The organism is Streptomyces sp. NPDC004721 (genome assembly GCF_053601495.1).
Map to the genome: position 1 here is coordinate 1 of NZ_JBSGBZ010000001.1, position 55,781 is coordinate 55,781.

Genomic DNA, 55,781 nt, shown 5'->3' on the forward strand with positions numbered 1-55,781 from the left:
GGGGGCCCTGTTCGGCAGTGGGCTTCTGCTGGCCGGCATTTTCGTGACAAGGGCGAGCTTTCGCGCGGGTGGTAATCGACAGGGCAGCGGCACGGCGGCGTCTGGCGCGGGTCCGACGCGCCGGGAGGGACCATGAAGGTCTACATGGCCATACCAGGTGTTCTGATGGCGTTGCTCTTCGCCGCCTCCGGCGTAGCGGGGATTACGCGTGGCTGGGTGCCCCCCAGGCTCCCCACGAACCGGCGGCCGGTTCAGCGCCCTCGCCTCTATGGCTGGGGCCAGTTGGTGTGGGCCTTCGGCATGCTCTGGTATGTGGTGTTCTGGCTGGTGCTCACTGACCCCGGCATTCGGCCGTGGGGGGCCCTGGCCAGCGGCGCGCTTGGGCTGACCGGCATCACCCTGATGATGATGGGCCAGTACAGGGGTCGTAATCGGCAGGGCAGCGGCACGGTGTCGTCGGGCGTGGGTTCGGCGCGCAGGGAGGGCCCATGAGGCTCTACCTCGCGATACCTCTTGTTCTGCTGGCGTTGCTCATCGCCACCTCGGGCGTGGCGGCGGTTACCCGTGGCTGGGTGCCCCCCTGGAACCGGCGTCACGTTCGCCGCGTCCGCATCCACGGTTGCGGGCAGTTGGTGCTTGCCTTCGCCCTGTGCTGGCAGGTGGTCTTCGGGCTGGTGATCAGCAATCCCGGCATCCGGTCGTTCGGGACCATGTCCGGCAACGGGATTCTGCTGACCGGCATCCTCCTGACGTCGGTGAGCCTGCGCGCGGGTCGTAACCGGCAGGGCTGCGGCACGCGCTAGCCGTGGAAGTGGTTGCGCTTGATCACGGCCTGTCGGATGTTCACGGTGGTGCCGCCCTTGGCGTAGCTGGGACTGTCTGGCCGATCAGGCGGGTCGTGGGCACGGAAGCGCGTGGACGCGGGGTGCGGCGAGTGTCATGATCACGGCGACGCCGGCGGGGGTCCGGTGCGTAGGGAGGGACCATGTTCCGCTATCTCGTCATACCGGCTGTTCTGCTGGCGTTGTTCTTCGCTGCCTCGGGCGTAGCGGCGGTTGCGCGCGGTTGGGTGCTCCCCATGTACCGGGGTCGGGTTCGCCGCGTTCGCCTCTTCGGATGGGGCCAGTTGATGGCGGCCGTCGCCGCGTGCGGGTATACGGTCTTCGGCGTGCTGGAGATCGGCAATCCCGGCGTCCGTTCGTTGGGGATCTTGTCCGCTAGCGGGCTTCTGCTGGCCGGCGGCACCGTGATGAGGGTGAGCCAGCGCGCGGGTGATGATTGGCAGGGCAGCGGCACGCGCTAGCCGTGGAAGTGGTTGCGCTTGATCACGGCCCGGTGGATGTTCACGGTGGTGCCGCCCTTGTGGCCGCTCGCGGTGAAGACCTGGACGGTGATCCAGCCGCCGAAGATGACGGCGGCGAGGATGATGAGCTGGGTGATGAGCGCGGTCAGTGCGGCGATGAACGTGGTGAGCAGCAGCAGGCCGCCGCAGACGGCGAGGAACCCGACGCCTCCGAGGGCGACGTTCACCGCCGCGCGGGAGACGGCCGGCTTCGCGGTGACCGGTTCGGGCTTGGCCGGCTCGATGGCGTAGCCGGTGACGATCCGCCCGTCGGGCAGGACCACGCTCGCCACCGCCGGGACCTGGCCCGGCTGGACGGCGACGATCGGTGTCGCGACCGGGGCGGCGGCCGGCGGTATGGGGGTGGGGTGGTGGACTTCCACGGCCCGTACGGCGGGGGCGTGGCCGGTGGTGTCGGGGTACATGCGGAATCCCTTCCGGTGCTCGGTGAGGGAGGCGGAACCACCCCCTTGTGGGGTGGCTGTGGAGGGATGTTTCAGGGGTCTGACCTGCGTGCCTCCCTGACTCCCTGAACGATCATTTGCGCTGGTCAGGGCCAGGGAGTTCTCCCTGCCTCCCTGACCCGATGGGGGTCCGCCTCCCTCTACTCGGAGGCGGAAGCGGAACCGTCCTCGCCCCGGTTGGCGAGGGCGCGGGCGACGCGGTCGCGGCTGACGACCATGCGGCCGTCGGACTTGTACGGCTCGGCGCCGGCGTCCTCCAGGACGCGCTTGAGGTCGCCGGGCGTCCACCGGCCGTAGGCGTCGGCGTTGAGCGCGGAGAGCCGCTTGAGCACGTCGGCGGTGAGCACGCGCGGCGCGTCCCCGAGGACGGCGAAGATGTCGGCGAGCGGGTCGCGTTCCTCGCCCCGCTCGATGACGTGCAGCGTGGTCACGCCGTCGCGCAGTGCCTTGGCCCGCTCCGCGATCTCGGTGGCCGTGTCGGTGTCGACTTGCGGGCCTCGGCGAGCAACTGATCCGGCGTGCGCTTCGGCCGGGTCGACTTCGCCACTGCCGGGACACGACCGGTTGCCCGTCGAGGTTGGGTCGATTCCGAAGCCACCGGCCGCCGCGCGATCGAGGCGAGTGGAGCGGGGTCGACGGGCGGGAGCGGCTTGAGCGGCAGCACCGGCTTGGCGTGGTCGACCGGTACCGGATCGGGCACTCGCACCACCGATACCGTGATCGGGTCCGGGGGCGATTCGGACAGCTCAGCCGTAGACCGTTTCCTCTCGGTCTCGGTCGATTCCTCCGCATTCGTGCCGGGCGCGGAGAACATCGATCCCAGCGCGGCATCGGCGCCGGACGTGACTCGATCGCGCTGCACGTCCAGCAGCCGCACCCCGAGCGTGTGGTCGCCCTGCCCGACCTTGCGGGCCAGCTTCCATGAGGTCCGCTCCGACTTGTCCCGTACTTTCTCGTCGGGGTGGTTGGCGGCGCGGGCCCGGTGGTAGGCGAGGGCCTGGACGACGGCGGCGGCCCGCCGCTCCGACTCGGCATCGTGACCGTCGGTGTGGACGACGATCCGCCGGGCGAGGAACGCCATGCCCTCGGCCGAGACGCACATGCCCATCGGGGTTATGGCGTAGATGACGGTCCGGCCCGGATCCGTGCCGGCGGTCGCGGCCATGACGGACGCGGCGGCCGGCAGCGCCCACAACCCCACCCGGATCGGCAGGGGCGAGGACTGGCCCAGCATGGTCAGCCCGAGCAGGACCAGGGCCAGGACGGCGGTCGCGCCCTCACCGGCCGCGACCGCGCCGAGCGCGGTGCCCTGCCCGTAAGTGTGGGAGATGTTGCTGAACGTCCCCACCCCACCGGCCACCCCGGTGGCGACCATGGGCACGAACGCGGCCGTGAGCACGATCTTCTGCGCGCGGCTCAGTCGCGTACGGGGTGCGGTGCTCATGCGGCACCGCCGTTCCGGCGCCCAACGGCCAGAGCCAGGCGCGCGGCGAGCACCCGCCGGTGGGCCCGGCGGATGCGGCGGGTGTCCAGCTCGGACGGCGTGCGGTCCAGCGTGATGATCTGCGCGTCGAGCAGGTCGACGTCCGCGAGGATCGCGGGCATCTCCAGCACGGATCAGCACTGGACCGCAGCCCTGGAATGACGGTGTTTCGTGGCCGGTCGGTGCCATGCGCGTCCGGGGTTGACGCGCCTACGGATCAGATGGCGTCTACCCAGAGCGTCAGCCGGGCCAAAGCGCCCGCTGTTCAGAGGGGTAGATGCGAGCTACGGCCCCCGCCTCGTGAGTCGAGGCGGGGGCTTTCGTATGCCCATCTTAAGATCCGTGCACGTGGCGCACACCTTCGAGGCAGGCCACCCCAGCCGGATAAGACTCTCCCTGCTGCCATCAAGGGCTCGCTTCGCTCGCCGTCGCTCCCGGCCTTCTGAACTGCAAGCAGTCCGATCGAAGATCAGAGATGCCGCGCACGGCGCGGCGGCGCCGGTCGGTCGCCGCCGCGCCGCCCCTCCTTGCCTTCGTCACCGGGGCCGCGCGCCGTCGCCCGCCCGCGCCCACAAGGGGGCGAAGACCAGGCCGGGGCTGGACTGAGACGGCACAGCCGAGGTCAGAACAGTGCCTCCGGCGGGGGATCGGCCGGCACCGGGATGGAGGGGGCGCCGTCGCCGACTGCGAGTCCGTTGCGGTGTGCGTGGGGTGTCGGGGGCTGAGGAACACCGGTGGGACGATGTGCACCGACTGAGGAATGAGGAGACATGCGCACACGCATGACGGTCGCGATAGCGGCCTTACTGGTGGCAGCTCTGACGGCCTGCAACAACACCGGCAGCGGCGAGGACAACAAGGCGACGCCGAAACCCTCACAGCCGCCGACAGCCGCGACAAGCACGGCACCCTCGGAGCACCTGACTTTCAATAAGGGGTACACCTGGCCGGACGGTCTGAATGTCTCCGTCATCGACGCCCGGGTGTCCACCTACTACGACGAGGCACCGCAGGCGGGGTACACCGACTTCCGCGTGTTGCTGTACGTGTCCAACGAGGGCCAGAAGCCCGTTGACCTGCACGGGGTGACGCTCCTCGTGGACGGCGCGACGACCGGCGGCGAGGCGCTGCACACGACGTTCGAGAGCGGGTCCAAGCCCCTGGAGGGCCAGCTGGCTCCGGGGACGGGGTCCAATTTCACCGACGACTGGTCCATGAAGACGGAGTACGGCAAGCGCATCGTCGTCAAGGTGCAACGCGGGGCGGACTACTCGGGCCAGGACTTCCCCGAGTTCACCGGCGACGTGGAGGGCTGAACGAGGCCGTCGTGCTCCTGGTGCTCGTTGCCGTACGTCATCCCGGAGACGTACGGCGGGCGCCGGTGACGTACTCGAGCAACGCGGCCGGGACCGATCCGCGGTTCCGCCGGCACTTTGGGCGGCGCCCCGATCTGCCGCCCGATCGGCCGCGCCAGAACACCCGCCGCGTACGGTCGTCGGTCATGGACACCGAGACACCGAGACACCGGGGTGGCTCGCCCAGCGACCAGCGGGTGATGCTATGCCTCACGACCTCTTGCCGGTGTCCTCCCGCGAAGGCTGGGGCAGGGACGCGGCGGGCACTCGAAGTGCCGTCAAAAAAGGGGGGCTAACGCGCAGGTCAGCGGGTGCCAACTCCGTCTCAGTTTCCGTCTCATTCACCCCCGTGCGGAGACGTTCACAACGGTTCACGCGACGGGCGGGAGGACGAGGATGAACGAGGCTAAACGACTCTGGATCACGCTCTGACCAGCGCGAACAGACCTCGAAAGCGAGTGTGGCGCAAGTCACCGAGGGTTCAAATCCCTCCGCTACCGCTTGAGAAGGGCCCCGTCCGTCAGGACGGGGCCCTTTGTGCGATCATCTACAGCGCTCGGCCCGGACGGTACCGACTACAGGCAGCTAAGCGACAGGGACATCACCGACAGGGGGAGGCCGCGATGGCGATGAACGCCAAGAAGATCGCCGTCTATGTGCTCGTGGTCTTCGTGCTCTACGTGATCATCACAGATCCGAAGGGGGCCGCCGGCTACGTCGAGATAGGGTTCGAGGGCATATCCGACGCCGCCAAGGCCATCGGCGACTTCATGACGTGGATCGCCGACGGAGGGAACTGATGATCCGCCACCTGGTCCTCTTCAAGCTCAATGAAGGCATCGAGCGGGACGACCCGCGCGTCACCGCGGGCGCCGACGCCTTCCGCGCCCTCGGCGGGCAGATCGAGGACCTGCGCTTCTGGGAGTGCGGCTGGAACACCAGCGACCGGCCCATCGCCTACGACTTCGCGATCAACTCGGCGGTCGAGGACACCGACGCGCTGCGCCGGTACCTGGAGCACCCGGCCCATCAGGCGGGCGTCGCCCAGTGGCGTGAGTTCGCCACGTGGGTGATCGCCGACTACGAGTTCTGACCGCCCGGTACTTCTCAGCCGTACGGCCGTACGGATGCACGCTCGGCCCCGCATCGGAACGGTGCGGGGCTTCTCGACGTCTTATGCCCTATTTCATCCCTCAACACGTGCATATGCGGTGCTTGAACCCGATGCACCTGTCTTGTGATGCTATGACCGCTTTTGACGGATGAGTTGATCGACGAAGAGGTGGCGTTGACCGTGTCGGCCAAGACTGCGCCGCCCCAGGATCCCGTCTCGGCCCCGACCCCGGCCACCACCACGGCCGCGGCCCCGACCACGGCCGCCCCGGCTCCGGCCGCGACCCCCGCTCCGGATCCGGCCCCGGCTCCGGAGAAGCGGCGCGGCGCCGACACCCGGGCCCTCACGCAGGTGCTCTTCGCCCAGTTGAAGGAGCTCGAACCCGGTACGTCCGAGCACTCCCGCGTGCGCGGGGCGCTCATCGAGGCGAACCTGCCGCTCGTGCGCTACGCGGCCGCCCGCTTCCGCTCCCGCAACGAACCGATGGAGGACGTCGTCCAGGTCGGCACCATCGGGCTCATCAACGCCATCGACCGCTTCGACCCGGACCGGGGCGTGCAGTTCCCGACCTTCGCGATGCCGACGGTCGTCGGCGAGATCAAGCGCTACTTCCGCGACAACGTCCGCACGGTCCACGTCCCGCGCCGGCTGCACGAGTTGTGGGTACAGGTCAACAGCGCGACCGAGGACCTGACGACCGCCTTCGGCCGCTCCCCCACGACCGCCGAGATCGCCGAGCGGCTGCGCATCACCGAGGAAGAGGTCCTGTCCTGCATCGAGGCGGGACGCTCGTACCACGCGACCTCCCTGGAGGCGGCCCAGGAGGGCGACGGGCTGCCTGGGCTGCTGGACCGGCTCGGCTACGAGGACCCGGCCCTGGACGGCGTCGAGCACCGCGACCTGGTCCGCCATCTCCTCGTCCAGCTTCCCGAACGGGAACAGCGGATCCTATTGCTGCGCTACTACAGCAATCTGACCCAGTCGCAGATCAGTGCGCAACTCGGCGTCTCCCAGATGCACGTGTCCCGGCTACTCGCCCGTAGCTTCCAGCGATTGCGATCCGCAAACAGGATCGACGCGTAACCGGGAAGAGCGAATCACCCATCAGGGTAGTTCCCGACATCTTCGGACTGAAAAGCCGTCAGACCCCTTTTTTCCAGGGCCGATTCGGTTCTGACTTGTCGACAAGTCCCTACAGCGCGTTGCCGACATGTGACATTCTGCGGGAAGCGCGTTTGCCGTGGCTTCGGCTCCGGTATTCAGGTGAGGGCTGCGTTCTCCTCGTCAGAGAGCGTGGCCGCGACCGTCCCGCGACCCAGAGGGGGTGGCATGTCCGCAGACCAGGGCAGCTCCAAGGTGCTGACGCTCACGAAGAGCGAGACGCCCTCCCCGGCGCTCGAGCCGTTCGACGCCCTCGACGACGTGGCGGCCCTCGAGGCCGCTCCCGCCCCGGCTGTTCCGGCCGCGTCGGCCTTGCCGGCCTCGGAGACCATCGACACCCGCACCCTGTCCCGCTCCCTGTTCCTGCGGCTCGCCGCCCTCGACGAGGACAGCCCCGAGCGTGCCTACGTCCGGGACACCCTGATCGAGCTCAACCTCCCGCTGGTCCGTTACGCGGCGGCCCGCTTCCGCTCGCGCAACGAGCCGATGGAGGACATCGTCCAGGTCGGCACCATCGGCCTGATCAAGGCGATCGACCGCTTCGACTGCGAGCGGGGCGTGGAGTTCCCGACCTTCGCGATGCCGACGGTCGTGGGCGAGATCAAGCGCTTCTTCCGCGACACGTCGTGGTCGGTGCGGGTGCCCAGGCGCCTTCAGGAGCTGCGTCTGGCGCTCACCAAGGCCAGCGACGAGCTCTCGCAGAAGCTCGACCGCTCCCCGACCGTCACGGAACTGGCCGCCGTGCTGGGCGTGTCGGAGGAGGACGTCGTCGACGGCCTCGCGGTCGGCAACGCCTACACCGCCTCCTCGCTGGACTCCCCGACCCCCGAGGACGACGGCGGCGAGGGCTCCCTGGCCGACCGCCTCGGCTACGAGGACACGGCGCTGGAGGGCGTGGAGTACCGCGAGTCGCTCAAGCCGCTGCTGGCCAAGCTGCCGCCCCGGGAGCGGCGGATCATCATGCTCCGCTTCTTCGCCAACATGACCCAGTCGCAGATCGGCGAGGAGGTCGGCATCTCGCAGATGCACGTCTCCCGGCTGCTGACCCGGACGCTGGCACAGCTGCGGGAGGGGCTCATCAGCGACTGATCCGCACGGTCCGGCGCCTGTCGCTCGACGGGGCGTCGGACATCACGGCACGCTGCCGTGGTGACGTCGGCTCCTGGCCGCCGAGGCGCCGTTCGGGCGCGTCGGCGGCCGTCGTATGTCTGGGAGCCGTTTCCCGGCCGCACAGGGGGGCGGCGGGGCCGGCGGAGAGGGAGCCGACGGGGGAGAGGGGCGGCAGGCGCCGATGGACGGAGACGGGGAGCCGGAAAGAGTGGTTCGTACTAAAGAACTGGTTCGCCCTACTTGAGCGCGAGCCAGGCGACGGCCGCGACGACCGCCACCGCGGCGACGACAGCGACGATCAGTCCGACGCGCGGGCCGGAGGAGGTCTGCTGCTGCGCGCTCGGGGGAGGCGCGTCGTCGACGAACGCGCGGAACATCTGGGTGCTGCCGGCGGGGTCGTAGTTGCCCTGCGGGCCCTGGGTGTTAGCCATGGCCCGAGACCCTAGCGAAAACGCTGCCGCCGCCCAAGCGGGGGGCCCTGCACCCTATTTGGCATCCCACTCGCCACCCCGTCCGGCACCTCGCTTCACGGGAACCCCGACGGGCGGCCGCTGTCGGCTGGGTCACATCGTGGTCGCGAGGCGGCGGACAGCACCCCACCTGCAGGTTTACATTCGCCAATACTTGCCTTTGCCATGTTTTTGCGCCGCCGGGGCCCAATTCGTTTGCCTGCGGCAACCAACCATCTCTACGGTTGCCCTGAGCAACGAATTCGGGAGGTGTGATGGCCGAGCAGGCGCAGTACGAAGAGCTTGCGCGTCAGCTCAGTGCCGTCGGAGCCGTGAAACGGGACATGGGGCGGATCCTGCCGCCCGACTGCCCGGGCGGCTCGGCCGCCGTGCTGACCCTGCTCGGCCGCCACGGAGACATGCGCATGAGCAAGCTCGCCGAGCTGCTCTCCGTGGACATGTCGGTGACCAGCCGGCACGTCGCGCACGTCGCCGCACGCGGCTGGATCGAGCGGATCCAGGACCCCGCGGACAAGCGTTCGCGCATCCTGCGCCTGACGCCCGCCGGGCTGGACCAGCTCGACGAGCTGACCCGGCGGAGCACCCGCCTGCTCAGCGAGCGGCTGAGCGACTGGACCGACGACGAGGTCGGCCAGCTGATCCGGCTGATGACACGCCTGCGCGCCAGTTTCGGCGACTGCCGTTCCGCTCCGGCCCGGGCCCCCGCACCCGTTGCCCCCAAGACCACCCGTACACCCGCAAGCACGTAAGAAAAGGAAGCCCATGGCAACGACCACACCAGCCGGTGTGCGGGCCCACGCCAAGCACGGAGGAGGCTCCCCCGGCAGCGCTCCGATGACGCACCGGCAGATCATGGAGGCGCTCTCCGGGCTGCTGCTCGGCATGTTCGTGGCGATCCTGTCGTCCACGATCGTCTCCAACGCGCTGCCGCACATCATCGGCGACCTCGGCGGCGGCCAGTCCGCCTACACCTGGGTGGTCACGGCCGCCCTGCTGTCGATGACCGCGGCCACTCCCCTGTGGGGCAAGCTCGCCGACCTCTACAGCAAGAAGGCGCTCGTCCAGATAGCGCTCGTCATCTTCGTCCTGGCGTCGGCCTGCGCGGGCCTGTCGCAGAACCCGGCCATGCTGATCGCCTGCCGTGTGGTGCAGGGCATAGGCACCGGCGGTCTGTCCGCCCTCGCCCAGATCGTCATGGCCGCGATGATCTCGCCGCGGGAGCGCGGCCGCTACTCCGGCTACCTCGGTGCCACCTTCGCCGTGGCCACCGTCGGCGGCCCGCTGCTCGGCGGTGTCATCACCGACACCTCCTGGCTGGGCTGGCGCTGGTGCTTCTACGTCGGCGTGCCCTTCGCGGTCATCGCGCTGATCGTCCTGCAGAAGACCCTGCACCTGCCCGTGGTGAAGCGCGAGGTCAAGGTCGACTGGGGCGGCGCGTTCCTGATCTCCGCCGCCGTGTCGCTGCTGCTGATCTGGGTCACCTTCGCCGGTGACAAGTACGCCTGGCTGTCCTGGCAGACGTACGCGATGGTCGGCGGTTCGGTCCTCCTCGGTCTGCTGTTCGTGCTCGTCGAGTCCAAGGCGCGCGAGCCGATCATCCCGCTGCGGCTGTTCCGCAACCGCACCATCACGCTGGCTTCGCTCGCCTCCCTGTTCGTCGGTATCGCGATGTTCAGCGGCACCGTGTTCTTCAGCCAGTACTTCCAGCTGGCCCGGGACAAGTCCCCGACGATGTCGGGCGTCATGACCATCCCGATGATCGGCGGTCTGTTCGTCTCCTCCACCGTCTCCGGACAGTTCATCACCCGTACCGGCCGGTGGAAGATGTGGCTGGTCAGCGGTGGTGTGCTGGTGACGGCGGGGCTCGGCCTGCTCGGCACCATCCGCTACGACACGGAGTACTGGAAGACGGCCGTCTTCATGGCCCTGCTGGGCCTCGGCATCGGCATGATGATGCAGAACCTGGTGCTGTGCACGCAGAACCAGGTGTCACCGAGCGACCTCGGCTCCGCCAGCTCCACGGTCACCTTCTTCCGCTCCCTCGGCGGTGCGGTCGGCGTCTCCGCGCTCGGCGCGGTGATGGCCCACCGGATCACCGACTACGTCAAGGACGGCCTGGCCGACCTCAGCCCGAAGTACGCGGCCGCCCTGTCCGCCTCCGGTTCGAGCGACTCCATCCCGGACATGAACGCGCTGCCCAAGCCTCTGCGCACGGTCATGGAGAGCGCCTACGGGCACGGCATCGCCGACATCTTCCTGATCGCCGCCGCGCTGGCGGCGGTGGCCTTCCTGATCTCGCTGTTCATCAAGGAAGTCCCGCTGCGGACCAAGGGCGCGCTGGCGCAGGCCGGCGAGGCCGAGGCCGCGCCGGTCGACCCGGCCGCCGCCCCCGTCGTCGCCGAGGCCCGGTCCGCCGAGGCCGGCTCCGCCGGGGAGCGGGTGCCCAGCTGGGCCATGGCCGCCTCCCCCGCCGAGGGCGCCGGGACCGGTCCCGAGGGCACGCAGCGGCTGGCCGCGGTCGCCACGGTGGCACCCGGTGCGCCGGGCGCCGGTGCCGGCGGCGGGATTCCGGTACACGGCTTCGTCCGGGGCGCCGAGAGCGCGCCTGTGCCGCAGGCCGCGGTCACGCTGATCTCGCTGGCGGGCCGCCAGCTGGGCCGGTCGGTCGCACAGGCCGACGGCGCCTACACGGTGGACGCGCCGGGCGCGGGCTCGTACGTCCTGATCGCCTCCGCCGACGGCTTCCAGCCGCAGGCGTCCACGGTGGTCGTCTACGGCGAGCCGGTGGCGTACGACATCCTGCTCAGCGGCACCAGCGGGCTGGGCGGTGTGGTCCGGGCCGCCGGGTCCGGGCTGCCGGTGAAGGACGCGATGGTGATCGTCACCGATGTGCGCGGCGACCTGCTGGCCACCGGGACCACCGGGGAGAGCGGCGAGTTCTCCTTCGCCGAGCTGGTGCCGGGCGCGGTGACCGTCGCGGTGAACGCCGCCGGGTACCGGCCGCGGGCGCTGCCGGTCGAGGTGGGCGGCACCGGGGTGACCCGGGTCGAGATCGACCTGGAGGCCGGGGCGCAGCTCCAGGGCGTGGTCCGCGCTCCGCACGGTCCCCTCGCGGACGCCCGGGTGACCCTGGTCGACGCGGCGGGCAACGTGGTGGGCACGTCCACCACCGGCGCGGACGGGGCGTATGCCTTCACCGACCTGAACGGCGGTGACTACACCGTCATCGCGACGGGCTACCCGCCCGTGGCAACCGCCCTTTCGGTCACGGGCCGCGGTGTCGACGACCACGACATCGAGCTCGCCCACCCCGGCGAGTAACCCCCGGGCCAGGGTGCCCATGAGGCCCGGGCAAGTTCCCGGGTCACGGTCCGGCCCGTGGCGGGGCGCGCTCCGAGGAGAGCCGCGCCGTGCCGCGGGCCGGTCGCTTTCCGACCATTTTGCAAGGCTGTGCAGGGAGAAAACGGGATGGGACTGACCGCGAGGATCCGCACCCGGGACGGATGGGCCGTGTCGCACGCGGTCGTCACGATGACCGACATGACGGGCACACAGGTACTGCGGGCCGAGGCCGACGCGGAGGGCGCCGTACGGGACAGGGCGGAGCTGGCACCGGGTGCGTACACGGTGATCGTCACGGCGGTCGGGTACGCGCCCGCCGCCTCCAGCGCGATCGTCACCGCGAGCGGCCGGGCCGAGGTCGGCACGGTGACACTGGCCCGGCAGGGCGGCAGCGAGCTGCCCCCGCCGGGGCCGTGGACCATCGACCCGGCGCACTCCTCGGTCGCGGCGGTCGCCCAGCACCTGGGGATCTCCAGCGTGCACGGCCGGTTCACGGACTTCGCCGGCACCGTCGAGATCGCCCCCGACGACGTCACCAAGTCCCGTGTGGAGGCGGTCATCCGCGCCGACTCCATCGACACCGGCAACGGCATGCGCGACGGCCACCTGAAGTCCCCGGACTTCCTGGACGTCGAGCGGCACCCGCGGATCACCTACCGTTCCACCGGTGTGACCGCCGCCGGCCCCGACCGCTGGACCGTCCACGGCGAGTTGGGCATGCGCGGCGTGGTCCGCCCGGTCGACCTCGACCTGGCCTACCTCGGCACCGGCGCCGATCCCTGGGGCGGCACCCGCGCCGCCTTCCGCGCGACGACCGAGCTGCGCCGCGAGGACTTCGCCATGAACTACAACCAGGTCCTCCAGGCCGGTATCGCGGCCATCGGCACCACCCTGAGGGTCGAGCTGGACATCCAGGCGGTCCAGGGCACCGTGCTCCCCACCGCGTAGTCCACCGCACCCGCGGCCCGCCCTACCGGCCGCCGGACGGAGGGCGGCCCGGGTCCGTGACGCGGGAGAGCAGGTCCGTGGCCGGATCCGGGACCCACACTCGCCGCACAGGACGCCGCTCCTTCACGGGCAGACGTTGCCTGCCTCGGCGCTGGCCCCCCTCCCCGGCTGCCGGTCAACTCCCCGCCGTTCACGTGGCGTTGTTCGCATCGACGATCCGGCGGGCGAGGTCGCGCAACTTGACGTTCTCCCGCTGCGAGGCGCGCACCAGGCTGTCGAAGGCCTCCGCCGCGTCGATGTTCAGCCGCTCCATGAGGATGCCAGTGGCCTGGCCGATCAGGTCCCTGGTGCGCATCGCCTCGGTGAGCTGCTCGCGCACGGTCACCGAGTCCAGGGCGAGGCTGACGTGCGCGGTGAACAGCCGTCCGACGCGCGTCGCGGCGTCGTCGAAGACGCCCGGCTTGCGGGCGTAGACGGTGAGCACGGTCAGCCGCCGCTTATCGGCGCGCAGCCGCAGCGCGAGCGCCGAGCGCAGCCCCAGGCCGGCCAACGACGTGCCGCCGTCCTCGGTCTCACTGTCCGCCAGGTGCACGACAGGCGCATGCCACAGGTGATCCCAGTACGACGCCTGGCCGCCCCCGCCACCGTCACCGGATCCCTCGGCGGTGCGCACGACCTCGTCGGTCCAGGCGACCGTGCGGCGGCCGCTGCCGCGCTCCAGCACCGAGATGCCGGCGTGCTCGGCGCCCGGCAGCAGGGGCACGGCGAGCCGTACGGCGGCTCGCATGGTGCTGTGCGGGGTGACCGTGTCGTGCAGTTGCCGAGCCGCCGCCGTCAGCGCTTCGGCCAGCTCGAGATCCCCCGGAAAACGGGGCAATTCAGAAAAGTCGGACGCAGGCACCACGAACCTCTTCGGCATGCACGGCCATACGGCCATGCGCAGGAGAGCTCCGCAGCACATTCCCGACTGCGAGCACAGGACGAACAGAACTTTATCTCGTCCTTCCCAGCAGGTTCCGCCAGGTTGACGATCGGCCTCGACCCCTGTGAACCGGCGGGCGGGAATGGTGGAATGGAGCCGGACGGGTCAGGAAGCGGCCTTTCGAGCCCGATGGACCCCTGCCTTCTACCAGGTGAGTGCGGTGACCCACTTCCCGAGCCCCTGCCGGGTGCGCGACCACTCCGGCCGCGCCCTGCTCGTCCTGCCCTCGGAGATCGACCTGTCCAACGCCCCGGCCCTGCGCGCCGGTGTCCTGGCCTTCGCCGCGGCCCGCGCCGGCCGGCTGGACGTGCTGGTCCTGGACCTCACCCGCACCCGCTTCATGGACTCCCAGGGCGCCCGCCTCGTCGAGGACGTACGGCATGGGCTGCCTCCTGGAGTGCTCCTCCGGGTGGTGGCGGGGCCGGACGGGGTCCCGTACCGCGTCCTGGAGGTCACCGGGGTCCGCCGCGACGTGCCCGTGCACGACGACCTGAGCAATGCCCTCGCCTGAGCGAGCCGGGCGCAGGACACGCGACGGGCTCAGCCGGCGCCTAGGCTGCGGGTATGGCACCCGACATCGCGACCAACACCCGCGTCTCGCTGGATGAGCTGCTGGACTTCGTACGTCCCCGCCACCGCGCCCTGCTGCTGACCCGGCGGGCCGACGGCAGCCCCCAGGCCTCGCCGCTGACCTGCGGAGTCGACGACTCCGGGCGGATCGTGGTCTCCACCTACCCGGAGCGGGCCAAGACCCGCAACGCCAAGAAGGACACGCGGGTCAGCGTCGTCGTGCTGAGCGACGAGTGGAACGGGCCGTGGGTGCAGATCGACGGCACCGCCGAGGTCCTCGACGCACCGGACTCCGTGGAGCCCCTGGTGGAGTACTACCGCAACATCGCGGGCGAGCACCCGGACTGGGACGAGTACCGGGAGGCCATGGTCAGGCAGGGCAAGTCGATCATCCGGATCACTCCGCGGCGCTGGGGGCCGGTGGCGACCGGCGGGTTCCCGGCACGGCTGGCAGCGCGCGACGAGTAGTCAGCCGCGGGCGACCATCGCCTCGATACCGGCGACCAGCAGGTCCAGGGCGAAGGCGAAGTCGCGGTCCAGCATCTCCGCGACCGTGTCGCCGCCGCGGGCCGCCATGAGGGTCGCGGACTCCCGGAGCACCTCGGTGGCGTCCGGGGCCCGGGTGGCCGCGCTCATCGCGTGCCGGAAGTAGTCGTCCGGGGCCATGCCCGCCTCGGCGCAGCGGGCCACGAAGTGGCCCTCGATCGTGCCGTAGCCGTACACGAACTGGAAGACGGCGGAGATCGCCCCGGTCAGCCGCTGCTCGGGCAGCCCGGTACGGCGGATGACCCGCTGCACCGTGCCCGAGAAGGCGAGCGAGTTCGGGCCGATGTTGAGGAACGTCCCGGCGAGCGGCGACAGCCAGGGGTGGCGCACCAGCAGCGCCCGGTACTCGGTGGCGAGCCGGCGCAACTGATCGCGCCAGTCCGTCTCCTCGTCCGGTTCGGGCAGCCGCAGCTCGCCGAAGGCGGCGTCGAGGGCGAGTTCGAGCAGGTCGTCCTTGGTGTCGACGTACCAGTACACGGACATCGCCGTCACGTTCAGCTCGGCGGCGAGCCGGCGCATGGAGAACCTCGCGAGCCCCTCCGCGTCCAGCAGCCGCACCGTGACCTCGGTGATCCGCTCCCGGTCAAGACCGGACGGCTGCCCGCCGCGCCCGCCGCGGCGCGCCTTGCCCTCCAGCCAGACGCTGGTCCGCGCCGCGCCCTTGGCCCCCTGGGCTGCCTTCACCATGGCGCACCTTCCTCGACTTCCGAACCGCCGGTCGTGCCGGGCGCCCGAAGGCGCGCGGGGCGATGCCCGCAGGCGCTCCGCCGCGGCGCGCGACCGGCCACGACGAACGCGCGGCCGCGCGGCGGCGGTACCGCCCGGGTCAGTGCTGTGACCGGAAAGGTTTGCGAGCCGGTGAACCTTTCCGGTCGCAGCACTAGCGGGCCACCACCATCCCCGAGTCTGCCCGCTCAGCCCTGCGGAGCAACGCGGCGGCCAGCAGGCCACCGAGCAGCACGGCCACCGCTCCCACCAGCTGACTGGTCTCCAGCCCGGCGGAGAACGCGTCGGTCACCTGCTTCTTCTCGGCGGCCGACCCCGCCGCGGCCAGGGCCACCGGCAGGGACACCGCCGCGAACCGGGAGTTGAGCACCGCCCCCAGGACGGCCACCCCCAGTCCGTTGCCGAACTCCGCGAGCGTGCCGTTGATGCCCGCCCCGACACCCGCCTTGGCCGGCGGGATCGCGCTCATGATGGCGTGGGCCATGGCCGGGTTGGCGATCGCACAGCCCGCGCCGATCAGCAGCAGCCCCAGCAGTGTGCCGCCGTAACCGCCGGAGGCGAGCGTGGCGATCGACACCAGCCCGCCGGACATCAGCACCATGCCCAGGCGGATCGCCACCGGGGTGCCCAGCCGCGTCGTCCACCGGGCCGCGAGTCCGGTGAAGTTCAGCGCCACCACCGACAGGGCGAGCGGCGCGGTGCGCAGACCGGCCTCCAGGGGGCCGTAGCCGAGGACGAACTGAAGGTGCTGGGTGAGGAGGAAGAGCGCGCCGCCCATACCGAAGGTGATCAGCACCGCCCCGGCGACCGCGCCCGTGAAGCGGCGGTCGCGGAAGAAGTGCATGTCGAGCATGGGGTAGGGGATCCGGCTCTCGTAGAACGCGAAGAGGGCGAGCACCACCACCGCCACCGTCGCCGTGACCAGCACCCGCGTCGACGTCCAGCCGTGCGCGGGGCCCGAGATGATCGCGTACACCAGCGAGGTCATGCCGATCGTGGACAGCAGCGCGCCGAGCAGGTCGGGCCGGTCCCCTCGGGGGTTCCTGGACTCCGGGACGAGGGCGAGGACCGCGATCAGGCCCAGTACGGCGACCGGCAGGTTGATCAGGAAGATCGCGCCCCACCAGAAGTGGTTCAGCATGAAGCCGCCGATCAGCGGGCCGATCGCGAAGCCCAGGGCGTTGACCGCGCTCCAGATGCCGATGGCCTTGGGGTGCTCGGCCGGGGCGAAGATCTGCATGGCCACGGCGAGCGTGGTGGTCAGCAGCAGCGCGCCGCCGACGCCCATGCCCGCGCGGGCGGCGATCAACTGCCCGGTGGAGTCGGCGAGTGCGGCGGCCAGCGAACCGATGCCGAACAGAACCAGCCCCGCCACCAGCATCTTCTTGCGGCCGTACCGGTCGGCGCCGCTGCCCGCGGTCAGCAGCAGCCCGGACTGCACGAGCGAGTACGCGTTGATCATCCACTGGATGTCGGAGGTGGCCGCCCGCAGCTCACGGGTGAGGGACGGGATCGCGACGTTCAGAACGGTGTTGTCCAGCAGCACGGTGAGCTGGGCGAGGCAGATGACGCCGAGGATCAGCCAGCGCTGGGGATGGCCCTGGGCGGCCTGGGAGGAGGTCTGCTCCCGCGAGGTCGTCGACATGTTATACACCGTATAGGGCTGTCGAAGCGGGCTACCGCGGCGCGTGCGGCGACGATCGGGGGTCGGCGACGCCATCGGGCGTCAGCGGCACGTGCGGCAACGATCGGGCGCCGGCGGCGCGTGCGGCGACGGCCGGACGTCAGCAGCGGGGAGAGTGTCGCCTCACGCGGCGGGCTTGATCAGATAACCGGCCCCGCGCCGGGTGTGGATCATCGGTTCACGACCGGCGTCGATCTTCCGCCGCAGGTAGGAGATGTACAGCTCGACGACGTTGGCCTGCCCGCCGAAGTCGTACGACCAGACGCGGTCCAGTATCTGGGCCTTGCTGAGCACGCGGCGCGGGTTGCGCATCAGGAAGCGCAGCAGCTCGAACTCGGTGGCGGTGAGGTGGATGTCCTCCCCTCCCCGCGACACCTCGTGGCTGTCCTCGTCCAGGCAGAGGTCGCCGACCACCAGCACGGAGTCGGAACGCCGGTCGGCGGCACCCGAGCGCCGGATCAGCCCGCGCAGCCGCGCCACGACCTCCTCCACGCCGAACGGCTTGGTGACGCAGTCGTCCCCGCCGGCGGTCAGCCCGGCGATACGGTCCTCCGCGGCGTCCTTGGCGGTCAGGAAGAGGACGGGCACCCCGGGCAGTTCGCGGCGCAGCCGGCCCAGGACGGTGAGCCCGTCCATGTCGGGCAGCGTCATGGCCAGGACGACGGCGTCGGGCCGGAACTCGCGCGCGGCCCGGGCGGCGTCATGCCCGTCCCGCGCGCTGCGGATCTGCCAGCCCTCGTAGCGCAGGGCCATGGAGAGCAGATCGGTGATCGACGGCTCGTCGTCCACCACAAGCACCCGGACGGGGCTCCCGTCCGGCCTGAGCAGTTCGGTGTGCCCCAGGGGCGAGGTCGTGGTCATGGGGGCCACCCTTCAGGGAGCCTCTGAGAGCAGACTTTCACGCGTCTGTGATTTCCCTGAGAAACCCACAGGAGGTTCTCAGGAAACGCCTGGGAGGCGAGGTGGGCTCAGCCGCGGCGGCCCGGAACTTCCCCGACGGCCGGGACTTCCCCGGCGACCGGCACGCTTCAGAACAGCCCGTCCTGCAGCCCGTTCGGCCGCCCGCCCTGTACGCCCGCCCGGCTGCGCAACTCCCTTACCGGCACGGTGAATCCCACGCTTCGAGCAGGCCGCAGCCCCCAGCCGGCCATCAGCCGCGTGTCCAGCACGACGACCCCGCCACCGGCCGCCAGGTGCAGATCAGGCCCGGCGGCCGCGGCCAGCTCACCGCTCACCACTCCGCCCGCGACCAGCTCGGTCACCTCGCCCACGGCGGCCGGCAGACCGGCCAGCCCGAAGATCCCGGCGTGATCGACGGGCCGGAACGGCTCCCGCTGCAGCGTCTCGGGCCAGCCGCCGAGCGCGCTCGCCCGCGCGTGCATCTCCTCGATCTCGGCGGCCCGCTCTTCCTCCGTCACGGGAAGCGCTGACCGTACGGCGCGCTTCTCGGCGTACGGAATCCGGTCCGGGACCCCGAGCGCGGCGCGCAGCAACTCCTCGGTGCGGCGCGCCGCCATGAGCGGACCCGCGCCCAGCCAGCTGAAGCAGACGGCCCCCTGCTCAAGCAGCCGCGCGGAGCCCCGCTCCACGGCCGTGATCCCGGCCTTGACCAGGCCGGGCCCGAACCACGCCAGATATACGCGGTAGGGCCGCGGGTCGTCGGCGATCGTGTCCGCCGCCACGGAGTGCGCCCGCTCCAACCGCGCGCACTCCTCGCACCGCGCCCCCGCGCTCCGCCCCGGCACCGCCGCCCGGACCGGACACGCGTGCCCCCGCGCTCCGACGCATGTCCTCACTCCCCCTTCCGCGACCTCGAAGGCCACCTGTTTCCCCCACGGCAGCGCGCTCGACCGCCCGCCGTCCCACACCAGCACGGGACCGTCCGCCGACCACCGCAGCCCCGAGCACTTCCATACCCGCGTCATCCCTTGCGAGAGTACGGGCCCCTACTGACAACGCCTCCAGACGCGATCTCACTCGGCCGCCCGGTCAGGTCCGGGCGCGGGTGCCACGGCCGGGGAACGATCAGTCACGGACGTCGGCGACCCTGGCCCCGCGCTGCCCACGCCGCCTGCCCAGATCCCGCGCCAGGTCCCAGGCGATCGCAACACCGATCACCAGCCACCCCACACGCACCTACGGCGCACTGCTGCTACTGGCGGCTCCCCACACAGCCACGACGAGCTGCACCACCGTCCAGCCGTTGCTGTCGAGAAAAGACCGCTCCCGCCCCCCGACACCGCCTGCTCCCCCTACGCTCAGCCGACGGGCGTACCCCTGAAACGGCGTGCGAACGCCAACCGTTGCCCCCGCATCATCCAACAGCCCCTGAAACACATGAGGCCCCGGATCACTCCGGGGCCCAGCGGGCCGGGTCACTCGAACCCGCGACGAGGTGATCGGGCGCCGCGAGCTCCTGCTGAGTGCGTACGAGGTGCGGTCCCCGTACGACATGAGCGCGCCCACGTCACGGTACGATGCCGCCCGCTTCGAGCTGCGGGTGACGAACCGCAAACTGCAGATGTGGGACGGCACCACGCAGTTGTGGAGCCACCCGTGGCGGACACTGCGCCTGACCGCCGAAGGCAAGGTCCTCGTCGTCACGGACTCCGTGAGCCGGGACCTCTGGGGGACCTCCGAGGTCGAGCGGCAACGATGCCGCAGCTTCCCAAGCTGACATCACCTATCGCACCAGCGGGCGGGGTGCTTGGGCACCCCGCCCGCTGCGGTCATCGGTTCCGTCAGACGTCAGAGGACGTCTGCGCCCTGGCCGATGATCTTGATCCGGTCCTGCGCCGGCGGGGCCAGCGGGGCACTCGCCGAAGAGTGCGCGGTCAGGTAGGCGGCGAAGACGTCCAGGTCGGACGGGCCCACCAGCTTGTTGGTGCCACCGGTGAAGGCCGGGAAGCCGTCACCGCCGCCCGCCAGGAACTCGTTCATGGCGACCCGGTAGGTCTTGGCCGGGTCGAGCGGCTGACCGTTCAGCTTGACCGAGTCGACGACGATGCGGTCGGCACCGGTCTTGGTCAGGTCCAGGGTGTAGGTGAAGCCGTTGGAGACCTGGAGGATCTTCGGCGCGACCTCGTTGCTCCCACTGACCTGCTGCTTCAGTACGTTGATGATCTGCGCACCGGTCAGGTCGAGCACGTTCATCATGTTGGTGAACGGCTGCACGGCGAAGGCCTCGGCGTAGGTCACCACGCCGTCGCCCTCCGAGCCGGACGCCTTGTAGGCGAGGTCGGTGCGGATGCCGCCGGGGTTCATGAAGGCGATCTCGGCGCCGCCCTTGTCGGCCGGGGCCAGAGCCTCCAGCTGTGCGTCGGCGATGACGTTGCCCAGCGGCTTCTCGAAGGCGCTGCTGCCGGCGCCGTTGATGTCGGCGGAGACGTGACCGACGGTGCGGCCCGCGATGGGCGCGGCCAGCTTCTGGTAGGACGTGAGCAGATCGGTCATGTCCTGCGCCTTGGCCACGGTCCGGCGGACGACGTGGTTGGCGGCGGTCATCTGGCTGCGGACGACGTCGCCCGTCTCCATGTTGATCGGCAGGTTGAGCTCGGTGTAGAGCCGACCGAAGGAGGCGGCGCTGGTGACCAGCCGGGGCTGGCCGGCCGGGTCCATGACCGTGCAGTTGTAGCCGTTGTGGGTGTGACCGGTGAGGACCGCGTCGACCTCGGGGTCCACCTTCTTGGCGATGTCCACGATCGGGCCGGTGAGGCCGGCGCCGGGGGTGGGCGTGTTGCAGTCGTAGTCGTACGTGGCGCCCGACGCGAAGCCGCCCTCGTGGACGAGGGCGACGATGGTGCGGACACCCTTCTTCTTGAGCTCGGCGGTGTACTTGTTGATCGTCTGGACCTCGTCGCCGAACTTCATGCCCTTGACGCCCGAGGCGCTGACGATGTTCGGGGTGTCATGCAGGGTGACACCGATGAAGCCGACCTTGATGCCGTTCACGTTCTTGACCGTGTACGGGGGCAGGATCGTCTTGCCGGTCTTCTCGTCGGTGACGTTGGCGGCCAGGATCGGGAAGTCCGCACCCTTGAACTTCTGACCCTGGTTGAAGCAGCCGTCGACCGGGTGGCAGCCGCCGTTCGCCTGACGCAGCAGCTCGGCGCGCCCATGGTCGAACTCGTGGTTGCCGACGACGCTGACCTCGACGCCGACCTTGTTCAGAGCCTCGATGGTGGGCTCGTCGTGGAAGAGGCTGGACAGCAGCGGGCTGGCGCCCACGTTGTCGCCGTCCGACACGGTGATCGTGTTCTTGTGGCCCTTGCGGGCCTCGCGCAGGGCGGTGGCGAGGTATTCGACGCCGCCGGCCGGGGTGGAGACGATCGCGCCGTTGGCGTCCTTCTCCTTGACGGTTCCGGACGAGCCCGCCGGCGGCTCCAGGTTGCCGTGGAAGTCGTTGATCGCCAGCAGCTGCAGCTGCTCAACGCGGGCCTTCGCTTCCTTGTCGTGCTTCTCAGCCGGGTTGGCGAAAGCTGCGACCGGGAGAGCCAGCGCTGCCAGGCCCGCCGTGGCGGACCAGGCGAGCCGGGTACGGCGCCCGCGGTTGCCGCGGTGGTTGCCGGTTTTGTTGGTCTCGGGCAAGGGAGGTCCCCATTCAGCATGCACAGAGGGGTGAGCAGAACGGGGGCAGCCTAGAGTCAACGCGCGTAGCTATCAGCGCCCTGGAGATGACAGCGCGGTATCCAATGCATGTACCTCTGGTGCCGTTACGCAGTAGACCGCATCGGTGCAGTGGTTGGCGTCGATGACTTCGCGAGGTCGGCAGCGTCGTGTGTGGTGCTGGGGTGGGTGGACGGCCGGGCGCGCGCAGTCTCCTCGTGAGCCTGGGTGAACACCCGACCGTCCTGAGCCTGCTTGGCGCTCTCCGCGATGGCAACTGCGTGTGCTTCGTGCTCTTCGATGACCTCACGCTGCTTGGCCGTCCATCGCCTCAACTCGGCCACGGCAACCGTCGCGCTGACCACCTTGCCGGCACCATTGATCCGTCGTTCGAGATTCGGAAACCGATCCATGGCGGCAATGTCGAGCGTCAAGGCAACGGTCACGTCCAGATACCGGGCCTCATCGGCTCGCAGCAACTTGACCAGGTGGCAGGACACTTCGGAGCTGATCAACGCAATGCTCAGTCACGCCCCGGAGGACCGACCGGCGACCTACGAGGTCGGCAAAGCCCTGATCTGATCCCAAGGCCCCTTTCGCCGAACGTTCCCCGGGCGGCGGAGGCCGACAACAAGAAACCGGACCACCCCTCAGCCTGGACAGCATTCCGGGTGATCCGGTCGTGGAGCGATCATGCGCGTCTGTGTGCCGTCGTTGCCGTCAGCGCTGCCGTCAACGCCGAACGGTGGCGCCCCCGCCACGACGGCTTTCGGACCCGCCCGCCTCAGTTCCAGCCACACCGGCCTGGCTCCGTTTCCGGAGCAGCAAGCCCTAGTCTGATCCCCGTGAGGCAGGCAGGCGCTGGGAAGGATGATCGGCGATGAGGCCCCTGAGCACCGGGGACCCGGAGTCCATGGGCGGGTACACCCTTCTCGGTCGGCTCGGGACGGGCGGCATGGGAGTCGTCTATCTGGGAGTCTCCGCCTCGGGACGGCAGGTCGCGGTCAAACTCGTGCACGGGCCGTATGCCCAGGAGGAGGAGTTCCGGACGCGCTTCCGGCAGGAGATCGCGGCAGCGCGCAGAGTGAGCGGTGCCTTCACCGCGCCTGTCGTGGATGCCGACCCGGACGCCGACCGGCCGTGGATGGCGACGCTCTACGTGCCGGGGCTCACCCTCACCGAAGTCGTGGAGAAGGGCGGCCCGCTGAGCCAGCGGGAACTGCGCGCGCTGGGACTGGGGCTCACCGAGGCGCTGCGCGACATCCACCGGGTGGGCCTGGTGCACCGGGACCTCAAACCGGGCAACGTCCTGATGACCGAGGACGGGCCGCGCGTCATCGACTTCGGCATATCGCGTGCTTCTGACAGCCAGAACCTCACCACGACCGGGCGGATGATCGGCACTCCGCCCTTCATGTCGCCGGAACAACTGGCCTCTCCCCGAGACGTCACCCCGGCCTCGGACGTGTTCTCGCTGGGGTCACTGCTGGTGTTCGCGGCCGTCGGTGCGGGACCGTTCGACGCCGACAGCCCGTACATAACCGGCTATCAGGTGGTGCACGGGACCCCGGACCTCGGCGGGGTGCCCGAAGCGCTCCTGGGCATTGTCGAGCGCTGCCTTGACAAGGACCCGGCCGCACGGCCGGAACTGACGAACATACACCGCATGCTCCAGGCGCTGCCGGAATCCGACGCCACCGGTTCCCCTGAGACCGGGCAGTCCGCGCAACCCCGGCGCCGCCCCACTTCTCGGAGCGCGGCCGTCACCTCCGCGGGCGCCGCGACCGGCACCGGCACCGGCACCGGCAAGCGCCGACGAGTACGGGTGCTGCTCGCCGGCCTCGGCGCGGCGCTGGCCGTCACGGGGCTGGGTATCGGCGTGGGTGTCTTCGTGTCCGATTCGGACACCACCACCGCCTCCGGCGCCACCGCCACCGCCCGTGCCGCGTCACTGCCCGACGGCTGGCGGCCGTGGCAGACGAAGCTGCGGTACGACGTGAAGGGTGTCCCTCTCGACTACAACAGCCCCGGATGCGTGGCGGAGGGAAGCGCCCTGTTCTGTGGCGGTACGGGATTCACGGCCGCCAGAATCGACGCGGCCTCCGGCCGCACCCTGTGGCGGACCGGCACCCGCCCTCAGGGAGCGCAGCCGATCGGCGTTCGCGACGGGCTGGTCTACATGTACGAGGAACCGAACGACGAGACCAGGCGGGTGGTGGCCCTCGACGCCGGTACCGGGCACCGGCGGTGGCAACGCGACATCAACCGGGCCGAAAAGGCGGTCCTGTACAACGGCGGACTGCTGACCATGTCTCCCGACTCCTCGTGGTTCGTGGCCTACGGACCTTCCGGCAAGGAACTGTGGCGGGCGCCCTCACTGGACGAATACTGCACTCCGTCGGTGCTGGGAGGCGTCCCCTACGCCCTGTGCTCGGAGGGCACCGAGTCCGGCCAGGCCCCGGTCGAGCTGATGAAGCTCGGACCCGGCAGCCTGACCGAAACCGCCACACTGCCCAAGAAAGCGGAAGCGCTCGGCGCCGTCGGCGGACAACCACTGTTCCTCGCCCCCCAGACCGCGAAGGACGTGTACGAAGCCGGGTACGAACGGCCGTACAACGCGCTGCTGCGGGTGACCTCGGAAACCGGGCAGGTCAGACGGATACCGCTGGCACATCCGCTGACCGGCGCGGCCACCCTTGCGAACGGCGTCGTCTACTTCGTCCGGTCCGACGGGTCGGTCACCGCGGTGGCGGCGGACAGCGGCAAACAACTCTGGCAGAAGGTGACGGACGTGGAGAGTCTGTCCGCGCCCGCGGTGTCAGCGACGTACAAGCAGGTCTATTTCTCCAACCGCTTCGGCCGTCTGCTGGCATTGGACAGTCGCACCGGAGCGGAGGTTTGGCGCACCTCCGCACTGGACGACCCCGGGGACAAAGCGCAGGCCTACCCGCCGCGAGTGCTGCTCGTCAAGGACGCGATCGTGGCGATGGCCGGCGACACGGCCTTCTCCCGGAGTCTGGACGGGCCCACCTGACCGGCCGAGGCAAGCGCCGCGCACCGTGCGGATCAGGCGTGAGCAGGACGGACCCAGAGCACGACGGCTCGCTGCGAGGAACGTCGGCTTCAGGGACGCTTGTCCGGTGCCTCGACCGGTAGCCACTGCAGGGCCTGTGCGCCCGCGCGGAAGTCCGTGAGGTCCGCTTCCATGACCTGCGCCACAGATGCGCGTCCCTGCTTCACGAACAGGGCGCCGACGCCCGCATGATCATGGAAGTGCCAGGCCACAGCTCGATCCGCGTGACCGGTAGCCGTCTGATCAACCCCGCGCCCGTCCTCCGATGCGGTTGCCGTCGAACACTGCCGTCAAGATAAACGTCAGAGGCCCTATGGATCACTCCACAGGGCCTCTGACGTGCTGTGCACTCGGCAGGATTCGAACCTGCAACCTTCTGATCCGTAGTCAGATGCTCTATCCGTTAAGCTACGAGTGCTTGTTCTGTTTTTTGTCTTTGCTTCGGGCCCTTCCGGGCCGCTCGCGGCGACAGGAAGAACATTACATGACTGCCGCCGTCATGTGAAATCCGTTCCCCCCACCCCTTGTGACCTGCGGAAACAAGGTCTGGAGCGGGGCAGGGCCGACAACGCCGAAGCCCCGGCCTGAAGGGACCGGGGCTTCGGTGATCATGCGCGGAGGCGGAGGGATTTGAACCCTCGATGGGCTTTAAGGCCCAAACCGCATTAGCAGTGCGGCGCCATAGACCGGACTAGGCGACGCCTCCAGCACAACCGCTCACGCGAGCGCGCGAGTGGTGCGTGCAGATGATGACACAGCCGAGTGGGGTGTCACCAATCGCCCCCTACGGTACTAGGCAGGTGGGGCCCAGGGCAAAGTCCTTCTGATGGCGTCGGGCGGGTGGCGTCCGGGGCGCAACGTCCGAGGGCGCGAGGCGTTAGTCCAGGCATGACGCAGATCGGATCTTTCCCAGCCCGGCGTTCCGCGGTGTCGCGGGCGCTGGCACTCGGCGCCTGCGCCGTGTTCGCCGGGCTCGCCTCGGTCTCGGCCGTGCCCGCCGCCTCGGCCGCCGCGCCGCCACCCGTCCGGATCGAGGACCGGGCCGGCGACCACCTCACCGTCACCGTGCGGCACGCGGGCGCGGGCAGGGACGGGACGTACAGGCTGTACTGCCACCCGGCCAGGGGCAGTCACCCCGACGCCCGCCGCGCCTGCGACGTGCTCGACCGGAACACGCGCTGGGGGCGGGAGCCCTTCGCGCCCGTGCCCGACGGCAGCATGTGCACCATGCAGTACGGCGGTCCTGCCACCGCCCGCATCACCGGAACGTGGGCCGGGCGCCGCGTCGACGCGGCCTACGACCGCGGCGACGGCTGCCGGATCGACCGCTGGAACCGGCTCGTGCCGCTGTTGCCCGGCCTCGGCACCCCGAGGCCGGCCGCGGTGTCCCGTAGCGGCGCGTGGGCGGGAACGGGCGCGCAGACAGGGGCGGGCGCGCCGGCGCGTACCCGTGTGTAGGTGGGGCGGGGAACACAGGCACGTACCGGTGCGTAGGCACGTATCGAAGGTGTGGTGGACCGGGAGTCCGTAAAGGTCTCGCGGAGGTCGTGCGAAGTGAAATCATCCGGTCACAGGTTCGACGTCAACTCCGCGTGCGACCTCCCTCTCATCCGGCGTCGCGGGAGCAACCTCTGCGCATAGACTCCCTCGCGTGACACGCTGCGGGCCGGTTGGCAAGATGGCCTCCGCGGTCGGCAAGGTGCGGTGACAGGGAGGAAGCGTCTCGTGAGCAGCAGGCCATCTCGAGGCGCTGCTCGCCTCGCTGCCATACTCGACGCGCTGCCCGACGCCCTGGTGCTGGTCAACGCCAACGGCACCGTCGTCAACGCCAACACCATCGCGCTGGAGGCCTTCGAGACGCCGGGCACCGCCCTCGTCGGACGGGGCCTGCTCGATCTGCTGCCGCAGTTCGACTCCAGGCTGATTCCCGGCTCCATGCGCCGCCCCGACCAGATCGACCCGCGCGGGCGGACCAAGCCAACCCGGATGACGGCGCGGCGGACCGACGGGTCCGAGTTCCCGGTCGAGGTCACGAGCGCGAATCTGGAGAACAGCCAGCAGGCCTACGACGGCCACGGCTACAGCGGCGACGAACTGCTGATGCTGGTCGTCCGCGATCTGTCCGGCACCGTCGACACCGAGGCCGAACTGGCCCGTTCGCAGCGGCAGACCGAGATGATCCTGCGGGCCGCCGCCGAGGGTGTCGTGGGCACCGACACCGACGGGCGGATCGTGCTCGTCAACCCCGCCGCCGCCCAGATACTGGGCTACCGGGCCGGTGAACTCGGCGGCCGCGAGCTGCACACCCTCGTCCTGCACTCGCGCCCCGACGGCTCCCCCTTCCCGTACGGGGAGTCCCCGCTCGCCGACACCCTGCGCTCCGGGCGCAAGCACCGGGTGCGCGGGCAGGTGCTGTGGTCCAAGGCCGGCGACAAGGTCCCCGTCGATCTGACCACCGCGCCGGTGCGCGACGGCGACCAGCTCGTCGGCGCCGTCATGACCTTCACCGACCGGCGCCCCTACGACACGCTCGCCGACGAGAAGGCCGCCGAGGAGCAGCGCCACGAGGAGCAGCTCGAACAGCTCGCCGAGGAGCACGCCTCCGAACTCACCGCTCTGCGCCAGCAGCACGTCACCGAGATCGAGGAACTCACCGAGCGCCACGCGGAGCAACTCGCGGCGAACGAGGAGCGCTACGCCGCCCTCGGCGAGCGGGAGAAGGACCGCTACGAGGCGCTGGCCGGCCGGCACGAGCAGTTGCTGACCCTCCTCGGCGGCTCCCTGCGCGGGCCCCTGGACGAACTGCGCCGCGAGCTGGCCGCGCTCGCCGCGGACGACGCCGGACAGCTGTGGCCCGAGGCCAACCAGGTGCTGCACCACCTGTCGGCGGGGTACTCCCGGATCACGACGCTGATCGACAACGTCCTCGGCTACCAGCGCCTCGACACCGGCAGCGAGGAGATCACCCGGACGAAGGTGATGCTGGACGCGGTCGTCGCCGCCGGTGTCGACGGCGCCATTGAGCTGATCGGCCCCGGGCGGGTGCAGTTCGCCGTGCACGCGCCGCCCATCGAGGCCGAGGTCGACCCGCGGCGTCTGGCCACCGCGCTCGCACACCTCGTCGCGGACGTCGCAGGCGTCGACGCGACCGGGAACTCGCCCGTCTCGGCGGGCGGTTACATGGACAACACCGTCGTGGTGGCGGCGGCGCAGCGCGGTGAGGTCGTCCGGATCGAGGTGCGCGGACCGTACGCCGGGGGAGACCCGGTGCACGAGCCGATCGTGCGCGGGATCGTCCGGGCGCACGGCGGTGTGCTCCAGACCCACGAGGTGCCGGGCATGAGCGGCAGCGCGTACGTCCTGGAGGTGCCGCTCGGCGGCGGTGCCGGCGTCGTCGCGGCCCCGGCCCAGGTTCACGCCCTGGAGCCGGCCGCGGTTTCCGAAGAGCCTTCCCCGGCGGAGCCCGCCGTGGCCGAGCAGCCTCAGGGCGGCGGACGGCGGCGGGCCCGGCGGTCCTCGACGGACGCGTTCCTCGAGAGCGACAGCGAGGGGGAGACCGCCGGTGCCCCGGTGGCTCCGACCGGTCGACGCAGGCGGCGGGCGGCCGAGTCGTCCCAGGAGACCGGGCAGGTTCCGGCCCAGGACGCGGACGGCTCCGGCGGTACGGGACGGCGGCGCGGACGGCCCGCCGACGACGCGGCGGGCGTGTCCGAGGGTGCCGTGGTCATGGCGGCCGAGCACGGCGCGGGAACGGCGGCCTCGGGTACGGGACTCGGCGGTACGGTGCCGCCGCAGGGCGTACCCGCGCCCACCGGGCGGCGCGCCCGGCGCGAGGTCGGCCCGCCCGAGGCACTGCCGGCGGCACTGCCCGCGGCTGCCGACGCGCAGACCGAGGCGGCGCAGACCGAGGCGGTGGGCAGCGAGAACCCGGCGGCGCCCGGCCCGCAACCGACCGGCCGCCGCCGGCGTGCCCTGGCGGCGGCGACCGAGCGTGCCGCCGCGCAGGAGGCGGCTCCCCGTCCGGTCTTCGCCCTGCCGCCCGCGGAGGCGGACCGGCCCGCCGAAGGCCCGGAGACCGCGCAGGCGCTCCGGGTGCCGGCGCAGGGCGCCCCTGCCGTCGTCCCCCTGGGTGACGAGGGGCAGCACGAGGCCGTACCCCACGACCAGGCCGGCGACCACACGCCGCCGCAGCCGCATCCCACGAGCGCCCCGACGGGACGCCGGCGGCGGGCGGTGGCCCAGCCGCAGGACACCGCGGCCGCGGGCGCGACGCCCGCGCAGGGTGCACCGGGTGTTCCGGGTGCGCCTGCCGGGGCCGTGCCCGTGCCTTTGCCGGGCGCGCCCGCGCAGGGCACGGCCGGACCGGGCGTTCCGGTGCAGGCCGAGCCGGGGGGTGCCCAGGCGCTCCCGCAGCCTGTTCCTCAGATGACTCCGGGTCAGCCCGCCGTGCCGCAGGGCGTGCCCGGTCAAACCGTCGCACCGCAGGGCGTGCCGGGACAGTCCGCCGCCCCACAGGTGACTCCCGGTCCGCCCGTCACGTCACAGGGCCTGCCCGGTCACCCCGCCGTGCCCCAGGCGGCTCCCGGACAGCCGGGTGCGGGGCCACAGGCTCCCGGGCAGCAGCCCGTCCCGGGGCAGGCGCTGCCCGCGCAGCATCCGTCCGGACAGGCGGCCCTGCCGGCGCAGGTGCCATCGCCGGAGCACGGGGCCGCGGGTACGGCGCCCGCTCCCGCGCACGGCATCGTCGGTCAGCCGCTCCCCCAGCAGCCCGCCGCGCTCGCTCCCGCCCAGAACCCCGCCGTCCCGGCCCCGGCTCCTGCCCAGCCCTCCGCCGGGCCGCTCCCCGCGCAGCCCGTTCCCGCGCAGGGCATCCCGGTCCCAGGCGCCCCGGCTCAGGCAGTCCCCGGCGCGGGTGGCGGCCCCGTACCGCCGAACGCCATCGGCGCCGCCATGCCCCCGGCCCAGGCCCTTCCCCAGCCGCCCGCACCCGGTACCCCGGGTACACCGCCCCACGGCACCCCGGCCGCCGCCGGCCCCGCCCTGCCGCCCGAGCAGGCGACGGGACAGGCCGCCGTACAGGCCCAGCCCACCGGGCAGCAGCCCGTCCCCGCCACCGCGGCACCGCGCGCGGCCCAGCCGTTGCCCGCCGAGGCCGCCGCGCCCGTCGACCCCAACTCGACGCAGGGGCGGGCGATCAGCGTGCGCACGCTGGGGCAGGGCGTGCCGTTCAGCCGGCAGGCGGCGCAGGCTCAGGCACCGCAGCCGCCGTCGGCCACGCCGCCCCCGCAGCCGACCGGGGGTTCCGGCCGCCGCCGCAAGCTGGGCACTCCGCCCGACCCGACCGCCGCCGCGCGCCCGCAGACGCAGACCCCGCCGCAGGCACAGCGGCCGGACCAGACAGCCCGCCCGCACCCGCCGGCCGAGCAGCCCTCCCTGGGCGGACCCGCCATGGCCGTCGGCACCGAGGGCGGCGGACGGTCGTACGCCATCGGGGCTCCGGACGAGAACGCCGCCGAAGGGCCCGAGCCACTGGACGGTCCCGGCGGTGCCGTGGAGGTCGCGGACACCCCGCGGCCGCAGCCGATGGACGACGAACTGCCGCCGGAGCCGCTGGACAACCCGCGCCGGCTGCTGGTCTGGCCGGCCCCCGACATCACCACCCAGCAGGCGCTGAGCGACCGTGGCTACCGGCCGGTCATCGTGAACTCGCGCGAGGAGGTGGACGCGCAGATCGCGGCCTTCCCCGCCGCACTGTTCGTCGACCCGCTGACCGGGCCGATCACGCGCACGGCCTTGCAGTCGCTGCGGCAGGCGGCGGTCGCCGCCGAGGTGCCGGTGCTGGTCACGGCCGGACTCGGGCAGGCGACGCGCGAGGCGGCCTACGGCGCCGATCCGGCCGTACTGCTGAAGGCGCTCGCGCCACGCGACAGCGAGCAGCATCCGCCGCGTGTGCTGCTGATCGAGGAGCACGCGGAGATCGCGCTGGCGCTGACGGCGACGCTGGAGCGGCGCGGGATGCAGGTGGCGCGGGCCGCGAGCGACAACGACGCGGTGACGCTCGCCGGCCAGTTCCGGCCGAACCTGGTCGTGATGGACCTGATGCAGATGCACCGGCGCCGCGCCGGGATCCTGGACTGGCTGCGCGCGAACGGGCAGCTCAACCGCACGCCGCTGGTCGTCTACACGGCCGCCGTCGACCAGGCCGACCTGCCGCGGCTGGCCTCGGGCGAGACGGTGCTGTTCCTCGCGGAGCGGTCCACCAGCGCCGAGGCGCAGAGCCGGATCGTCGACCTGCTGGCCCGCATCGGTACCAACTGACCGACTGGCCCACGGTCCTACGACGCGGGGGCGCCGGGACGGGGATGCGTGGTGCTCCCCGTCCGGCGCCCCGCCGTCGTACGCGTGCGTGTGCCGTCCGGTCCGCGGTCAGATCCGGGTGATGTCCAGCTCTCCGGCGGCGTACTGCCTGCGCAGCACCTTCTTGTCGAACTTGCCGACGCTCGTCTTCGGAACGGCCTCGATGATCGTCCAGCGTTCCGGGAGCTGCCACTTGGCGATCCCGCGCTCCTCCTGGAGGAAGACGCGCAGTGCCTCGAAGCCGGCGATGGTGCCTTCCTTGAGGACGACCGTGGCCAGCGGGCGTTCGCCCCACTTGTCGTCGGGGACGGCGACGACGGCGGCCTCGGCGACATCCGGGTGGGACATCAGGGCGTTCTCCAGCTCCACTGAGGAGATCCACTCGCCGCCCGACTTGATGACGTCCTTGGCCCGGTCGGTGAGGGTGAGGAAGCCGTCGGGGCTGATGGTGCCGACGTCGCCGGTCTTCAGCCAGCCGTCCTCGCTGAACTTGTCGGCCGGGCGCAGTGGTTCGGCGCCGGGGCCGTTGTAGTAGGCGCCGGCGATCCACGGTCCGCGGACCTCCAGCTCGCCCGCGGACTCGCCGTCCCACGGGAGGCGTTCGCCGCCGGGTCCGGTCAGGCGGGCCTCGACGCCGGCCGGGAAGCGGCCCTGGGTGAGGCGGTAGCCGAACTCCTCGTCGGTGCCGACCGCGTGGGCCGGCGGACGGGCCACCGTGCCGAGCGGGGAGGTCTCGGTCATGCCCCAGGCGTGGCAGACCCGCATGCCCAGCCGGTCGAAGGCCTCCATGAGGGAGGGCGGGCAGGCCGAGCCGCCTATGGTGACCTGGGTGAGGGCGGAGACGTCGCGGGGCCGGGCGGTCAGCTCGGCGAGCAGCCCCTGCCAGATGGTGGGCACGGCGGCGGCGTGGGTCGGCTTCTCCCGCTCGATCATCTCGGCGAGGGGAGCCGGCTGCAGGAAGCGGTCCGGCATCAGCAGGTTGACGCCGGACAGGAAGGTGGCGTGCGGCAGGCCCCAGGCGTTGACGTGGAACTGCGGGACGACCACGAGCGTGGTGTCCTGGTCGGTCAGGCCCATGGACTCGCTCATGTTGACCTGCATGGAGTGCAGGTAGACCGAACGGTGGCTGTAGACCACGCCCTTGGGGTCGCCCGTGGTGCCGGAGGTGTAGCACATGGCGGCGGCCTGGCGTTCGTCCAGCTCGGGCCAGTCGTAGGTGACCGGCTTGGCCGCGATCAGGTCCTCGTACTCGTGCACCCGGGCGTGGGAGCCGTCGAGCGGAGTGCGGTCGCCGGGGCCCGAGACGACGACGTGCTCGACCGTCTTGAGGTGCGGCAGCAACGGGCCGAGCAGCGGGATCAGGGAGCCGTTGACGATGATGACGCGGTCGGCGGCGTGGTTGACGATCCAGGCCAACTGCTCGGCGGGCAGGCGCAGGTTGAGGGTGTGCAGCACCGCGCCCATGCACGGGATCGCGAAGTACGCCTCGACGTGCTCGGCGTTGTTCCACATGAGCGTCGCCACACGGTCGTCGGCCGCGACGCCGAGGTCGTCGCGCAGGGCGTGCGCCAACTGGGCCGCGCGCTCGCCGATCCCGGCGAAGGAGCGGCGGTGCGGCTCGCCGTCACCGGTCCAGCTGATCACCTGCGACGCCCCGTGGATCGTCGACCCGTGGGCCAGGATCCTCGAGATCAGCAGCGGTACGTCCTGCATGGTGCTCAGCACGGCGTCCTCCCGGGGCGGCGTCGCCTACGCGGTGGTAAGGGCTGCGCTGATTCTGCTCACATACCGCATGGTATGTCACTAGGCCTGGACGATCGATCACACAACGTTCCCCCAACGGTCAGCGCACGCACACCAGTTCCGGATCCTCCCGCAGCTTGCCGAGCGCCCGCGACACCGCCGACTTCACCGTCCCCACGGATACTCCGAGCACCTCGGCCGTCTGGACCTCGGAGAGGTCCTCGTAATACCTCAGGACGACCATCGCCCGCTGCCGCGCGGGCAGCTTCATGATCGCCCGCCACATGGCGTCGCGCAGCGCCTGCTGCTCCGCCGGGTCGGTCGCGCCGGGCGCCGGCTCCGGCTCGGGCAGTTCGTCGCAGGCGAACTCGTCGACCTTCCGCTTGCGCCACTGCGAGGTGCGGGTGTTCAGCAGCGCGCGGCGCACATAGCCGTCGAGGGCCCGGTGGTCCTCGATCCGCTCCCACGCCACGTACGTCTTGGTGAGCGCGGTCTGCAACAGGTCCTCCGCGTCGCTCGGGTTCGCGGTCAGCGACCGGGCGGTGCGCAGCAGCAGCGGCTGCCGGGCCCGCACGTACGACGCGAAGGACGGGTATGCCGGAGTCCCGGTCGCCGGTACGGCGGCTTTCGACACGCTGGTGCAGACGGGTGTGGTCATGGCTCCACGCTAGGAGCGGCACCCGCTCCCGCGGATCGCCCGCAGGTCCCGCAGCCGAGTCCGCCTCAGGTTGTAGGGGTGGGGTCGACCGCACCTCCTGAAGGTGGAGGAACGGGGCATGTGTACTGCGGGTTCACCCCTGGGGGTCGTCCTGGACGGCATCCCGGGCGACCGGCCCCCCGGGCGCGGCCACCTGAGGCGGTCGCACGGAACACGTCTGCGCGGCGGCGCCGAAGCACCGCCGCGCAGAGGTGTGTTACGTCCCCACGAGCACACCCACCAGGGGGGTCAGGGCCGGCGGGTCCCCAGAGTGCGCGCCGGCCCGCCCCGGCTCACCACAGACGGGTGAAGTGGATGACGACGTTCTTGTTGCCCTGCCGGATGGCCGTGAACGCGGAGCGGTTGACCTGTGCGGTGTTGCTCTGGTTCGAGGCGCCTGAGCCGACCGCCTGCTGCTGCGTGGTGGACGAGTTGCCGCTGTTGTCGCGGCCGACCCCGCTGCCGACGACGCCCGCGACGCCCGCGTTCGATCCGTCGCCCGCGATGGCTCCCGTGCCCGCGGCGGCGACGCCGGTGAAGAGCGCCGCGGCGAGGGGGATGGCCGCGGCGGCGGCGAGAACACGGGCGGTACGGATGCTTGCCATGTTGCTCCTCCAGTACGAGGTACACACCGGCCGCCTTGCCGGGGAGTACGTGAAGTACGGCTTTCACCTGGGCAGTTGGCCGACCGCCCGGGCCTTCTCACGACGTCGCGAGATCAGAGTTGCCCACCGGAACCCGGCGAACCACCCCGGAACGCCTGATTCGCACGCAAGCGTGAGGACATATCGATAAACCCCTTTCACCACCTTTCCTGCCCCCGTAGGCTTCGACGAGGGCGACTCGGGCCACTGCTCCCCAAGCGCCGCAAGGGCTGAGGCGTTCCTCCCGAAGCCGCCCGAAAACCCCGCCCCACGGCGTGCCGCGCCCGCCCCCTTTCCTTTTTCGAACGTGCGTACGAACATGGAAGCATGGCCACCATCGACCGGCAGGCCACGACGCTGGCCCTCGCGCACGCCCTGTCAGCCGCCGAACGCGGACTGGCCGTCATCCCCCTGTCCCGGACGAAACTCCCGGCCCTGCGCTCCCCCCACCGCGACGGCCCCGACCCGGTGGGCCCGCCCGGTCCGCCCTGCCACGGTGAGTGCGGCCGCTTCGGCCACGGGGTGTACGACGCCTCCACCGACCCGGCCCGCATCCGGGAACTGTTCGCAGCCGCCCCCTGGGCCACCGGCTACGGCATCGCCTGCGGACTGCCGCCGCACCATCTGATCGGCGTCGATCTGGACACCAAGACCGGCACGAACGCCTCGGCGGCCCTGCGTGAGCTCGCCCTGCGCCACCTGTTCACCATTCCCGCCACGGTGGTCGTCCTGACCCCCAGCGGCGGCCGCCACCTGTGGCTGAGCGGGCCGCCCGACGTCGTCGTCCCCAACTCGGCCGGACGCCTGGCCCCCGGCATCGACATCCGCGGCGCCGGCGGCTACCTGGTCGGCCCCGGCTCCCGGACCGGACACGGCGTCTACGCCACCGCCCCCGGCACCGCGCACCTCGCGCCGGCCCCCTGCCCGCGCGCCCTCCTGCGCCTTCTGCTCCCCCCGCCCCGCACCGCCCGCCACCCCGTACCGCCGTCGGCGGGCCGGCGCGGCGAGGGCCTGGTGCAGTTCGTCCTGGGCGCCCACGAGGGCCAGCGCAACACCCGCCTGTTCTGGGCCGCCTGCCGCGCCTACGAGGACGGCATCGGCCCCGCCCTCGTCACCCCGCTGGTCGACGCGGCCCTGCGCACCGGCCTGACCGAACGCGAGGCCCGCGCGGCCATAGCCTCCGCGGCCCGCCTGACGGGCCACCACCTCTGAGCCCCCGACGAGAACGGCCCCGAGCGGGCGCCGGATCATCGGCCCGGCCGGCTCCGCCGCCGGTCGCACGGCGGCGGTCTCGGAACCACACTGGTCAGTGGGGCGCCCCCACTGGAGGCGCGTCCCCACGACGGAAGGACGGATCCATGCCCACGGACACGCCTCCCGGCCCGCTCCGGTTCCTGGTCTTCGGCGCGGCACTGCGGACCGGTTCGGCCAACGCACGCCTCGCCTCCCTCGTGGCCCGGCTCATCTCCGACACCGGTGCGACCGTCGACCTCGCCGGAATGCACGACTTCGACATGCCCTTGTACGACGGCGACATGGAGGCGACCGACGGGCTGCCGCAGGGCGCCCTCGCCCTGCGCGACCGGCTCGAGCAGAGCGACGCCTTCGTCATCTCCTCGCCGGAGTACAACGCCTCGGTGCCGGGAGTGCTGAAGAACGCGATCGACTGGGTCTCCCGTGTCCGGCCGCAGCCGTTCAAGAGCAAGCACGCGATGCTCGTCTCCGCCTCGCCGTCCCTGATCGGCGGCAACCGCGGGCTGTGGGCCCTGAGGGTTCCCCTGGAGCACCTGGGCACCCGCGTCTACCCGGACATGTTCAGCCTGGCCGACAGCTACCAGGCCTTCACCGAGGACGGGACGCTGGCCGACACAGGGCTGCAGCAACGACTCACCGAGACGGTGTCGGGTTTCCTGAGCCTCGTCGAAGCGGACGTGCGCTACGTGTGCCTGGAACGCCGGTGGTACGAGTTCCTGGGAGACCGCACCGAGGCGGCCATCACCCAGCGGGCCGAGTCGTGACGCTGCGAGTTGGCCGCAGGTCGGCCGCACGCCCTGGTCAGTGAGGGGAAACCGGTGAGTCCGGGGGAGACAAGGTCACGCGGAAGGGGTGCCGCTCCGCAGAGTGGCACCCCTTCTGACCTGCAAGCTTCTTACCTGCTGCGGTGGGTGTGGGATTTGAACCCACGGTGACATCGCTGCCACGACGGTTTTCAAGACCGTTCCCTTAGGCCGCTCGGGCAACCCACCCCGCGCCGCTCGTGCGCGGCGGCGCGGGGACAAGACTAACGGGTTGGCAGGCGCGCGTGGGATCAGCTGTCGCCGACGCGGGAGCCGAGCGTGAGGTCCGCCGTGCGCTCCTGGCCGTCACGCTTGTAGGTGACGGTGACCTTGTCGCCGGGCTTGTGGGTCCAGATCTCGCCGATGAGGGTGGGGCCGGAGTCGATGACCCGGTCGTCGAGCTTGATGATGACGTCACCGGGCTTGAGGCCGGCATCGGCGGCGGGGCCGCCCGGTTCGACCGGGGCCGATCCGCTGACGCCCTGATCGGTGATCTTGGCGCCGTTGGTCGTGTCCTGCAGGGAGACCGACGCGCCGATCTTGGCGTAGACGGGCTTGCCGGTCTTGATCAGCTGCTGGGCGACGTACTTGGCCTGGTTGATCGGGATGGCGAAGCCGAGGCCGATCGAGCCGGACTGACCCGCGCCCCCGAGGCCGCCGCTGCTTGAGGACTGGATGGCGGAGTTGATGCCGATGACCGCGCCGCGCGCGTCAAGGAGCGGGCCGCCGGAGTTGCCCGGGTTGATGGAGGCGTCCGTCTGCAGGGCGCTCATGTAGGAGGCCTTGCTGTCGGAGCCGCCGTCACTGGAGGCGACGGGACGGTTCTTCGCACTGATGATGCCGGTCGTCACCGTGTTCGACAGGCCGAAGGGCGCGCCGATGGCGATCGTCTCGTCGCCGACGGCCACCTTGTCGGAGTCGCCGAGGGCGAGCGGCTTGAGGTCCGAGGGGGCGTTCTTGAGCCGGATGACCGCGACGTCGTAGCCCTGGGCGTGGCCGACGACCTCGGCGTCGTACTTCCTGCCGTCGGGGAAGGTGGCGCTGAGCTTGCCGCCGTCGACGGCTTCGGCCACCACGTGGTTGTTGGTGACGATGTGGCCCTGGGTGTCGAAGACGAAGCCGGTGCCGGTGCCGCCCCGGCCGCCGCTTCCCTCGGCCTCGATGGTGACCGTGCTCGGCAGGGCCTTGGCGGCCACGCCCGCGACCGAGTTCGGGTCCCGCTTGATCTGCGAGGCGCCGTTGTCGGAGGCGGAGACCGTGGTGGAGCTGCTGTCGTCGTTCCTGGCCAGTGTGTAACCGAGGCCGCCGCCCAGTCCGCCGGCGACGAGCGCGGCCACCAGGACCGCGGCGACCAGGCCGCCGCGCCGGCCGCCGGGCTTGGGCGCGGGCTGGTGCTGCTGGTACGCGGCGCCCCAGCCGGAGCCTCCCGCGCCGCCGTCCCCGTAGGCGGGCGCGGCGGGGGACGGGGGCGGCCAGGAGCCGTCGGCGGGCGAGCCCTGGACCTGCGGTGCGGGCGCGCCGGCCTCGCCGTGGGCACCCGGGACGTGCGGAGGCGCGTCCGGGGGCTGAGGTGCGGACGGGCCGCCCTGGGGGGCGGCCGGGTGCGGGGAAGCAGCGGGAGTATCCACCGGCACGGGAGGTGCGGACGGCGCCGGGGGTACCGTGTTGCCCTCGTTCTCGGTGCTCACAGCTCTTCTCCTTGGTCCACGGCTGTTGTTGTCGGTCGCACTCGGCCAGCCATGCCCGCCGGTGACCCGGCGCGCTCCAGCTGTGCATGTGCAGGTGTGTACGTAGTCAGCTTTTCCCACGGGCCGTCAGAGCACCATAAGCCGTTGCTGTGGGTCCGGGTACATTCTTTATATAGGTCATTTCACATGAAACAGACACATTATCGACGGCTCCCCACCGTCCCGCCCATTCCGCCGCGGTGGCACCATGGCGCGGTGACCCACGCACGACAGCACCACATCCAAGTCGTCGCCCACCGTGGAGCCTCCGAGGCCGCCCCGGAGCACACGCTGGCCGCCTACCGGAAGGCCATCGAGGACGGCGCGGACGCCCTCGAGTGCGATGTACGCCTCACCGCGGACGGCCATCTCGTCTGCGTGCACGACCGGCGCGTCAACCGTACGTCCAACGGCCGGGGAGCGGTGTCCGCCCTGGAGCTCGCCGATCTCGCCGCGCTGGACTTCGGGGCCTGGCGCACGCGCGCGTCCTGGCGTGGCCGGGTCGAGGAGCCGGACTGGGAGGTGCGGCCCGAGGACCCCGAGGACACCTCCGTCCTCACCCTGGAGCGGCTGCTCGAACTCGTCGCCGACGCCGGGCGGCCGGTGGAGCTGGCCATCGAGACCAAGCACCCCACGCGGTGGGCCGGGCAGGTCGAGGAGCGGCTGCTGACGCTTCTGAAGCGGTTCGGACTGGACGCCCCGGCCTCGGCCGCGGGGTCGCCGGTGCGTGTGATGAGTTTCTCAGCGCGCTCCCTGCACCGGGTGCGGGCGGCCTCGCCGGCCCTGCCGACGGTCTATCTGATGCAGTTCGTCTCACCGCGGCTGCGGGACGGGCGGCTGCCGGCGGGCGTCGGGATCGCGGGGCCCTCGATCCGGATCGTGCGCAACCAGCCGGCGTACGTGGAGCGGCTCAAGCAGGCGGGACACCAGGTGCACGTGTGGACGGTGAACGATCCCGAGGACGTCGGCCTCTGCGTGGATCTGGGGGTGGACGCCATCATCACCAACCGCCCGCGCGCGGTCCTGAACCGGCTCGGCCGCTGACCGGCCACCGGTCCAGCCACGATGACAGGGAGCGCTCCGGCGCGTTCGGTGAGTGATCGGATGTTCCAAATGCGTCGCCGGACGCGATTCGGCCGGTTTCCGGTACAGGCCGGTGGGGCATCCACACCGTGGCGTGGGGCGAAGGAGGTCTCGGGGGTGGCGTTGGTGGTGGCACAGGAGGTGCCCACGTCGTCGAGCATGGCCGTACCCCATGGCCCTGCGGGCGTGGGGGAAGCAAGACACCGGATGCGTGATCAGTTGCGCAGCGGTGGCGTGGCGGAACCGGTCATCGACGACGCCGTATTGATCCTTTCCGAACTCTTGAGCAATGCCTGCAAGCACGGCCGGCCGCTGCGCGGCGCCCTGGCGGGCGACGGCGACGTCCGGGCCGCATGGCGGGTGGACGCGGGCGGCAGCCTGATCGTCGAGGTGACCGACGGCGGCGGACCGACCCGCCCATCCCCGGCCACCCCCTCGGTCACCGCGCACGGTGGCCGCGGGCTCAACATCATCACCGCCCTCTGCGACGACTGGGGGGTACGGGACGGCGTCGGCGGCGAGGTCACCGTATGGGTGGTCGTCCACGACGACGTGCACGACCCGGACGCCGGCCACCGTCGCGACGACTTCGCCTCCCGGATCACCGCACCGCCCGTGTCGGCGCTGCCCGATCTGGGCTTCACGGACGCCTTCGGCGACCTGGACTGAACACGCACGCGTGCGCCGCGCCCGGGCGATGCCCGGGTCGGGCCGCGGGCCCGGGCGCACGGGGCCGGGCCGGCTCTCCCCGTCCCCCGGCGTTCCCCGCCGTTCGGAGGTGTTCCCCGCCACTCCGCCGCCGCGTCCACAGGGTCCCGTCGATGACGGCGTGAACGGCTAGGCTCGCGCCGTACGAGACGAGCCGTAACCGGGAGACACCCAGATGGCCAAGAAGCGACCCCAGACGAAGGCCAAGCGCCCGCAGCTCACGGATGGAGAGATCCCGGTCGTCGGTGCGCGCGAGCCCTGCCCGTGCGGCAGCGGCCGGCGGTACAAGGCCTGCCACGGCCGAGTCGCCGCGCACGCGGTGACCGAGCTGGTGCAGCGGCCCTTCGAGGGACTGCCCGGCGAGTGCGACTGGGTGGCGCTGCGCGAGCTGGTCCCCGCCGCCACGGCCGGGCTGGCGCTCCGCGACGGCCTGCCCGACGGCGTCCCGGCGATCACGCTCGCCACGGTCCTGCCGATGGCCTGGCCCGCACTGCGCCGCGACGACGGCTCGGTGCTGCTCGGCCTCCAGAACGACACGGCGTCCGGCGACATCAGCCGCGACCTCGCCGACACCCTGCTGCGCGCCCTGGAGGCCAAGCCCGGCACCCCGGTGCAGGGCCGCCGCGCCCCGGCCGACGGCCCGCGGCTTCAGGACCTGCTCGACCTCGAGGCCCCCTTCGAGCCGGTGGTGCACGAGGGCTTCGAGTTCTGGGTGCCGGACGCGGAGAACGCGACGCCGGAGGTCACCGCCTCCCTGGAGCGGGCCAACGCGGCGGCGATTCCGACCGTGCGCCTGGAGAGCGTCGAGGCGGCGTACTGGTGCCGGACGCCGGAGAAGAACCACCTGCGCTGGGTCATGCCGCACGCGGAGGAGCAGCTTCTGGACGCTCTCGCGCGGCTGCACGCGGCGGGCCGGTCGAACCTCGGTGAAGGCACCCGTCTCGTGGGCTCCTTCCGGGCGCACGGCCTCATCGTGCCCGTGTGGGACCTGCCGAGCGAGATGGGCGCCCAGGACGTGGAGAAGCCGGCGGCCGAGTTCGCCGAGCAACTGGCCGCCGCGCTGGCCACACAGACGCCGCTGACCGGGGACGAGCGCCGGGCCCGCGGCGGCCTGACCAACCGCCAGGTCACGCTGAGCTGAGCGACGGCCGGGCGGCCGGCCCTCCGGTAGGCCGCCCAGCTCGGACAGATCGGGTGACCCCGGTCACAACCGGCGGACGGCTCAGGCGAGTCGGTGACCGGAAAGGCCGTCCACCCGGTGACTGGAAAGCCGGGATCGAATTTGCGAACTGCCGATCTCTTGTTACCGTTCCAGTAGCCCGGTTGCTGGTGCATCCCCCGTCGCCAGCAACCGGGCGCTTACGTGTCCGCCACCGCTCACCCAGCGCAGTCGGACGTCAACCGCCCGTTGTCGTGGGCGAGTTGCTCCCGGATCGCAGCAGGAGCGCAGCGCGTACGCCGCGCTCTGCGAACTCCGCGACCGCGCTGTACTCCGCCGCCGTCCCCCGGCTGCGCTCCCGCGGTGTCTCACAGGTCTCCGGCTCCCCGCCCCCGGCCGGCGCGCAGTGCGTCCGTACATTGCGCTCGCCCGGACCCATCAGGGTCAGGTAGGCGTCCAGGGGCCGTCCCGTCGTGTTGCGGTAGTAGGTGCGCGCCCAGGTGTCCTGGCCCTGGATCAGCACACAGGTCTGCGCCTCGACCCCGTCGGGCGAGGTGATCTCGGGGCCGCAGCGCGCGGCGGTCGCGAGCCCCAGGCCGAGCACCAGCGGGGAACGGGCGGGCGCGGCGGAGGGCATCTTGTCGTCGCCGGGCGGCAGGGAGCGCACCGCGGACCGGGCGTCCGTACCGCTCCGGTCGCCCACCTGGCCCGCGGACGCCCCGGCCAGCGGCAGTACGACGGCGCAGCCGACGACGCCCAGGAAGGCGAGCAGCCGGACGCGCTGGGGATCGGGGCCGCCGCGCGGCACTCGGCCTCCGGGTCCGGCGGAACGACGCAGCATGCGGGGACGATAACGGCCCCGGGCGGGCGCTTCGCCCGCCCGGCCACGACACCCCTAGAACTCGGGGGCGCTCACACCCGTACGGGTGAGGGCCTCCACCACCGCGTCGACCACGGCCTCCACATCGGGCACCCAGGGCGAGGCGGAACCGGGCAGCGGGGCACGCTCCCAGCGGATCGGGCCGGCCCCGGTCTCGGAGGGGGGCAGGGCGAGGTAGCCGCCCTCGCCGTGGAAGCGGAGGGAGCCGGGGACGAAGTCCTTGGCGTAGAGCAGTTCGCCCAACTGCTCCATGGAGTACGGCTTGACGAGGATCGCCCAGCGCGTGGGCGAGGCCACGACCGGGCCGAGCCGCATGCCGACGCGGTCGAGCGCCGTGAGGGCGCGGGCGGCCGGGAGGGCCGGCAGGCTCACCGCGCAGGGGGCCTTGCCCCCGGTGGCCAGGACGATCGGCGCGGTGGGCCGGTTGGTCCACCACCAGCGCACCATGCGGGCGTCGGCGGTGGCCGCGAGGAGGCCGGGTTCGAAGGGGTGCGCGCCGGGTACCGTGCACTCCGGGTCGGGGCAGCCGCAGCGGCCGCTGCGCCGCGGATCCGGTGCCACGCCCGGTAGCACGGGCCACTGCCACCGGGTCGCGAAAGTCAGGGCCGCGCTGATCGGCTCAGGCCCCCCGTCACTGTGCTGGGACGGGAGCCTGCGTCGCCTTCCGGGGATCTCGCGCATGAGCGCTCGTTCCTTTCCGTTGCACCGCTGGCAACACCGTGGACCACTCACACCATGTGTCGATCACTGCACTGTGCGTACCTGTTGGCGCATCACACCCCTGCCTTCAGGCACGGGGAACCCCTATGGGCCGAGCATCGGCTGCTTCCACGGCAGCCCCGTCCATACTGCGTCTACCAGAAGCATGGGCGTGGCGCGGGGTGGCGGAGCGTGGCGTTATGCCGTCTTGTGTTCTGCTCTCCGCCTCCATCGCGCAAGGATGGGGCACGGCCGTCGGTGGCTAAGACGCCCGGGTCCGTCGCCAGGTTCCGGGTAGCACCCAACCACCCCTGGCCTTCACCGAGTACGTACCCATCACGACCGCTGTGACGCTCTGTCGAGCAAGCCCAGTCGACCGCAACAGGCCGTCACCCGAGGCAGTTTCAAGCCAACTTCCCTTTTTCGCAAGAGGTGGGGAAGAAGACCCCGAGAAGCCCTCTGACACCAGGAAACCCGGCAGGACAATGCTGGACATCCCCTCACGAGTGCGTGTACATGTGGAGACACTGCTGGCGGCGCAGAATGACATGGGGGTTTGCGATGCTTTTGAGCAATACGCACCGGTCGGAAAGCCGGACGCCATGAACGCCCCCCACCCTCCGAAAGTGGCTGGAATCGATTCGACGGTTCCGGCACCCGCACACACTGTCGCGCCCTCGCCCGCCGTCCCGGACCCCTCCCCAAGCGGTCCGTCCGGCCCGCACGCGCCCCGCCCACCGGGCGCCCTCCTCCAGGACCGGCTCGCCGGCTGGGTCTCCGACCTCACCACCCTGAACGAGCTCACCGAACGGCTGGCCCGTACGAGCGGCCTCGACGCCGCCCTGAAGGAACTGCTGCGCGCCGGCGCCGCCCTCGTCGGCGCCCGGCGCGGTCTCGCCGTCCTCGAACCGGACGACGGACTCGGCCCCGACACCACCATCGGCCTCGGCCTCGCACGGGCCGATCTCGGCCACATCGAGACCGTGCCGCGCAGCGCCATGCCCTACGGGACGCTCCTCGACACCGCGGCCGGGCTGCCGGGCGGCGACGGCGAGGTCGTGCGCCCCGACCTGTTCGCCGAGGACGGCCTCGATCCGCGCCACCGCGAGGTGGCCGACCGCCTCGGCTACGCCGCCAGCTACGCGCTGCCCCTGTCCACCGAGACCGCCGGCCGCCTCGGCGCCGCCGTCTGGTTCTACGACGAGCCCGCCGAGCCGGCCGAGCGGCAGCGCCACCTCGCCGGCCTCTACCTCCGCTTCGCCACCGAGCACCTGGCGCGCCTGCTCGACACCGAGCGCACGCGCGCGTGCATGGCGACGGTCTACGAGGAGCTGCTGCCCTCCCGGCTGCCCCGCGTCCCTGGCGTCCGGCTCGCCTCCCGGCACCGCACCGGGCCACGCGGCGGCGGCGACTGGTACGACGCGCTGCCGCTGCCCGACGCCGCGCTCGGCCTCGCGGTCGGCGCGGTCACCGGCGCCGGGCCCGGCGCGATCGCCGCGATGGGCCGGCTGCGGGCGTCCCTGCGGGCGTACGCGGTGATGGAGGGCGAGGATCCCGTCGCCGTCCTGTCCGACCTCGAACTGCTTCTGCGGCTGACCGAGCCCGCCCGCTCCGCCACAGCCCTGTTCGCCTACTGCGAACCCGCGCTGCGCCGCATCACCCTGGCGGGCGCCGGGCACTGCCCCCCGCTGCTGCTCGGCGAACGGCGCACGGAGTTCGTGGAGACTTCCGTGTCCGCGCCGCTGGGCATGCTCTCCTGCTGGGAGGCGCCGAGCGTGGAGTTCCAGGTGGCCGCGGGCGAGACGCTGCTGCTCTACACCGACGGGCTGCTGCACCGCACCGGCGATCCCGTGGACCGCGCCTTCGCCCGGCTGCACACGGCCGCGGCGAGCGTCCCGCGGACACTGCGACACGACCCGGGGGCCGTCGCCGACCACGTCCTGCACACGGTCCTGCCGAACGGTCTCGACGTGACCGACGGCGCGGAGGACGTGGCGCTGCTGGCGGCGTGCTTCGAGTAGGCCGCCCGGTGACCCGGTAACAGGTGCTTCCGCCTCTGGCCCCCTTCCGCACGACCGTACGATGGGGGATGGCCCAATGGCTGTATCGAGGAGGAAGACCGTGGCGCAGGAGCTGCCGGAGACCCCGGAGACCGCCGAAGAAGAACCGATCAAGCAGCGGAAGAACGGCCTGTACCCGGGCGTGTCCGACGAGCTCGCCGCAAACATGAAGTCCGGCTGGGCCGACACCGAGCTGCACGGCCTGGAGCCGGTCGAGCAGGCGGAGCACACCGCGCGCCGCCGCGCCGCACTGTCCGCACGCTTCCCCGGCGAGCGCCTGGTCATCCCCGCGGGCAACCTGAAGACCCGCTCGAACGACACCGAGTACCCCTTCCGCTCCTCGGTCGAGTACGCCTACCTCACCGGCAACCAGACCGAGGACGGCGTCCTGGTCCTGGAGCCCACCGCGGACGGGCACCGGGGGACGCTCTACCTCCTGCCGCGCTCCGACCGTGAGAACGGCGAGTTCTGGCTCTCCGGCCAGGGCGAGCTGTGGGTCGGCCGCCGCCACTCCCTGGGCGAGGCCGAGACTCTGTACGGCATCCCGACCTCCGACGTGCGCGAACTGGCGGACAAGCTGCGCGAGGCCACCGGCCCGGTCCGCGTCGTGCGCGGCTACGACGCCGGCCTCGAGGCCGCCCTGACCGACAAGGTCACCGCCGAGCGCGACGAGGAGCTGCGGGTCTTCCTCTCCGAGGCCCGCGTGGTCAAGGACGACTTCGAGATCGGCGAGCTGCAGAAGGCCGTCGACTCCACCGTGCGCGGCTTCGAGGACGTGGTGAAGGTCCTCGACAAGGCCGAGGCGACCAGCGAGCGCTACATCGAGGGAACGTTCTTCCTCCGCGCGCGCGTCGAGGGCAACGACGTCGGCTACGGCTCCATCTGCGCGTCCGGCCCGCACGCCTGCACCCTGCACTGGGTGCGCAACGACGGCCCGGTCCGCTCCGGCGACCTGCTCCTGCTGGACGCGGGCGTGGAGACGCACACCCTCTACACCGCCGACGTCACGCGCACGCTGCCCGTCAACGGCACGTACAACGAGATCCAGAAGAAGATCTACGACGCGGTGTACGAGTCCCAGGAGGCCGGCATCGCGGCGGTCAAGCCGGGCGCCAAGTACCGCGACTTCCACGACGCCGCCCAGCGCGTGCTCGCGGAGAAGCTCGTCGAGTGGGGCCTGGTCGAGGGCCCGGTCGAGCGGGTCCTGGAGCTGGGTCTGCAGCGCCGCTGGACGCTGCACGGCACCGGCCACATGCTCGGCATGGACGTCCACGACTGCGCCGCCGCGCGGACCGAGACGTACGTCGACGGCACGCTGGAGCCGGGCATGGTCCTCACCGTCGAGCCGGGCCTGTACTTCCAGGCCGACGACCTGACCGTGCCGGAGGAGTACCGCGGCATCGGCGTCCGCATCGAGGACGACATCCTGGTCACCGAGGACGGCAACCGCAACCTCTCGGCCGGCCTGCCGCGCCGCTCCGACGAGGTCGAGGCCTGGATGGCGTCGCTGAAGAGCTGATACGGGTCCGAAGGCCGGGTACCCGCGCGGTGCCCGGCCTTCCCGTGCCGGGGCGCGGGTCCCGGACGTGCATTCACGTACCTAGGGGGAGGGTTCTCGTGGAGGACTTCTGGTCCGGTGCCGGGTTGGACCTGCATCTGGAACCGGACGCGGCGGCGGGCCGCCGGGCGGGACTGGAGAAGGCGCTCCGCGACGCGGTGCGGGACGGGCGGCTGTCGCCCGGGACACGGCTGCCGGCGACCCGCCGGCTGGCCGCCGAACTCGGCATCTCGCGGGGCACCGCGAAGGCGGCGTACGACCAACTGGTCGCCGAGGGCTATCTGACGGCGCGGCAGGGGTCGGGCACCCGGGTCGCCGCCCTGCCGGCCATCGACGCGCAGGAGCCGGGAGCGGCGGCACGCGCGCGTGCTCCCCGTTTCGACCTGCGGCCCGGCAGCCCGGACGTCGGCACCTTCCCGGCGGCGGCCTGGCTGCGGGCACTGCGCCGGGCCATCGCGACGGCGCCCTCGCTGACGTACGACTACGGCGACCCGCGCGGCCGGATCGAGCTGCGCACGGCGCTGTCGGGCTATCTGGGGCGGGCGCGCGGAGTGATCGCTCCGCCCGAGCGGATCGTCATCACCTCGGGGTACGTGCAGGGGCTGGCGCTCCTCACCCGCGTACTGGACGGGGCCGAGGTCGCCATGGAGGACCCCGGGCTGCCCTTCCACCGGGAGGTGGTGCGGCGGGCGGGCGGCAGCGTGGCGCCGGTCCGGGTCGACGAACGCGGTGTGTGCGCCCAGGACCTGGGCGAGCAGAGGGCCGTCGTCGTCACCCCGGCGCACCAGTACCCGACCGGCGTGACCCTGCACCCGGAGCGGCGGCGGGCGCTGACCGACTGGGCACGCGCGCGTGGAGGGCTGATCGTCGAGGACGACTACGACGGCGAGTTCCGCTACGACCGCCAGCCGGTGGGCGCGCTCCAGGGCATGGCGCCGGGTCAGGTCGCCTATCTGGGCACCGCCTCCAAGACCCTGGGGCCGGCCCTGCGACTGGGCTGGATGGTGCTGCCGCCGCACCTGGTCGACGCGGTGGCCGAGGCCAAGCTGCACAGCGACCACCACACCGAGACCATCGGCCAGTTGGCGCTCGCCGAGCTGATCGACAGCCATGCCTACGACCGCCACATACGCGCGTGCCGTCTTCGCTACCGGCGCCGCCGGGACCAGCTCCTGGACCGCCTCGACTCCCGCCGGGTGCGCGGGATCGCCGCCGGTCTGCACGCCCTGGTGGACGTCGCCGACGAAGCGGAGACGCTGGCCCGCGCGGAGGCGGTGGGCCTGGCCCTCGGCCGTCTGGCCGACCACTGGCACACCCCCGGCGAGGAGCGCCCCCAGGGCATGGTCGTCGGCTACGGCACCCCCCGGGAACGGGTCTACCCCGAGGCCCTGGAGGCCCTGGCGAAGCTCCTGGCCGGCGCCTGAGGGGGTTCCGCCCCGCCGCCCGACCCGGGACACGCCCGGACTCCCGGCCGGCGTCCCGCGCGGCGCTGCACCGCGACCGGCCGCGCTACACCGCCACCAGCGGGGCGTCCTCGCGCCACTTGAGGATCTTGTCGAAGCTCACCACCGCGCCGCCCCGGCCCGGCCTGTTGCGGATGTGGACGTGGTCGGCGAGTTCCTGGATGAGATACAGGCCGCGGCCGTGCTCGGCCTCGGCGCGCGCGGCGCGGACCGGGCGGCGGCGGCCGCGGCCCGCCGGCGGGAAGCCGGGGCCCGCGTCGGCCACCTCGATGCGGCACTTCTCCCCGTCCAAAAAGGCGGTGACGCGGTACCCGCCGGAGGATTCGGGGTCCCCGCCGTGCTCCACCGCGTTCGCGCAGGCCTCGCTCAGGGCCACGGACAGGTCGTAGGAGATGTCGGGGTCGACGCCCGCGGTCTCCATGGTGCCGAGCAGCAGTCGCCGCGCGAGCGGCACGCTCGCGGCGTCACGCCGCAGATGGAGTGACCACCAGATGCTCATGCTCCAGCCTCCCGGCGCGGCTCGACATACCGTTACGTATTGCCCCGAGTGCCCTGCCATAAGCACGGCGTTGACACGACACGGTCCGATCGGCGGACGCGGCGGGGCGGGGAATCGGTGTATGTGCGGGCCGACGGCATCAGAACGTGATCTTCCGGATCTACCGCATCTTGTGGACCTGCCGTACGGCGGGCCCGGGTCCAGTGGGATGATGAGGCCGCCATGTCTGCCCCCCGCCCGCGCACGGCACCCGCCGGACGCGGTCTCCGGATCCTGCGGGCCGCGGTGTTCGCCGCGGTCTGCGTCGTGCTGGCCGCGGCCGGGCACACGCTGGCCTCCTGCGCCGCGGTGCCGCTGTGGACGCTGGGCGCGGGGTTCCTGGGGGCGCTGGTCGTGGTGGCGCCCCTCGCCGGGCGCGCGCGTTCCCTGCCGGGGATCGCGGCGCTGCTCGTGGTCGGCCAGACCGTGTTGCACAGCCTGTTCGGCATGGGGCAGAGCGGCATGGGCGCCATGGCCTCCGGTGCCACGACCATGGGCTCCACGGGATCGACGGGACCGACGGGTTCGCTGCCCGTGCTGTCCGACGCCGAGCTCGTCCAGCAGGCCGCCCGGTACGCGTGCGGGGCGACCGCCGCCGCGATCAGCCCGGCCCAGGCCTACCGGATACTCGTCGACGCACACGCCTACGGCGGCGCCGGCACGGGCCCGAGCGCCCCGCACCACCCGGCGGACTCCCCGTTCCCCATCGGCGCGGCCGCCGCGCTGCTGCCGTCCCTGCCGATGCTGCTCGTCCACGTCCTGGCCGCCGTCGCCACGGGCTGGGTGCTGCGGCGCGGCGACCTGGCCCTGCTGCGGCTGATCGAGCTGTCGGCGCACGGAGTCGCCGAGGCCGCGCTCGTGCGGTCCCTGCGCGGGGCGCTCGCCCTGGTGCGCGCCCTGTGCGCCGGGCCGCCCACGACGGCCGGCACCGGCCCGCGCTTCCGGCGCACCGCCGACTCCGCGCCGCTCACCCCGCACACCACCGCACTCCAGCACACGGTGATCCGCCGCGGCCCGCCGACCGCCGCCGCACTCGTCCTCGCTGCCTGACGCGACGCGACCACCAGCCCACCGAGCGGGTTTCCGCCGGGGGAGCGGCCGCCGTCGTGCGGCACGCGCGCGCGTGCCCGTCCGGCGGGAACACCGGGAGCACCGGTCCCGCCCCGCACGCGCACCCCCTCAGACACCGGAACTCACCCGATGCGGAGTGCACCCCCTATGAAGGCTTCTCGACTCGTCGCCACCGCCGCCGTCGCCGGCTCGGCCGTCCTCGCCCTGTCCGCCCCCGCGTTCGCGCACGTCAGCGTCCAGCCGGAGGGCCCCGCCGCCAAGGGCGGCTACGCCGTCGTCGACTTCAAGGTCCCCAACGAGCGCGACAACGCCTCCACCACCAAGATCGAGGTCAACTTCCCGACCGACCACCCGCTGGCCTCCGTGATGCCGCAGCCGATGACCGGCTGGAAGATCGACGTCACCAAGTCCCAGCTGGACAAGCCGCTGGAGATGCACGGCAAGAAGATCTCCGAAGCCGTCACCAAGGTCACCTGGACCGCCGACGGCGACGGCATCAAGCCCGGCTTCTTCCAGAAGTTCCCGGTCTCCATCGGCACGCTGCCCGAGGACGCCGACCAGCTGGTCTTCAAGGCGATCCAGACGTACTCCAACAAGGAGGTCGTGCGCTGGATCGAGGTGCCGCAGAAGGGCCAGGCCGAGCCGGACAACCCGGCACCGGTGCTTCAGCTGACCGCGGCCTCGGAGGGTGACGGACACGACGCGTCGGCCAAGGACGCCGCCGCCGACACCAAGCCCGCCGCCCAGGCCACCGCCGCCGACACCTCCAAGAGCGGCAGCGATACCACCGCCCGCGTCCTCGGCATCCTCGGCATCCTCGTCGGCGCGGCCGGCGTGGCCTACGGCGTACTCGCCGGCCGCAGGCGCACCACCGCCTGATCCGGCTCGTCCGTCACGCGCTCCGGGGGTCGTGCGACTCTCGCGTACGGCCCCCGGTGCGCGCCGGAGTTCTCACATCTGGGACATTTCTCTATGCGCAACAAGACCTTCGTCGCGGCCGCCCTGCTCGCCGCGGCCACCATGACCCTCTCCGCGTGCGGCAGCGGCAGCGACGGCGGGAAGCCCGTCGCCGTCGTCTCCGAGGACACCTCGCAGAAGGCCGCGACCGTCCTCGACCAGCCGTTCGAGAAGCCGGACCTGGTCCTCACCGACACCCGGGGAAAGCAGTACGACCTCCGCAAGGAGACCGCCGGCCACCCGACGCTGGTCTACTTCGGCTACACCCACTGCCCCGACGCCTGCCCGCTGACCATGAACAACATCGCGGTCGCCAAGAAGGCGCTGCCCAAGGCCGAGCAGGACGACCTGCGCGTGGTGTTCGTCACGACCGACCCGGACCGCGACACCCCGGCCGAGCTCGGCAAGTGGCTCAAGATGATCGACCCGCAGTTCATAGGACTGACCGGCGACTTCTCCACCATCCAGGCCGGCGCGCGCACCCTGGGCATCTCCATCGAGCCGACCACGAAGGACAAGAACGGCAAGCTCGTCTCGATGCACGGCACCCAGGTGATCGCGTTCTCCCCGAAGACCGACGCCGGGTACGTCCTCTACGGCGAGGACGCCACCGTCGACGACTACACCAAGGACCTCCCCAGGATCGTCAAGGGGGAGAACCCGTGAGGCGGCCGGCACCGGCGGCGGCACTCGTGGCCGCGGCCCTGACCGGTACCGCCCTGCTGTCCGGCTGTGGCGCGTCCTCCGGGACCGGCGACGCGAAGGCCGAACTGTCCGTCCACTCCGCCTACATGCCCCAGCCGGTGTCGGACGCGATGGCGGCAGGCTTCCTGACGATCGAGAACAAGGGCGGCGCCAAGGACGAACTCACCTCGGTCACCAGCGCCGAGGCCGAGGACGTCACCGTGCACCAGACAGCCGGCGGGGTCATGACGGAGGCCGGCCCCCTCACCGTCCCCGCCCACGGGCGGCTCGTGTTCGAGAGCGGCGGCAACCACCTGATGTTCGACAAGCTGAAGCGCGCGCCCCGGCAGGGCCAGACGGTCCTCGTCGAACTGCACTTCGCCGAATCCGGCACCGTCAAGGTCGAGATGCCGGTGAAATCGGCCACGTACAACCCCGCGACCGGACACTGAGGGAGGGACCACCTTGTCGCAGACCATCGCCCCACGCATCCGGGCCCTGATGCTGCTGTTCATGGCCGTCGCCGGCGTGCTCCTCGCCGGAGCCGCCCCGGCCTCCGCGCACGCCGCGCTGACCGGCAGCGATCCGCAGCAGGGGGCGGTGGTCGACAAGGCGCCCGCCCAGGTGTCGCTGACCTTCTCCGAGCAGGTCGCCCTGAGCGACAACTCGCTGCGCGTCCTGGACCCCAAGGGCAATCGCGTCGACACCGGCAAGCCCACCGAGGTCAGCGGGACGACGTACGCCGTGCGACTGCGCAGCGGGCTGCCGGACGGCACCTACACCGTCGCCTACCAGGTGGTCTCGGCCGACAGCCACCCCGTCGGCGGTGCCTACACCTTCTCCATCGGCGCCCCCTCCAAGACGACCGCCGCGGTCGGCGACCAGACGGCGGGCGGCGGGATCGTCGGCGGGCTCTACGGGTTCGGGCGGTACGTGTCGTACGCCGGCTTCGTCGTCCTGGCCGGCGGTGCCGCCTTCGTACTGGCCTGCTGGCAGCGCGGCTCGGGAGTGCGGGCGGTGCAGCGGCTCATCGTCTCCGGCTGGGTCGCGCTCACCTCGGCCACACTCGCGCTGCTGCTCCTGCGCGGCTCCTACACCAGCTCCGGAAAGATCGGGGACGTCTTCGACCTGACGCTCCTCGGGCAGGTGCTCCAGACCAGGACCGGGGCGGCCCTCGTCTCCCGGCTGCTGCTGCTCGCCGCGGCGGCGCTGTTCGTCGCGGTGCTCTTCGGGGAGTACCAGAAGCGCACGGACGACGAGAAGCGCGATCTGACCTTCGGGCTCGCGATCGGCGGCACCGTGGTCGCCGTCGGGCTCGCGGCCAGCTGGGCCATGTCCGAGCACGCCTCGACCGGGCTCCAGCCGGGCATCGCGATGCCGGTCGACGTCGTCCACCTGCTCGCCGTGGCCGCCTGGCTCGGCGGTCTCGTCGCCCTCCTGGTCGCGCTGTACCGGGCGCCCGCCGAGACCCCGGTCGAGACCGCGGCCGTACGCCGCTTCTCCCGAGTCGCCTTCGGTTCCGTCCTCGCCCTGGTCGTGACCGGCACCTATCAGTCCTGGCGCCAGGTCGGCTCCTGGTCGGCGCTCACCGACACCCGCTACGGACAGCTGCTCCTCGTCAAGATCGGTCTGGTGGCGTTGATGGTCGGCGTCGCCTGGACCTCCCGCCGCTGGACGGGCCGACTGGCGCAGACGGCCGCCGCGAAGGCCCCGGCCAAGGCACGCGCGAAGGTCGCGGCGACCGCGGGCAAGAATCCCGGCCCGGACGCGAAGGCCGGGGCTGTGAAGACCGGGGGTGGGGCCGGAAAGACCGGAACCGGGAAGGCCGGCGGCGACAAGGCCGAGCCCGGTGGGAAGGCGGCGAAGGGGGAGGCCGCCCGGCGGGCCGCCCAGCTCGCCCGGCAGCAGGCCGCCGTGGACACCGCGCGGCGAAAGCAGCTGCGGGACGCCGACCCCCACCGCTTCGGGCTGCGCCGGTCCGTGCTGATGGAAGCGGGTGTCGCCGTCGTGCTGCTCGCCGTCACCACCGTGCTGACGCAGACCGAACCAGGGCGCACGGAGACGGAGGCCAGGACCGCCACGTCGTCCCCCGCGTCCTCGTCCTCGCCCTCCGGGGTGGGCGCGGTCACCCTCGACATGCCGTTCGACACCGGCGGCAAGGACGGCAAGGGCGTCGTACGGATCGACATCGACCCCGCGCGCGTGGGCGGCAACGAGTTGCACATCTTTGCCCTCGGGCCGAACGGGCGCCTCCGCGACATCACCGAGCTCAAGATCGCCTTCACGCTGGCCGCGAAGGACCTCGGACCGCTCCCGGTCAACCCCGAGTACGTCACCACCGGACACTGGGTGGCGAGCGGAGTGCAGATCCCCATGGCGGGCGACTGGCAGGTCGCCGTGACCGTGCGGACCTCCGACATCGACCAGGTGACCGTCACCAAGAACGCGCAGATCGGCTGAACCGCACCATGACCGACCAGTCCACCCCGGAGGCCACCTCCCCGGCCCCCTCGCCCGCGGCGACCGCGTCCGCGCGGGCCGGCACCGCCGCAGGAGCGGGCGTGTCGCGCCGACGGCTGCTCGGCACGGCCGGTGCCACCGGGCTCGTCCTCGGCGCGACCGGCGCGGGCCTCGGCTACACGGCGGCGCCCGCCGGTGCCACCCCGCTCACCTCGCTCGGCGCCGACCGGGCGATGTTTCACGGGAAACATCAGCCCGGCATCACCGACGCCCTCCAGGCCCGCGGCCATCTCGTCGCCTTCGACCTCGCGCCCGGAGCGGGCCGCAAGGAAGCCGCCGCGCTGCTGCGCCGCTGGTCGGCGACGACCGAGCGGCTGATGGCGGGTGAGCCCACCGCGCACGACGACACCGACGTGGCACGGGACGCGGGCCCCTCGGCGCTGACGGTCACCTTCGGCTTCGGCCACTCCTTCTTCGACCGGACGGATCTGCGCCGGCAGCGGCCCGGTGCTCTCGACCCGCTGCCCGACTTCTCCTCCGACCGGCTCGACAAGGCCCGCAGCAACGGTGATCTCTGGGTGCAGATCGGCGCGAACGACGCGCTGGTCGCCTTCCACGCCCTGCGCGCCCTCCAGAAGGACGCGGATGGCGCCGCCCGCGTCCGCTGGCAGATGAACGGCTTCAACCGCTCCCCCGGAGCCACCGCGCGGCCCATGACGGCCCGCAACCTGATGGGGCAGATCGACGGCACCCGCAACCCGAAGCCGGCCGACCCGGACTTCGACCAGCGCCTCTTCGTGCCCGCGAAGGGCGATCCGGCCTGGATGGCGAACGGCTCCTACGTCGTCGTACGCCGTATCCGGATGCTCCTGGACGACTGGGAGAAGCTGTCGCTCCCCCAGCAGGAGAACGTCATCGGGCGCCGCAAGTCCGACGGGGCGCCACTCGGCGGCTCCACCGAGACGACCGCGATGGACCTGGAGAAGACCGGCGAGGACGGCACCTACGTCGTCCCGGTCAACGCCCACGCCCGGATCACCCGGCCCGACCAGAACGGGGGCGCTGCCATGCTCCGGCGCCCCTTCTCCTACCACGACGGCTTCGACGCCGACGGTGCCCCGGACGCGGGCCTGCTGTTCATCTGCTGGCAGGCGGACCCGCTGCGTGGCTTTGTACCGGTGCAGCGCAAGCTGGACCGCGGCGACGCGCTGTCGGCGTACATCCGGCACGAGGCGAGCGGTCTGTTCGCGGTCCCGGGCGGGGCGGCGAAGGGCGAGTACGTGGGGCAGCGGCTGCTGGAGGGGTGAGCACGGCGGGAGCCGGCGCGATCACACCCGTCACACCCGGTTCACCCGGGGGAGGGGCTTCCATGAGACACGCGAGCCGGGTCCGGCCGAGGCCATTAGGGTGAGGTCATGCCAGCGAGCTATGCGTATCTCGGCCCCGAGGGCACCTTCACCGAAGTCGCCCTGCGCACCCTTCCCGAGACGGCCACGCGGGAACTGGTTCCGTACGTGTCCGTGCAGTCGGCGCTGGACGCCGTCCGGGCCGGCGCGGCCGAGGCCGCCTTCGTGCCGATCGAGAACTCCGTCGAGGGCGGCATCACCACCACGCTCGACGAGCTGGTCGCGGGCCAGCCGCTGATGATCTACCGCGAGGTGCTGCTGTCGATCACCTTCGCGCTGCTGGTCAGGCCCGGTACGACGCTGTCTGACATCAAGACGGTCACCGCCCACCCGGCCGCCCAGCCGCAGGTGCGCAACTGGCTCTCGGCGAACCTCCCGGACGCCGTCTGGGAGTCGGCCGCCTCGAACGCGGACGGCGCCCGCCTGGTCCAGGAGGGCCGCTACGACGCCGCGTTCGCCGGTGAGTTCGCGGCCGCGCGGTACGGGCTCGTGCCCCTGGAGACGGACATCCACGACGCGGAGAACGCGCAGACCCGGTTCGTGCTGGTCGGCCGGCCCGCGCGGCCCGCCGCGCCGAGCGGCACGGACAAGACGTCCGTGGTGCTGTGGCAGCGCGACGACCATCCCGGCGGGCTGCGCGACCTGCTGGGCGAGTTCAGCACCCGCGGTATCAACCTGATGCTGCTGCAGTCCCGCCCGACGGGCGCCGGCATCGGCAACTACTGCTTCTGCGTCGACGCCGAGGGCCACATCAACGACCGCCGGATGGCGGAGGCCCTGATGGGCCTCAAGCGGATCTGCCTCCAGGTGCGCTTCCTGGGCTCGTACCCGCGGGCGGACGGCGACACGGCGGAC

The 55,781-nt window shown here is 71.8% G+C and carries 52 protein-coding genes, 3 tRNA genes and 1 pseudogene (1 of these 56 running past the window's edge); 33 read left to right on the forward strand and 23 right to left on the reverse strand.

What is annotated here, in order from left to right; all coding sequences use genetic code 11:
• Positions 1-132 precede the first annotated feature (132 nt).
• The 3 genes from ACWEK3_RS00005 (at position 133) to ACWEK3_RS00015 (ending at position 1,303) form a co-directional block, all read left to right on the forward strand.
• Positions 133-492, forward strand: a complete 360-nt coding sequence (locus ACWEK3_RS00005) for a hypothetical protein (RefSeq protein ID WP_450546633.1) — start codon at positions 133-135, stop codon at positions 490-492.
• Positions 489-803 carry a hypothetical protein gene (locus tag ACWEK3_RS00010; protein WP_450546634.1) on the forward strand — a complete coding sequence of 105 codons (315 nt, stop codon included), beginning with the start codon at positions 489-491 and terminating at the stop codon, positions 801-803. Before ACWEK3_RS00005 ends, ACWEK3_RS00010 begins: the two co-directional genes overlap by 4 nt.
• A 182-nt stretch (positions 804-985) precedes the next feature.
• On the forward strand, positions 986-1,303 hold the full coding sequence (locus ACWEK3_RS00015) for a hypothetical protein (RefSeq protein WP_450546635.1): 318 nt from the start codon (positions 986-988) through the stop codon (positions 1,301-1,303).
• On the opposite strand, the gene ACWEK3_RS00020 is transcribed toward ACWEK3_RS00015, so the two are convergent.
• The 4 genes and pseudogenes from ACWEK3_RS00020 to ACWEK3_RS00035 form a co-directional block, all read right to left on the reverse strand.
• Complete coding sequence (locus tag ACWEK3_RS00020) at positions 1,300-1,767, reverse strand: hypothetical protein (RefSeq protein ID WP_453248552.1); 468 nt, start codon at positions 1,765-1,767, stop codon at positions 1,300-1,302. The two genes, ACWEK3_RS00015 and ACWEK3_RS00020, sit on opposite strands and share 4 nt — an antisense overlap.
• 179 nt (positions 1,768-1,946) lie before the next feature.
• A pseudogene (locus tag ACWEK3_RS00025) lies at positions 1,947-2,288 on the reverse strand (ATP-binding protein); the annotation flags it as partial.
• Positions 2,234-3,250 carry a conjugal transfer protein gene (locus ACWEK3_RS00030; protein WP_450546637.1) on the reverse strand — a complete coding sequence of 339 codons (1,017 nt, stop codon included), beginning with the start codon at positions 3,248-3,250 and terminating at the stop codon, positions 2,234-2,236. The pseudogene ACWEK3_RS00025 and the gene ACWEK3_RS00030, both read right to left, overlap by 55 nt.
• Complete coding sequence (locus ACWEK3_RS00035) at positions 3,247-3,411, reverse strand: DUF6284 family protein (RefSeq protein ID WP_450546639.1); 165 nt, start codon at positions 3,409-3,411, stop codon at positions 3,247-3,249. The genes ACWEK3_RS00030 and ACWEK3_RS00035 overlap by 4 nt, the downstream gene beginning before the upstream one ends.
• 648 nt (positions 3,412-4,059) lie before the next feature.
• On the opposite strand from ACWEK3_RS00035, the gene ACWEK3_RS00040 reads away from it, so the two are divergent.
• From ACWEK3_RS00040 to ACWEK3_RS00060, 5 genes are all read left to right on the forward strand, one after another.
• The gene (locus ACWEK3_RS00040) at positions 4,060-4,605 is read left to right on the forward strand and encodes a hypothetical protein (protein WP_453248553.1); all 546 of its coding nucleotides are present in this window, start codon (positions 4,060-4,062) and stop codon (positions 4,603-4,605) included.
• 662 nt (positions 4,606-5,267) lie between these two features.
• Positions 5,268-5,444 (forward strand): hypothetical protein, encoded by a 177-nt coding sequence (locus tag ACWEK3_RS00045; protein ID WP_376403652.1) that lies wholly within the window; start codon positions 5,268-5,270, stop codon positions 5,442-5,444.
• Complete coding sequence (locus tag ACWEK3_RS00050; RefSeq protein ID WP_450543359.1) at positions 5,444-5,737, forward strand: Dabb family protein; 294 nt, start codon at positions 5,444-5,446, stop codon at positions 5,735-5,737. Before ACWEK3_RS00045 ends, ACWEK3_RS00050 begins: the two co-directional genes overlap by 1 nt.
• 201 nt (positions 5,738-5,938) lie before the next feature.
• On the forward strand, positions 5,939-6,841 hold the full coding sequence (locus tag ACWEK3_RS00055; RefSeq protein WP_453248554.1) for an RNA polymerase sigma factor SigF: 903 nt from the start codon (positions 5,939-5,941) through the stop codon (positions 6,839-6,841).
• Between the two features lie 246 nt (positions 6,842-7,087).
• Entirely contained in the window at positions 7,088-8,008 is a 921-nt protein-coding gene (locus tag ACWEK3_RS00060) for an RNA polymerase sigma factor SigF (RefSeq protein ID WP_450543355.1), read from the forward strand.
• Between the two features lie 257 nt (positions 8,009-8,265).
• Here the strand turns inward: ACWEK3_RS00060 and ACWEK3_RS00065 are convergent, their stop codons facing one another.
• The gene (locus tag ACWEK3_RS00065; protein WP_453248555.1) at positions 8,266-8,460 is read right to left on the reverse strand and encodes a hypothetical protein; all 195 of its coding nucleotides are present in this window, start codon (positions 8,458-8,460) and stop codon (positions 8,266-8,268) included.
• Between the two features lie 293 nt (positions 8,461-8,753).
• On the opposite strand from ACWEK3_RS00065, the gene ACWEK3_RS00070 reads away from it, so the two are divergent.
• From ACWEK3_RS00070 to ACWEK3_RS00080, 3 genes are all read left to right on the forward strand, one after another.
• Positions 8,754-9,248: a MarR family winged helix-turn-helix transcriptional regulator gene (locus ACWEK3_RS00070; protein ID WP_384427256.1), complete on the forward strand. Its 495-nt coding sequence runs from the start codon at positions 8,754-8,756 to the stop codon at positions 9,246-9,248.
• Positions 9,249-9,261: 13 nt separating this feature from the next.
• Complete coding sequence (locus ACWEK3_RS00075) at positions 9,262-11,820, forward strand: MFS transporter (RefSeq protein ID WP_453248556.1); 2,559 nt, start codon at positions 9,262-9,264, stop codon at positions 11,818-11,820.
• 147 nt (positions 11,821-11,967) lie between these two features.
• Positions 11,968-12,789, forward strand: a complete 822-nt coding sequence (locus ACWEK3_RS00080) for a YceI family protein (protein ID WP_453248557.1) — start codon at positions 11,968-11,970, stop codon at positions 12,787-12,789.
• 190 nt (positions 12,790-12,979) lie between these two features.
• On the opposite strand, the gene ACWEK3_RS00085 is transcribed toward ACWEK3_RS00080, so the two are convergent.
• The gene (locus tag ACWEK3_RS00085; protein WP_450543367.1) at positions 12,980-13,708 is read right to left on the reverse strand and encodes a GAF and ANTAR domain-containing protein; all 729 of its coding nucleotides are present in this window, start codon (positions 13,706-13,708) and stop codon (positions 12,980-12,982) included.
• Between the two features lie 223 nt (positions 13,709-13,931).
• On the opposite strand from ACWEK3_RS00085, the gene ACWEK3_RS00090 reads away from it, so the two are divergent.
• Both ACWEK3_RS00090 and ACWEK3_RS00095 read left to right on the forward strand, forming a co-directional pair.
• A complete protein-coding gene (locus ACWEK3_RS00090; protein WP_453248558.1) occupies positions 13,932-14,282 on the forward strand; it encodes an STAS domain-containing protein in 351 nt (116 codons plus the stop codon).
• 53 nt (positions 14,283-14,335) lie between these two features.
• On the forward strand, positions 14,336-14,809 hold the full coding sequence (locus ACWEK3_RS00095) for a PPOX class F420-dependent oxidoreductase (protein WP_361424636.1): 474 nt from the start codon (positions 14,336-14,338) through the stop codon (positions 14,807-14,809).
• Here the strand turns inward: ACWEK3_RS00095 and ACWEK3_RS00100 are convergent, their stop codons facing one another.
• The 4 genes from ACWEK3_RS00100 to ACWEK3_RS00115 form a co-directional block, all read right to left on the reverse strand.
• Positions 14,810-15,574 carry a TetR/AcrR family transcriptional regulator gene (locus ACWEK3_RS00100; RefSeq protein ID WP_361424633.1) on the reverse strand — a complete coding sequence of 255 codons (765 nt, stop codon included), beginning with the start codon at positions 15,572-15,574 and terminating at the stop codon, positions 14,810-14,812.
• A 193-nt stretch (positions 15,575-15,767) separates the two neighbouring features.
• Positions 15,768-17,258: an MFS transporter gene (locus tag ACWEK3_RS00105; RefSeq protein ID WP_450543347.1), complete on the reverse strand. Its 1,491-nt coding sequence runs from the start codon at positions 17,256-17,258 to the stop codon at positions 15,768-15,770.
• A gap of 162 nt (positions 17,259-17,420) precedes the next feature.
• Positions 17,421-18,158: a response regulator transcription factor gene (locus ACWEK3_RS00110; protein WP_388728835.1), complete on the reverse strand. Its 738-nt coding sequence runs from the start codon at positions 18,156-18,158 to the stop codon at positions 17,421-17,423.
• Positions 18,159-18,325: 167 nt separating this feature from the next.
• Positions 18,326-19,222, reverse strand: a complete 897-nt coding sequence (locus ACWEK3_RS00115) for a DUF2797 domain-containing protein (RefSeq protein ID WP_450543343.1) — start codon at positions 19,220-19,222, stop codon at positions 18,326-18,328.
• Positions 19,223-19,692: 470 nt separating this feature from the next.
• On the opposite strand from ACWEK3_RS00115, the gene ACWEK3_RS00120 reads away from it, so the two are divergent.
• Positions 19,693-19,974, forward strand: a complete 282-nt coding sequence (locus ACWEK3_RS00120) for a hypothetical protein (protein WP_453248559.1) — start codon at positions 19,693-19,695, stop codon at positions 19,972-19,974.
• A gap of 71 nt (positions 19,975-20,045) precedes the next feature.
• Here the strand turns inward: ACWEK3_RS00120 and ACWEK3_RS00125 are convergent, their stop codons facing one another.
• Positions 20,046-21,884 carry a bifunctional metallophosphatase/5'-nucleotidase gene (locus ACWEK3_RS00125; protein ID WP_453248560.1) on the reverse strand — a complete coding sequence of 613 codons (1,839 nt, stop codon included), beginning with the start codon at positions 21,882-21,884 and terminating at the stop codon, positions 20,046-20,048.
• A 125-nt stretch (positions 21,885-22,009) separates the two neighbouring features.
• Complete coding sequence (locus ACWEK3_RS00130; protein WP_453248561.1) at positions 22,010-22,417, reverse strand: hypothetical protein; 408 nt, start codon at positions 22,415-22,417, stop codon at positions 22,010-22,012.
• Between the two features lie 365 nt (positions 22,418-22,782).
• Here ACWEK3_RS00130 and ACWEK3_RS00135 point away from each other — a divergent pair, with 365 nt between their 5' ends.
• Complete coding sequence (locus tag ACWEK3_RS00135; RefSeq protein WP_453248562.1) at positions 22,783-24,936, forward strand: protein kinase domain-containing protein; 2,154 nt, start codon at positions 22,783-22,785, stop codon at positions 24,934-24,936.
• Between the two features lie 89 nt (positions 24,937-25,025).
• On the opposite strand, the gene ACWEK3_RS00140 is transcribed toward ACWEK3_RS00135, so the two are convergent.
• A complete protein-coding gene (locus ACWEK3_RS00140) occupies positions 25,026-25,187 on the reverse strand; it encodes a hypothetical protein (RefSeq protein WP_450540848.1) in 162 nt (53 codons plus the stop codon).
• Between ACWEK3_RS00140 and ACWEK3_RS00145 the strand changes: the two genes are divergently transcribed.
• Complete coding sequence (locus ACWEK3_RS00145) at positions 25,113-25,274, forward strand: hypothetical protein (RefSeq protein ID WP_450540857.1); 162 nt, start codon at positions 25,113-25,115, stop codon at positions 25,272-25,274. The genes ACWEK3_RS00140 and ACWEK3_RS00145 overlap by 75 nt on opposite strands.
• 46 nt (positions 25,275-25,320) lie before the next feature.
• Here ACWEK3_RS00145 and ACWEK3_RS00150 read toward each other — a convergent pair.
• Positions 25,321-25,393 (reverse strand) — tRNA-Arg (locus tag ACWEK3_RS00150).
• A 197-nt stretch (positions 25,394-25,590) separates the two neighbouring features.
• Positions 25,591-25,681: transfer RNA gene (locus tag ACWEK3_RS00155), tRNA-Ser, on the reverse strand.
• Between the two features lie 182 nt (positions 25,682-25,863).
• Here ACWEK3_RS00155 and ACWEK3_RS00160 point away from each other — a divergent pair.
• Together ACWEK3_RS00160 and ACWEK3_RS00165 are read left to right on the forward strand one after the other, a co-directional pair.
• Positions 25,864-26,433 (forward strand): SSI family serine proteinase inhibitor, encoded by a 570-nt coding sequence (locus ACWEK3_RS00160; protein ID WP_450540846.1) that lies wholly within the window; start codon positions 25,864-25,866, stop codon positions 26,431-26,433.
• A 267-nt stretch (positions 26,434-26,700) separates the two neighbouring features.
• Entirely contained in the window at positions 26,701-31,293 is a 4,593-nt protein-coding gene (locus ACWEK3_RS00165) for a PAS domain-containing protein (protein WP_453248563.1), read from the forward strand.
• A 108-nt stretch (positions 31,294-31,401) separates the two neighbouring features.
• On the opposite strand, the gene ACWEK3_RS00170 is transcribed toward ACWEK3_RS00165, so the two are convergent.
• From ACWEK3_RS00170 to ACWEK3_RS00180, 3 genes are all read right to left on the reverse strand, one after another.
• Positions 31,402-33,057, reverse strand: coding sequence for a long-chain fatty acid--CoA ligase (locus ACWEK3_RS00170; protein WP_450540843.1), 1,656 nt, complete (start codon positions 33,055-33,057; stop codon positions 31,402-31,404).
• 118 nt (positions 33,058-33,175) lie between these two features.
• Complete coding sequence (locus ACWEK3_RS00175) at positions 33,176-33,733, reverse strand: SigE family RNA polymerase sigma factor (RefSeq protein ID WP_453248564.1); 558 nt, start codon at positions 33,731-33,733, stop codon at positions 33,176-33,178.
• Positions 33,734-34,065: 332 nt separating this feature from the next.
• On the reverse strand, positions 34,066-34,377 hold the full coding sequence (locus tag ACWEK3_RS00180; protein ID WP_453248565.1) for a hypothetical protein: 312 nt from the start codon (positions 34,375-34,377) through the stop codon (positions 34,066-34,068).
• 366 nt (positions 34,378-34,743) lie between these two features.
• Here ACWEK3_RS00180 and ACWEK3_RS00185 point away from each other — a divergent pair, with 366 nt between their 5' ends.
• The gene (locus ACWEK3_RS00185) at positions 34,744-35,628 is read left to right on the forward strand and encodes a bifunctional DNA primase/polymerase (RefSeq protein WP_453248566.1); all 885 of its coding nucleotides are present in this window, start codon (positions 34,744-34,746) and stop codon (positions 35,626-35,628) included.
• A gap of 146 nt (positions 35,629-35,774) precedes the next feature.
• Positions 35,775-36,434, forward strand: coding sequence for an NADPH-dependent FMN reductase (locus ACWEK3_RS00190; protein ID WP_361424600.1), 660 nt, complete (start codon positions 35,775-35,777; stop codon positions 36,432-36,434).
• A 141-nt stretch (positions 36,435-36,575) separates the two neighbouring features.
• On the opposite strand, the gene ACWEK3_RS00195 is transcribed toward ACWEK3_RS00190, so the two are convergent.
• Both ACWEK3_RS00195 and ACWEK3_RS00200 read right to left on the reverse strand, forming a co-directional pair.
• Positions 36,576-36,662 (reverse strand) — tRNA-Ser (locus tag ACWEK3_RS00195).
• Positions 36,663-36,724: 62 nt separating this feature from the next.
• Positions 36,725-38,161: a S1C family serine protease gene (locus ACWEK3_RS00200; RefSeq protein WP_450540839.1), complete on the reverse strand. Its 1,437-nt coding sequence runs from the start codon at positions 38,159-38,161 to the stop codon at positions 36,725-36,727.
• 255 nt (positions 38,162-38,416) lie between these two features.
• Here ACWEK3_RS00200 and ACWEK3_RS00205 point away from each other — a divergent pair, with 255 nt between their 5' ends.
• The 3 genes from ACWEK3_RS00205 (at position 38,417) to ACWEK3_RS00215 (ending at position 41,132) form a co-directional block, all read left to right on the forward strand.
• Positions 38,417-39,244 carry a glycerophosphodiester phosphodiesterase gene (locus tag ACWEK3_RS00205; protein WP_450540838.1) on the forward strand — a complete coding sequence of 276 codons (828 nt, stop codon included), beginning with the start codon at positions 38,417-38,419 and terminating at the stop codon, positions 39,242-39,244.
• A gap of 69 nt (positions 39,245-39,313) precedes the next feature.
• Positions 39,314-39,952 carry an ATP-binding protein gene (locus ACWEK3_RS00210; protein WP_390873001.1) on the forward strand — a complete coding sequence of 213 codons (639 nt, stop codon included), beginning with the start codon at positions 39,314-39,316 and terminating at the stop codon, positions 39,950-39,952.
• Positions 39,953-40,166: 214 nt separating this feature from the next.
• Complete coding sequence (locus ACWEK3_RS00215; RefSeq protein WP_450540837.1) at positions 40,167-41,132, forward strand: DUF5926 family protein; 966 nt, start codon at positions 40,167-40,169, stop codon at positions 41,130-41,132.
• Positions 41,133-41,388: 256 nt separating this feature from the next.
• Here ACWEK3_RS00215 and ACWEK3_RS00220 read toward each other — a convergent pair whose 3' ends face one another.
• Both ACWEK3_RS00220 and ACWEK3_RS00225 read right to left on the reverse strand, forming a co-directional pair.
• The gene (locus ACWEK3_RS00220) at positions 41,389-41,991 is read right to left on the reverse strand and encodes a hypothetical protein (RefSeq protein ID WP_450540835.1); all 603 of its coding nucleotides are present in this window, start codon (positions 41,989-41,991) and stop codon (positions 41,389-41,391) included.
• 54 nt (positions 41,992-42,045) lie between these two features.
• The gene (locus tag ACWEK3_RS00225; protein WP_376405872.1) at positions 42,046-42,711 is read right to left on the reverse strand and encodes a bifunctional DNA primase/polymerase; all 666 of its coding nucleotides are present in this window, start codon (positions 42,709-42,711) and stop codon (positions 42,046-42,048) included.
• Positions 42,712-43,214: 503 nt separating this feature from the next.
• On the opposite strand from ACWEK3_RS00225, the gene ACWEK3_RS00230 reads away from it, so the two are divergent.
• The 3 genes from ACWEK3_RS00230 to pdxR all read left to right on the forward strand — a co-directional run bounded on the left by ACWEK3_RS00230 (position 43,215) and on the right by pdxR (position 47,771).
• Positions 43,215-44,750, forward strand: a complete 1,536-nt coding sequence (locus tag ACWEK3_RS00230) for a PP2C family protein-serine/threonine phosphatase (protein WP_450540834.1) — start codon at positions 43,215-43,217, stop codon at positions 44,748-44,750.
• A gap of 76 nt (positions 44,751-44,826) precedes the next feature.
• The gene (locus ACWEK3_RS00235; protein ID WP_450540832.1) at positions 44,827-46,308 is read left to right on the forward strand and encodes an aminopeptidase P family protein; all 1,482 of its coding nucleotides are present in this window, start codon (positions 44,827-44,829) and stop codon (positions 46,306-46,308) included.
• 98 nt (positions 46,309-46,406) lie between these two features.
• Positions 46,407-47,771, forward strand: coding sequence for a MocR-like pyridoxine biosynthesis transcription factor PdxR (gene pdxR, locus ACWEK3_RS00240; RefSeq protein WP_453248567.1), 1,365 nt, complete (start codon positions 46,407-46,409; stop codon positions 47,769-47,771).
• An 85-nt stretch (positions 47,772-47,856) separates the two neighbouring features.
• Here pdxR and ACWEK3_RS00245 read toward each other — a convergent pair whose 3' ends face one another.
• Positions 47,857-48,309 (reverse strand): ATP-binding protein, encoded by a 453-nt coding sequence (locus ACWEK3_RS00245; RefSeq protein WP_361421145.1) that lies wholly within the window; start codon positions 48,307-48,309, stop codon positions 47,857-47,859.
• A 222-nt stretch (positions 48,310-48,531) separates the two neighbouring features.
• Here ACWEK3_RS00245 and ACWEK3_RS00250 point away from each other — a divergent pair, with 222 nt between their 5' ends.
• The 7 genes from ACWEK3_RS00250 to pheA all read left to right on the forward strand — a co-directional run.
• Entirely contained in the window at positions 48,532-49,398 is an 867-nt protein-coding gene (locus tag ACWEK3_RS00250; RefSeq protein ID WP_450540828.1) for a hypothetical protein, read from the forward strand.
• A 168-nt stretch (positions 49,399-49,566) separates the two neighbouring features.
• Entirely contained in the window at positions 49,567-50,298 is a 732-nt protein-coding gene (locus ACWEK3_RS00255) for a YcnI family copper-binding membrane protein (protein ID WP_450540826.1), read from the forward strand.
• Positions 50,299-50,391: 93 nt separating this feature from the next.
• Entirely contained in the window at positions 50,392-51,042 is a 651-nt protein-coding gene (locus ACWEK3_RS00260; protein ID WP_388730312.1) for an SCO family protein, read from the forward strand.
• On the forward strand, positions 51,039-51,512 hold the full coding sequence (locus tag ACWEK3_RS00265) for a copper chaperone PCu(A)C (protein WP_390725581.1): 474 nt from the start codon (positions 51,039-51,041) through the stop codon (positions 51,510-51,512). The genes ACWEK3_RS00260 and ACWEK3_RS00265 overlap by 4 nt, the downstream gene beginning before the upstream one ends.
• Positions 51,513-51,525: 13 nt before the next feature.
• On the forward strand, positions 51,526-53,520 hold the full coding sequence (locus ACWEK3_RS00270) for a copper resistance CopC/CopD family protein (protein WP_450540824.1): 1,995 nt from the start codon (positions 51,526-51,528) through the stop codon (positions 53,518-53,520).
• A gap of 8 nt (positions 53,521-53,528) precedes the next feature.
• Positions 53,529-54,827, forward strand: coding sequence for an iron uptake transporter deferrochelatase/peroxidase subunit (gene efeB / locus ACWEK3_RS00275; RefSeq protein WP_450540822.1), 1,299 nt, complete (start codon positions 53,529-53,531; stop codon positions 54,825-54,827).
• Between the two features lie 108 nt (positions 54,828-54,935).
• A protein-coding gene (gene pheA, locus ACWEK3_RS00280; protein WP_450540820.1) for a prephenate dehydratase crosses the window boundary here: on the forward strand, positions 54,936-55,781 show its 5' portion. 87 nt of this gene lie beyond the right edge of the window; the window shows 846 of its 933 coding nt (coding positions 1-846); its start codon is at positions 54,936-54,938; the stop codon falls past the right edge of the window.

Excerpts from the sequence above, each read along its gene's own strand:
- ACWEK3_RS00215 (WP_450540837.1), top strand. The coding sequence starts at position 40,167 with ATGGCCAAGAAGCGACCCCAGACGAAGGCCAAGCGCCCGCAGCTCACG.
- ACWEK3_RS00085 (WP_450543367.1), bottom strand. The coding sequence starts at position 13,708 with ATGCCGAAGAGGTTCGTGGTGCCTGCGTCCGACTTTTCTGAATTGCCC.
- efeB (WP_450540822.1), top strand. The coding sequence starts at position 53,529 with ATGACCGACCAGTCCACCCCGGAGGCCACCTCCCCGGCCCCCTCGCCC.
- ACWEK3_RS00210 (WP_390873001.1), top strand. The coding sequence starts at position 39,314 with ATGCGTCGCCGGACGCGATTCGGCCGGTTTCCGGTACAGGCCGGTGGG.
- ACWEK3_RS00080 (WP_453248557.1), top strand. The coding sequence starts at position 11,968 with ATGGGACTGACCGCGAGGATCCGCACCCGGGACGGATGGGCCGTGTCG.
- ACWEK3_RS00160 (WP_450540846.1), top strand. The coding sequence starts at position 25,864 with ATGACGCAGATCGGATCTTTCCCAGCCCGGCGTTCCGCGGTGTCGCGG.
- ACWEK3_RS00020 (WP_453248552.1), bottom strand. The coding sequence starts at position 1,767 with ATGTACCCCGACACCACCGGCCACGCCCCCGCCGTACGGGCCGTGGAA.
- ACWEK3_RS00035 (WP_450546639.1), bottom strand. The coding sequence starts at position 3,411 with ATGCCCGCGATCCTCGCGGACGTCGACCTGCTCGACGCGCAGATCATC.
- ACWEK3_RS00255 (WP_450540826.1), top strand. The coding sequence starts at position 49,567 with ATGAAGGCTTCTCGACTCGTCGCCACCGCCGCCGTCGCCGGCTCGGCC.
- ACWEK3_RS00070 (WP_384427256.1), top strand. The coding sequence starts at position 8,754 with ATGGCCGAGCAGGCGCAGTACGAAGAGCTTGCGCGTCAGCTCAGTGCC.
- ACWEK3_RS00045 (WP_376403652.1), top strand. The coding sequence starts at position 5,268 with ATGGCGATGAACGCCAAGAAGATCGCCGTCTATGTGCTCGTGGTCTTC.
- ACWEK3_RS00075 (WP_453248556.1), top strand. The coding sequence starts at position 9,262 with ATGGCAACGACCACACCAGCCGGTGTGCGGGCCCACGCCAAGCACGGA.
- ACWEK3_RS00040 (WP_453248553.1), top strand. The coding sequence starts at position 4,060 with ATGCGCACACGCATGACGGTCGCGATAGCGGCCTTACTGGTGGCAGCT.
- ACWEK3_RS00175 (WP_453248564.1), bottom strand. The coding sequence starts at position 33,733 with ATGACCACACCCGTCTGCACCAGCGTGTCGAAAGCCGCCGTACCGGCG.
- ACWEK3_RS00245 (WP_361421145.1), bottom strand. The coding sequence starts at position 48,309 with ATGAGCATCTGGTGGTCACTCCATCTGCGGCGTGACGCCGCGAGCGTG.
- ACWEK3_RS00010 (WP_450546634.1), top strand. The coding sequence starts at position 489 with ATGAGGCTCTACCTCGCGATACCTCTTGTTCTGCTGGCGTTGCTCATC.
- ACWEK3_RS00220 (WP_450540835.1), bottom strand. The coding sequence starts at position 41,991 with ATGCTGCGTCGTTCCGCCGGACCCGGAGGCCGAGTGCCGCGCGGCGGC.
- ACWEK3_RS00180 (WP_453248565.1), bottom strand. The coding sequence starts at position 34,377 with ATGGCAAGCATCCGTACCGCCCGTGTTCTCGCCGCCGCCGCGGCCATC.
- ACWEK3_RS00185 (WP_453248566.1), top strand. The coding sequence starts at position 34,744 with ATGGCCACCATCGACCGGCAGGCCACGACGCTGGCCCTCGCGCACGCC.
- ACWEK3_RS00115 (WP_450543343.1), bottom strand. The coding sequence starts at position 19,222 with ATGACGCGGGTATGGAAGTGCTCGGGGCTGCGGTGGTCGGCGGACGGT.
- ACWEK3_RS00250 (WP_450540828.1), top strand. The coding sequence starts at position 48,532 with ATGTCTGCCCCCCGCCCGCGCACGGCACCCGCCGGACGCGGTCTCCGG.
- ACWEK3_RS00030 (WP_450546637.1), bottom strand. The coding sequence starts at position 3,250 with ATGAGCACCGCACCCCGTACGCGACTGAGCCGCGCGCAGAAGATCGTG.
- ACWEK3_RS00015 (WP_450546635.1), top strand. The coding sequence starts at position 986 with ATGTTCCGCTATCTCGTCATACCGGCTGTTCTGCTGGCGTTGTTCTTC.
- ACWEK3_RS00225 (WP_376405872.1), bottom strand. The coding sequence starts at position 42,711 with ATGCGCGAGATCCCCGGAAGGCGACGCAGGCTCCCGTCCCAGCACAGT.
- ACWEK3_RS00060 (WP_450543355.1), top strand. The coding sequence starts at position 7,088 with ATGTCCGCAGACCAGGGCAGCTCCAAGGTGCTGACGCTCACGAAGAGC.
- ACWEK3_RS00230 (WP_450540834.1), top strand. The coding sequence starts at position 43,215 with ATGCTGGACATCCCCTCACGAGTGCGTGTACATGTGGAGACACTGCTG.
- ACWEK3_RS00005 (WP_450546633.1), top strand. The coding sequence starts at position 133 with ATGAAGGTCTACATGGCCATACCAGGTGTTCTGATGGCGTTGCTCTTC.
- ACWEK3_RS00050 (WP_450543359.1), top strand. The coding sequence starts at position 5,444 with ATGATCCGCCACCTGGTCCTCTTCAAGCTCAATGAAGGCATCGAGCGG.
- ACWEK3_RS00190 (WP_361424600.1), top strand. The coding sequence starts at position 35,775 with ATGCCCACGGACACGCCTCCCGGCCCGCTCCGGTTCCTGGTCTTCGGC.
- ACWEK3_RS00095 (WP_361424636.1), top strand. The coding sequence starts at position 14,336 with ATGGCACCCGACATCGCGACCAACACCCGCGTCTCGCTGGATGAGCTG.
- ACWEK3_RS00105 (WP_450543347.1), bottom strand. The coding sequence starts at position 17,258 with ATGTCGACGACCTCGCGGGAGCAGACCTCCTCCCAGGCCGCCCAGGGC.
- ACWEK3_RS00135 (WP_453248562.1), top strand. The coding sequence starts at position 22,783 with ATGAGGCCCCTGAGCACCGGGGACCCGGAGTCCATGGGCGGGTACACC.
- ACWEK3_RS00260 (WP_388730312.1), top strand. The coding sequence starts at position 50,392 with ATGCGCAACAAGACCTTCGTCGCGGCCGCCCTGCTCGCCGCGGCCACC.
- ACWEK3_RS00100 (WP_361424633.1), bottom strand. The coding sequence starts at position 15,574 with ATGGTGAAGGCAGCCCAGGGGGCCAAGGGCGCGGCGCGGACCAGCGTC.
- ACWEK3_RS00235 (WP_450540832.1), top strand. The coding sequence starts at position 44,827 with ATGGCTGTATCGAGGAGGAAGACCGTGGCGCAGGAGCTGCCGGAGACC.
- ACWEK3_RS00065 (WP_453248555.1), bottom strand. The coding sequence starts at position 8,460 with ATGGCTAACACCCAGGGCCCGCAGGGCAACTACGACCCCGCCGGCAGC.
- ACWEK3_RS00110 (WP_388728835.1), bottom strand. The coding sequence starts at position 18,158 with ATGACCACGACCTCGCCCCTGGGGCACACCGAACTGCTCAGGCCGGAC.